Origin of the sequence: Dactylosporangium sp. NPDC049525 (genome assembly GCF_040676755.1) — a bacterium.
In the GTDB taxonomy this organism is placed as follows: Bacteria; Actinomycetota; Actinomycetes; order Mycobacteriales; family Micromonosporaceae; genus Dactylosporangium.
Genome location: NZ_JBFAPO010000056.1, coordinates 1 through 56,739, shown reverse-complemented (window position 1 = coordinate 56,739; position 56,739 = coordinate 1). Strand labels below are relative to the sequence as shown.

53 protein-coding genes and 1 pseudogene (1 of these 54 only partly in view) are annotated in these 56,739 nt (G+C 73.2%); 21 read left to right on the top strand and 33 right to left on the bottom strand.

Going from position 1 to position 56,739, the window contains the following annotated elements; genetic code table 11:
- Both AB0K00_RS45900 and AB0K00_RS45895 read left to right on the top strand, forming a co-directional pair.
- Positions 1-1,159, top strand: the 3' portion of a protein-coding gene (locus AB0K00_RS45900; protein ID WP_363535454.1) for a hypothetical protein. The gene continues 737 nt to the left of window position 1, outside the view; only the last 1,159 of its 1,896 coding nucleotides appear in the window; its start codon lies off the left edge, out of view; its stop codon occupies positions 1,157-1,159.
- Positions 1,160-1,294: 135 nt separating this feature from the next.
- A complete protein-coding gene (locus AB0K00_RS45895; RefSeq protein ID WP_363535452.1) occupies positions 1,295-4,423 on the top strand; it encodes a GH92 family glycosyl hydrolase in 3,129 nt (1,042 codons plus the stop codon).
- An 18-nt stretch (positions 4,424-4,441) separates the two neighbouring features.
- Here AB0K00_RS45895 and AB0K00_RS45890 read toward each other — a convergent pair whose 3' ends face one another.
- Entirely contained in the window at positions 4,442-5,008 is a 567-nt protein-coding gene (locus tag AB0K00_RS45890) for a helix-turn-helix domain-containing protein (RefSeq protein ID WP_363535449.1), read from the bottom strand.
- Between the two features lie 84 nt (positions 5,009-5,092).
- Here AB0K00_RS45890 and AB0K00_RS45885 point away from each other — a divergent pair, with 84 nt between their 5' ends.
- Positions 5,093-5,950: an NmrA/HSCARG family protein gene (locus AB0K00_RS45885; protein WP_363535446.1), complete on the top strand. Its 858-nt coding sequence runs from the start codon at positions 5,093-5,095 to the stop codon at positions 5,948-5,950.
- A gap of 1 nt (position 5,951) precedes the next feature.
- Here the strand turns inward: AB0K00_RS45885 and AB0K00_RS45880 are convergent, their stop codons facing one another.
- The 10 genes from AB0K00_RS45880 to AB0K00_RS45835 form a co-directional block, all read right to left on the bottom strand.
- Entirely contained in the window at positions 5,952-6,383 is a 432-nt protein-coding gene (locus AB0K00_RS45880) for an SUKH-3 domain-containing protein (RefSeq protein ID WP_363535443.1), read from the bottom strand.
- Positions 6,380-6,886 (bottom strand): YwqJ-related putative deaminase, encoded by a 507-nt coding sequence (locus tag AB0K00_RS45875; RefSeq protein ID WP_363535440.1) that lies wholly within the window; start codon positions 6,884-6,886, stop codon positions 6,380-6,382. Before AB0K00_RS45875 ends, AB0K00_RS45880 begins: the two co-directional genes overlap by 4 nt.
- Positions 6,879-7,373, bottom strand: a complete 495-nt coding sequence (locus AB0K00_RS45870) for a hypothetical protein (protein ID WP_363535438.1) — start codon at positions 7,371-7,373, stop codon at positions 6,879-6,881. The genes AB0K00_RS45875 and AB0K00_RS45870 overlap by 8 nt, the downstream gene beginning before the upstream one ends.
- Before the next feature lie 2 nt (positions 7,374-7,375).
- Positions 7,376-7,699: a hypothetical protein gene (locus AB0K00_RS45865; RefSeq protein ID WP_363535436.1), complete on the bottom strand. Its 324-nt coding sequence runs from the start codon at positions 7,697-7,699 to the stop codon at positions 7,376-7,378.
- Between the two features lie 3 nt (positions 7,700-7,702).
- Positions 7,703-8,110, bottom strand: coding sequence for a YbaB/EbfC family nucleoid-associated protein (locus AB0K00_RS45860; RefSeq protein WP_363535433.1), 408 nt, complete (start codon positions 8,108-8,110; stop codon positions 7,703-7,705).
- Positions 8,111-8,306: 196 nt separating this feature from the next.
- A complete protein-coding gene (locus tag AB0K00_RS45855) occupies positions 8,307-8,582 on the bottom strand; it encodes a hypothetical protein (protein ID WP_363535430.1) in 276 nt (91 codons plus the stop codon).
- 10 nt (positions 8,583-8,592) lie between these two features.
- Entirely contained in the window at positions 8,593-9,309 is a 717-nt protein-coding gene (locus AB0K00_RS45850; RefSeq protein ID WP_363535427.1) for a response regulator transcription factor, read from the bottom strand.
- Positions 9,306-11,810, bottom strand: coding sequence for a histidine kinase (locus tag AB0K00_RS45845; RefSeq protein WP_363535424.1), 2,505 nt, complete (start codon positions 11,808-11,810; stop codon positions 9,306-9,308). The genes AB0K00_RS45850 and AB0K00_RS45845 overlap by 4 nt, the downstream gene beginning before the upstream one ends.
- Positions 11,811-11,866: 56 nt before the next feature.
- A complete protein-coding gene (locus tag AB0K00_RS45840) occupies positions 11,867-12,430 on the bottom strand; it encodes a hypothetical protein (protein ID WP_363535421.1) in 564 nt (187 codons plus the stop codon).
- Between the two features lie 401 nt (positions 12,431-12,831).
- Positions 12,832-13,305 carry a MarR family winged helix-turn-helix transcriptional regulator gene (locus tag AB0K00_RS45835; RefSeq protein ID WP_363535418.1) on the bottom strand — a complete coding sequence of 158 codons (474 nt, stop codon included), beginning with the start codon at positions 13,303-13,305 and terminating at the stop codon, positions 12,832-12,834.
- A gap of 82 nt (positions 13,306-13,387) precedes the next feature.
- Here AB0K00_RS45835 and AB0K00_RS45830 point away from each other — a divergent pair, with 82 nt between their 5' ends.
- Positions 13,388-13,822, top strand: coding sequence for a redoxin domain-containing protein (locus AB0K00_RS45830; protein WP_363535415.1), 435 nt, complete (start codon positions 13,388-13,390; stop codon positions 13,820-13,822).
- 2 nt (positions 13,823-13,824) lie between these two features.
- On the opposite strand, the gene AB0K00_RS45825 is transcribed toward AB0K00_RS45830, so the two are convergent.
- The gene (locus tag AB0K00_RS45825; RefSeq protein ID WP_363535412.1) at positions 13,825-15,054 is read right to left on the bottom strand and encodes a cytochrome P450; all 1,230 of its coding nucleotides are present in this window, start codon (positions 15,052-15,054) and stop codon (positions 13,825-13,827) included.
- Between the two features lie 20 nt (positions 15,055-15,074).
- A complete protein-coding gene (locus AB0K00_RS45820) occupies positions 15,075-18,395 on the bottom strand; it encodes a BTAD domain-containing putative transcriptional regulator (RefSeq protein ID WP_363535409.1) in 3,321 nt (1,106 codons plus the stop codon).
- Between the two features lie 109 nt (positions 18,396-18,504).
- Between AB0K00_RS45820 and AB0K00_RS45815 the strand changes: the two genes are divergently transcribed.
- Positions 18,505-20,058: an AMP-binding protein gene (locus AB0K00_RS45815; RefSeq protein WP_363535406.1), complete on the top strand. Its 1,554-nt coding sequence runs from the start codon at positions 18,505-18,507 to the stop codon at positions 20,056-20,058.
- Positions 20,055-21,326, top strand: coding sequence for a guanitoxin biosynthesis pre-guanitoxin forming N-methyltransferase GntF (gene gntF / locus AB0K00_RS45810; RefSeq protein WP_363535402.1), 1,272 nt, complete (start codon positions 20,055-20,057; stop codon positions 21,324-21,326). Before AB0K00_RS45815 ends, gntF begins: the two co-directional genes overlap by 4 nt.
- A gap of 18 nt (positions 21,327-21,344) precedes the next feature.
- Here gntF and AB0K00_RS45805 read toward each other — a convergent pair whose 3' ends face one another.
- The 4 genes from AB0K00_RS45805 to AB0K00_RS45790 form a co-directional block, all read right to left on the bottom strand.
- The gene (locus tag AB0K00_RS45805; RefSeq protein WP_363535399.1) at positions 21,345-21,962 is read right to left on the bottom strand and encodes a general stress protein; all 618 of its coding nucleotides are present in this window, start codon (positions 21,960-21,962) and stop codon (positions 21,345-21,347) included.
- Positions 21,963-22,053: 91 nt separating this feature from the next.
- On the bottom strand, positions 22,054-22,443 hold the full coding sequence (locus AB0K00_RS45800) for a hypothetical protein (RefSeq protein WP_363535396.1): 390 nt from the start codon (positions 22,441-22,443) through the stop codon (positions 22,054-22,056).
- A 466-nt stretch (positions 22,444-22,909) separates the two neighbouring features.
- On the bottom strand, positions 22,910-23,542 hold the full coding sequence (locus tag AB0K00_RS45795) for a hypothetical protein (protein ID WP_363535393.1): 633 nt from the start codon (positions 23,540-23,542) through the stop codon (positions 22,910-22,912).
- Positions 23,543-23,554: 12 nt separating this feature from the next.
- Positions 23,555-24,316 (bottom strand): SDR family NAD(P)-dependent oxidoreductase, encoded by a 762-nt coding sequence (locus AB0K00_RS45790; protein ID WP_363535390.1) that lies wholly within the window; start codon positions 24,314-24,316, stop codon positions 23,555-23,557.
- Positions 24,317-24,405: 89 nt separating this feature from the next.
- Here AB0K00_RS45790 and AB0K00_RS45785 point away from each other — a divergent pair, with 89 nt between their 5' ends.
- A complete protein-coding gene (locus AB0K00_RS45785; RefSeq protein ID WP_363535387.1) occupies positions 24,406-24,999 on the top strand; it encodes a hypothetical protein in 594 nt (197 codons plus the stop codon).
- Positions 25,000-25,010: 11 nt separating this feature from the next.
- Here AB0K00_RS45785 and AB0K00_RS45780 read toward each other — a convergent pair whose 3' ends face one another.
- Positions 25,011-26,522: an ankyrin repeat domain-containing protein gene (locus tag AB0K00_RS45780; RefSeq protein ID WP_363535384.1), complete on the bottom strand. Its 1,512-nt coding sequence runs from the start codon at positions 26,520-26,522 to the stop codon at positions 25,011-25,013.
- Positions 26,523-26,664: 142 nt separating this feature from the next.
- Here AB0K00_RS45780 and AB0K00_RS45775 point away from each other — a divergent pair, with 142 nt between their 5' ends.
- From AB0K00_RS45775 to AB0K00_RS45750, 6 genes are all read left to right on the top strand, one after another.
- Complete coding sequence (locus tag AB0K00_RS45775; protein ID WP_363535381.1) at positions 26,665-27,333, top strand: hypothetical protein; 669 nt, start codon at positions 26,665-26,667, stop codon at positions 27,331-27,333.
- Positions 27,334-27,410: 77 nt separating this feature from the next.
- The gene (locus AB0K00_RS45770) at positions 27,411-28,349 is read left to right on the top strand and encodes a hypothetical protein (RefSeq protein WP_363535378.1); all 939 of its coding nucleotides are present in this window, start codon (positions 27,411-27,413) and stop codon (positions 28,347-28,349) included.
- A complete protein-coding gene (locus tag AB0K00_RS45765; protein WP_363535375.1) occupies positions 28,346-29,140 on the top strand; it encodes a hypothetical protein in 795 nt (264 codons plus the stop codon). Before AB0K00_RS45770 ends, AB0K00_RS45765 begins: the two co-directional genes overlap by 4 nt.
- Positions 29,141-29,150: 10 nt before the next feature.
- Positions 29,151-29,657: a hypothetical protein gene (locus AB0K00_RS45760; protein WP_363535372.1), complete on the top strand. Its 507-nt coding sequence runs from the start codon at positions 29,151-29,153 to the stop codon at positions 29,655-29,657.
- 37 nt (positions 29,658-29,694) lie between these two features.
- Positions 29,695-31,413 carry an asparagine synthase-related protein gene (locus AB0K00_RS45755; protein ID WP_363535369.1) on the top strand — a complete coding sequence of 573 codons (1,719 nt, stop codon included), beginning with the start codon at positions 29,695-29,697 and terminating at the stop codon, positions 31,411-31,413.
- Positions 31,410-32,759 (top strand): aldehyde dehydrogenase family protein, encoded by a 1,350-nt coding sequence (locus AB0K00_RS45750; protein WP_363535368.1) that lies wholly within the window; start codon positions 31,410-31,412, stop codon positions 32,757-32,759. Before AB0K00_RS45755 ends, AB0K00_RS45750 begins: the two co-directional genes overlap by 4 nt.
- Here the strand turns inward: AB0K00_RS45750 and AB0K00_RS45745 are convergent.
- Positions 32,740-33,534 carry a class I SAM-dependent methyltransferase gene (locus tag AB0K00_RS45745; RefSeq protein ID WP_363535366.1) on the bottom strand — a complete coding sequence of 265 codons (795 nt, stop codon included), beginning with the start codon at positions 33,532-33,534 and terminating at the stop codon, positions 32,740-32,742. The genes AB0K00_RS45750 and AB0K00_RS45745 overlap by 20 nt on opposite strands.
- A gap of 39 nt (positions 33,535-33,573) precedes the next feature.
- Here AB0K00_RS45745 and AB0K00_RS45740 point away from each other — a divergent pair, with 39 nt between their 5' ends.
- The 3 genes from AB0K00_RS45740 to AB0K00_RS45730 all read left to right on the top strand — a co-directional run bounded on the left by AB0K00_RS45740 (position 33,574) and on the right by AB0K00_RS45730 (position 35,736).
- The gene (locus AB0K00_RS45740) at positions 33,574-34,059 is read left to right on the top strand and encodes a helix-turn-helix transcriptional regulator (RefSeq protein WP_363535363.1); all 486 of its coding nucleotides are present in this window, start codon (positions 33,574-33,576) and stop codon (positions 34,057-34,059) included.
- Between the two features lie 5 nt (positions 34,060-34,064).
- Positions 34,065-34,478 carry a VOC family protein gene (locus AB0K00_RS45735; protein WP_363535360.1) on the top strand — a complete coding sequence of 138 codons (414 nt, stop codon included), beginning with the start codon at positions 34,065-34,067 and terminating at the stop codon, positions 34,476-34,478.
- A gap of 73 nt (positions 34,479-34,551) precedes the next feature.
- Positions 34,552-35,736, top strand: a complete 1,185-nt coding sequence (locus AB0K00_RS45730; RefSeq protein WP_363535357.1) for an MFS transporter — start codon at positions 34,552-34,554, stop codon at positions 35,734-35,736.
- Positions 35,737-35,765: 29 nt separating this feature from the next.
- Here AB0K00_RS45730 and AB0K00_RS45725 read toward each other — a convergent pair whose 3' ends face one another.
- The gene (locus tag AB0K00_RS45725; protein ID WP_363535355.1) at positions 35,766-36,236 is read right to left on the bottom strand and encodes an ATP-binding protein; all 471 of its coding nucleotides are present in this window, start codon (positions 36,234-36,236) and stop codon (positions 35,766-35,768) included.
- Positions 36,237-36,376: 140 nt separating this feature from the next.
- Here AB0K00_RS45725 and AB0K00_RS45720 point away from each other — a divergent pair, with 140 nt between their 5' ends.
- Both AB0K00_RS45720 and AB0K00_RS45715 read left to right on the top strand, forming a co-directional pair.
- Positions 36,377-36,961: a YoaK family protein gene (locus tag AB0K00_RS45720; protein WP_363535352.1), complete on the top strand. Its 585-nt coding sequence runs from the start codon at positions 36,377-36,379 to the stop codon at positions 36,959-36,961.
- A gap of 18 nt (positions 36,962-36,979) precedes the next feature.
- The gene (locus AB0K00_RS45715) at positions 36,980-37,849 is read left to right on the top strand and encodes an NAD(+)/NADH kinase (protein ID WP_363535349.1); all 870 of its coding nucleotides are present in this window, start codon (positions 36,980-36,982) and stop codon (positions 37,847-37,849) included.
- A 65-nt stretch (positions 37,850-37,914) separates the two neighbouring features.
- Here the strand turns inward: AB0K00_RS45715 and AB0K00_RS45710 are convergent, their stop codons facing one another.
- The 3 genes from AB0K00_RS45710 to AB0K00_RS45700 form a co-directional block, all read right to left on the bottom strand.
- Positions 37,915-38,724 (bottom strand): maleylpyruvate isomerase N-terminal domain-containing protein, encoded by an 810-nt coding sequence (locus AB0K00_RS45710; protein ID WP_363535346.1) that lies wholly within the window; start codon positions 38,722-38,724, stop codon positions 37,915-37,917.
- A gap of 439 nt (positions 38,725-39,163) precedes the next feature.
- A complete protein-coding gene (locus AB0K00_RS45705) occupies positions 39,164-40,726 on the bottom strand; it encodes a condensation domain-containing protein (RefSeq protein ID WP_363535344.1) in 1,563 nt (520 codons plus the stop codon).
- A gap of 153 nt (positions 40,727-40,879) precedes the next feature.
- Complete coding sequence (locus AB0K00_RS45700) at positions 40,880-41,170, bottom strand: UBP-type zinc finger domain-containing protein (protein WP_363535341.1); 291 nt, start codon at positions 41,168-41,170, stop codon at positions 40,880-40,882.
- A gap of 102 nt (positions 41,171-41,272) precedes the next feature.
- Here AB0K00_RS45700 and AB0K00_RS45695 point away from each other — a divergent pair, with 102 nt between their 5' ends.
- Positions 41,273-42,925 (top strand): FAD-dependent oxidoreductase, encoded by a 1,653-nt coding sequence (locus tag AB0K00_RS45695; protein WP_363535339.1) that lies wholly within the window; start codon positions 41,273-41,275, stop codon positions 42,923-42,925.
- Positions 42,926-43,010: 85 nt separating this feature from the next.
- On the top strand, positions 43,011-44,441 hold the full coding sequence (locus AB0K00_RS45690; protein ID WP_363535336.1) for an ATP-binding protein: 1,431 nt from the start codon (positions 43,011-43,013) through the stop codon (positions 44,439-44,441).
- On the opposite strand, the pseudogene AB0K00_RS45685 reads toward AB0K00_RS45690, so the two are convergent.
- Positions 44,433-44,838: pseudogene (locus AB0K00_RS45685) on the bottom strand (hypothetical protein). The gene AB0K00_RS45690 and the pseudogene AB0K00_RS45685 overlap by 9 nt on opposite strands.
- A 127-nt stretch (positions 44,839-44,965) precedes the next feature.
- Complete coding sequence (locus AB0K00_RS45680) at positions 44,966-45,664, bottom strand: hypothetical protein (protein ID WP_363535333.1); 699 nt, start codon at positions 45,662-45,664, stop codon at positions 44,966-44,968.
- Between the two features lie 215 nt (positions 45,665-45,879).
- Here AB0K00_RS45680 and dinB point away from each other — a divergent pair, with 215 nt between their 5' ends.
- Positions 45,880-47,070: a DNA polymerase IV gene (gene dinB / locus AB0K00_RS45675; RefSeq protein WP_363535330.1), complete on the top strand. Its 1,191-nt coding sequence runs from the start codon at positions 45,880-45,882 to the stop codon at positions 47,068-47,070.
- Between the two features lie 4 nt (positions 47,071-47,074).
- Here the strand turns inward: dinB and AB0K00_RS45670 are convergent, their stop codons facing one another.
- The 8 genes from AB0K00_RS45670 to AB0K00_RS45635 form a co-directional block, all read right to left on the bottom strand.
- Positions 47,075-48,469 carry a GH1 family beta-glucosidase gene (locus AB0K00_RS45670; RefSeq protein WP_363535327.1) on the bottom strand — a complete coding sequence of 465 codons (1,395 nt, stop codon included), beginning with the start codon at positions 48,467-48,469 and terminating at the stop codon, positions 47,075-47,077.
- A 45-nt stretch (positions 48,470-48,514) separates the two neighbouring features.
- Positions 48,515-49,516, bottom strand: a complete 1,002-nt coding sequence (locus AB0K00_RS45665) for an ABC transporter ATP-binding protein (RefSeq protein WP_363535526.1) — start codon at positions 49,514-49,516, stop codon at positions 48,515-48,517.
- Between the two features lie 8 nt (positions 49,517-49,524).
- Positions 49,525-50,652 (bottom strand): ABC transporter permease, encoded by a 1,128-nt coding sequence (locus tag AB0K00_RS45660; RefSeq protein ID WP_363535324.1) that lies wholly within the window; start codon positions 50,650-50,652, stop codon positions 49,525-49,527.
- 1 nt (position 50,653) lies between these two features.
- A complete protein-coding gene (locus AB0K00_RS45655) occupies positions 50,654-51,634 on the bottom strand; it encodes an ABC transporter permease (RefSeq protein ID WP_363535321.1) in 981 nt (326 codons plus the stop codon).
- Positions 51,631-52,764, bottom strand: coding sequence for an ABC transporter ATP-binding protein (locus AB0K00_RS45650; RefSeq protein ID WP_363535318.1), 1,134 nt, complete (start codon positions 52,762-52,764; stop codon positions 51,631-51,633). Before AB0K00_RS45650 ends, AB0K00_RS45655 begins: the two co-directional genes overlap by 4 nt.
- Positions 52,765-52,857: 93 nt before the next feature.
- The gene (locus tag AB0K00_RS45645; protein WP_363535315.1) at positions 52,858-54,531 is read right to left on the bottom strand and encodes an ABC transporter substrate-binding protein; all 1,674 of its coding nucleotides are present in this window, start codon (positions 54,529-54,531) and stop codon (positions 52,858-52,860) included.
- Positions 54,532-54,682: 151 nt separating this feature from the next.
- Positions 54,683-55,684 (bottom strand): LacI family DNA-binding transcriptional regulator, encoded by a 1,002-nt coding sequence (locus tag AB0K00_RS45640; protein ID WP_363535313.1) that lies wholly within the window; start codon positions 55,682-55,684, stop codon positions 54,683-54,685.
- Positions 55,685-55,919: 235 nt separating this feature from the next.
- The coding region (locus AB0K00_RS45635) for a DUF4352 domain-containing protein (RefSeq protein ID WP_363535310.1) at positions 55,920-56,739 on the bottom strand (820 nt) is incomplete at its 5' end.

Sequence of the window (56,739 nt, the reverse complement as noted above, 5' to 3'; positions counted from 1 at the left end):
CTGGGACCCCCGAACCGCAACGGCCCTCGCCACGTTCCCCACCGGCGCCAGGGTGCGGGACGCCCTGGCGTTCGCCGGCCCGGCGGCGGTGCTGCCCAGCGGACGGTTCGTGCGGATCGTCGACCTCACCACGGGCGCGGTCAGCGGCGTGCTGCGGACCACCTTCGAACTTGACGCCGACCATGTCACCGTGCACGGCCGGACGGTCTTCGTCACGCAGTTCGGCAGTACCGAGGGCCGCGTCAACCTGCTCGACCTCGACGCCCTGGAGCCGGCCGACCCGCGGGGCGACCTGCCCAGCGACCGCCTCGACTGCAAGGCCGCGGTGCCGACCGGCACCGCGATCGTGGGAGTCGGCAGCGACGGCCTGACGTGGTTCCTCGACCCCGACACCGGCCGCCCGGTCCGCGACCCGGCCGGGTCGCCGAGGTTCCCGATGGGGCAGCGCCGCCTGTTCCGGCTCACCGTCGACGGGCGGGAGACGCTCGTCGCGGTCGCGAGCACCAACATCACCGTCCTGGACCCCGACGGCACCGTGCGGCACCCCGAGCAGCGCAGCCCGTTCGCCGCCGTGCTGTGCAGCGCCGCCGCGGACGACACCGGGCCGGTGCCGCTCGTCGCCGCCCTCGACCCGGCGGGCAACATCGCCGTCTGGGACGTCCGCGGGATGCGGCTGCACGCGCATCGCCGCGGGCGCCGTACCGGGCGGATCCGGCAGCTCGCGCTCGGCGCCGGCGCGCTGCTCATCGGCGAGTCCGACGGGCACGTCCGCTGGCTCGACCCGACCGACCTGACCGAGACGCGAGCGCCGCGCCGGGTCGCCAAGAGCCCGGTCACCGCGCTGAGCGTGCTGGCCACCGCTGTCGCCGCGGCGGCCGGCACCGTCGTCGCCACGTACGACATCCGCAGCACCGAACGGGTCGGGCCGCCGCTGGCACACCCGGCCCCGGTCCGGGGGCTCCTCGTCGCCGAGTTCGACGGGGCGCCGGTCGTCGTCACCGGCTGCGAGGACGGCAGCATCCGGATCTGGGATCCGGTCGCGGGCGCGTGCCTTGAACGGTTCCCGGCGCCGCTGCGCGTGGATCAGCTCGTCGCCGCCGGACCCGGCCGGATCACCGTGCTCACCGGCGGGGTGCTGGTACAGATCGCACATTTCTGACCACGTTCGATAGAACCTCAACGGCCCGGCGGGCGCAGGCGAAGTTCTGCCAAATCTTGACCGAACGTCGATCAGCCGCTATGAATGCATCGAGAGCGCTCTCCCGTCCTCACCGCCACGAACGGGAGACCACCCATGTCCCGATCCCGCACGGTCCGACTGCTCGCCGGCGCGGGCGCAGCCCTGTTGGGCAGCGTCTTCGTCGCGCTTGCGCAGGCACCACCGGCACAGGCCGCCGACCTCAACCTGACCCAATACGTCAACCCGCTGATCGGCACCGACGACAGCAACTCCCCCAACCCTGTCGGCGGCGGTGCCGGTGGCAGCACGTTCCCCGGCGCCACCGTGCCCTTCGGCATGACCCAGTTCAGCCCCGACACCCCGACCGCGTCCCCGTCCGGCTACCGCGACCGGGACCGCACCATCGAGGAGTTCAGCCTCACCCACTTCAACGGCGCCGGCTGCCCCAACAACGAGGACCTCGGCCTGCTGCCAATCACCGGCGCGCTCGGCTCCTCCCCCGGCACCGCCTGGACCAGCTACGCCTCGGCGTACACGAAGACCAACGAGGCCGCGTCCGCCGGCTACTACAAGAACCGCCTCGACAAGTACGGCGTCGACGCCGAGCTGTCGGCCACCACCCGCACCGGCGCGCTGCGCCTCACCTACCCCAACACCACCACCGCCCGGCTGCTCATCAACACCAGCCGGTCCGCCACCGGCAACCGCAGCGGCTCGGTCAGCATCTCCGGCAGCAACGTCACCGGCAGCGTCACCGCCGGCGGGTTCTGCGGCTCTTCGAAGACCTACCAGATCTACTACTCGATCCGCTTCGACCGGGCCCCCTCCTCGGTCGGCACCTGGAACGGCGGCACGATCAGCAACGGCTCCACCAGCACCAGCGGCGTCAACACCGGTGCCGTCATCACCTGGGACACCAGCAGCAACCGGACCGTCAACGCCACCGTCGCGCTGTCGTTCGTGAGCGTCGCCAACGCCACCGCGAACCTCAACGCCGAGACCGGCGCCTTCGACACCGTCCGTGCCAACGCCAACAGCGCCTGGAACACCGCCCTCAACCGGGTCCAGGCCACCGGCGGCAGCGCCACCGAGCAGCAGAAGTTCTACACCGCGCTCTACCACGTCATGGTCAACCCCAACGTGGCCAGCGACGTCAACGGCCAGTACCGCGGCTTCGACAACGCCGTGCACACCGCATCCCACCCGGTGTACCAGAACTACTCCGGCTGGGACATCTACCGCTCGTGGGCCGCGCTCATCGCGTTCATCGCCCCCGACGTCGCCAGCGACATCATGAAATCGATGGTGCTGGACGGCCAGCAGGGCGGCCTGCTGCCCAAGTGGTCGCAGCAGATCAACGAGGACTTCGTCATGACCGGCGACCCGGGCCCGATCATCGTGGGCAGCGCCTACGCCTTCGGTGCCCGCGCCTTCGACACCGCCGCCGCGCTGCAGCTGATGAAGAACGCCATCGCCGGCGGCCTGATGCAGGGCTCACCGATCCGCGGTCGTGAGGCCACGTACGAGGCGAACCACTTCATCCCCAACGCACCCTCCGACGCCCTGGAGTACTCCGCGTCGGACTTCGCCGTCGCCCAGTTCGCCCGCTCCGTCGGCGACACCACCACCTACAACTCGGCGATGACCCGCGCCCAGTACTGGCGCAGCTCCTACAACGCCGAGTCCGCCTACATCCACCCGCGCAACAGCGACGGCACCTGGCCGTGGCCGCTGAACCCCGCGCAGGAGAGCCCCTACACCGAGGGCAACGCCGCGCAGTACACGTGGATGGTCCCGCAGAACTTCGCCGCGCTGATCTCGCTCATGGGCGGGCCGAGCACCGCGGTGCAGCGCCTCGACCACCACTTCACCGAGCTCAACGGCGGCCTGTCCCGGCCGTACTTCTACATCGGCAACGAACCCGAGCACAACGTGCCATGGGCGTACAACTTCGCGCAGCGCCCCGGCCGCACCAGCGTCGCGGTCCGCCGCGTCATGAACGAGTCGTTCACCACCGGCGCCGGCGGCCTGCCCGGCAACGACGACCTCGGCGCCACCTCCGCCTGGTACGTCTGGTCCGCGATGGGCATGTACCCGGTCACCCCGGGCGCGGACACCCTCGCCATCCATGGCCCGTCGTTCCCGTCGGTGCTCATCCAGCGTTCCGCCGGCAACATCCAGATCAACGGCGGCAGCTCGAGCAGCCAGTACGTGCAGGGCCTCACCCTCAACGGCGCGGGCGTGGCGAACAACTACCTGCGCTACCCGGACCTCGCCGCCGGCGGGACCCTGCAGTACACGATGGGCGGCAGCGAATCCAGCTGGGGCACCGGCGCCGGCAACGTCCCGCCGTCCTTCACCGACGGCGCCACCCAGCCGCCGGCCGCGCCCGCACTGGGCACCAACCTGGCGCTGAACAAGACCGCGACCGGCTCCGCCGCCTGCGGCACCACCGAGACCGCGGCGAAGGCCGTCGACGGCAGCCTCGCCAACAACAGCAAGTTCTGCACCGGCACCGCCCCGCGCTTCCTGCAGGTCGACCTCGGCTCCAACCAGACCGTCAGCTCCTTCGTGCTCAAGCACGCGGGCCTCGGCGGCGAGCAGACCGGCTGGAACACCGGCGCGTTCACCATCTCCACCTCCACCGACGGCACCACCTGGACCCAGGCCGTGTCCGTCACCAACAACCGCTCCAGCCGGACCCTGCACCAGATCACCGCGCGCACCGCCCGCTACGTGAAGGTCGACATCGGCACCCCCGCCAATGACGGCAACACCGCCGCGCGCATCTACGAGTTCGAGGTGTACGGCGGCGGCACCCCGAGCGGCAACCTCGCGCTGGGCCGCCCGGCTACCGCGGACTCCTCCTGCGCCACGACCGAAGGCCCCGACAAGGCGGTCAACGGCAGCGTCACCGGCGGCAACACCGACAAGTGGTGCTCGCTGGGCACGAACAAGTTCCTGCAGGTCGACCTCGGCAGCACCGTCCACATCGGATCGCTGGTGGTCCGGCACGCCGGCGCCGGCGGCGAGGACGCGGCCTGGAACACCCGCGACTACGACCTGCAGACCTCCACCGACGGCAGCACCTGGACGACCGCCGCCCAGGTCCGCGCCAACACCGCCAACGTCACCACCACCGCGACCAACGTCAACGCCCGCTACATCCGCATGAACATCATCACCCCGACCCAGAACACCAACACCGCCGCGCGCATCTACGAGTTCGAGGCGTACAGCTGACCGACCGGCGGCCGTCACTCAGGTGGCGGCCGCCGTCCTCGTCAACCCGTGGGCCGCGATCGACAGCAGATTGCGCACCATGTCGGACGGATCCGCCGACTGCTCCCCCGCCCACGCCAGCCCCGCCGCCAGCGCCAGCAGCTGCGCCGCCGTCACGTCGCCGCGGACCTCGCCCGCCGCCTGCGCCCGCTCCAGCAGCCGCCCGCCCGCCGCGCGCATCCCCGCGCACGACGCGTGCAGCTGCGACCCTTCGTCGCGCAGCGCGGTCATCACCGACTCCGGCAGCCCCCGGTAGGTCACCGACCCGGCGGCGAGCTCACTCAGCCACTCCAGCAGCGCCTCGCCCGGCGCGGCGGCCGCCGACAGCTCCCCGGCCCGGTCCCGCAGCGCGTCGAACCGGCTGCGCAGCAACGCCTCCAGCAGCGCCTCCCGGGTCGGGAAGTGCCGGTACAGCGTGCCGATCCCCACCCCGGCCTGCCGCGCGATGTCACGCAGCGAAGCGTCGGTGCCGTGCGCCGCGAACGCCTCGCGGGCGGCGGCCAGCAGCAGGTCGTGGTTGCGGCGCGCGTCGACCCGAGCGGTCATGCGCCCTCCTTCGGTTGACAATCCGGAGCACCGCTCCGTATTTTCGGAGCAGTGCTCCGCAAGAGAGCGTACCAAGGGGGAACCATGCCCGAACGCACCATCGTCGTCACCGGCGCCACCGGCCAGCAGGGCGGCGCCACCGTCCGCCACCTGCTCGCTGACGGGCGCTGGCACGTGCGGGCCCTGGTCCGCGACCCCAGGAAGGCCGAAGCCCTGACCGGCGCCGAACTCGTCACCGGCGACATGGGCGACCGCGCCTCCCTCGACGCCGCCTTCGCCGGCGCCCACGGCGTCTTCAGCGTCCAGCCCGCCTACGACGCGCCGCACTTCGACACCGACGAGGTCCGGTTCGGCGTGAACGTCGCCGACGCCGCCCACGCCGCCGGCGTGCGCCACCTCGTCTACACCTCCGTCGGCGGCGTCGAACGCGGCAGCGGCATCACCCACTGGAACACCAAGTGGGAGATCGAGCAGCACATCCGGTCGCTCGGCCTGCCCGCCACGTTCCTGCGCCCGGTGATGTTCATGGAGAACCACGCGTCGGCGAAGTACGGCGTCACCAGCCCGACCGCCCTCATCCGGATGATCGCCCCGGGCGCCCGCGTGCAGCTCGTCGCCGTCGACGACATCGCCGCCTTCGCCGCCCTCGCGTTCGCCGATCCCGCGACCTACCTCGGCCTCGCCCTGGAACTCGCCGGCGACGAGGTCACCCGCGAGGAGCTCGTCGCCGCCATCAGCCGCGCCACCGGACGGGAACTCGCCGTCGCCGCGGTGTCCCGCGAGGTTCTCGCCGCGCAGGGCATCAACATCGACAACGTCCAGCGGGGCAGCTCCTTCGGCGGCTGGCAGGCCGACATCCCCGCGCTGCGCAAGCTGCACCCCGGCCTGATGGACCTCGACACCTGGCTCACCCGCGGCGGCGCCGCCCTTTTCACCGCGTGAATCAGTCCCGAACGCCCTCGATCAGCCAGGCCAGGGCCTGACGGCCCGGGCCCAGCGGCACCCGCCGCTGGTTGAACAGCAGGTGCACGATCCCGTCCGCGTCGATGGCGAGGCTCGCGTTGCCGTCGCGCTCCTCACCGATTGGGTAGAGCCCGCCCGCGGTGCCGCCCTCCAGGCTCTCGAACCAGCCCTTCTGCCCCTCGGCGAGGGTCGGGTCCAGGTCGAACGACATCTTCGCCACGTCCCGGCCCTCCCCGCGGGAGTCCACCGACAACCCGCCGAACTCCAGCAGGAACGCCTCGGCCGCCGGGTGCGGCAGGAAACCGCTCGGCCGCAACGCATCCGCCCACGCCGCCGTGCTCACCCGCCGCCCGTCGTGCCAGCCGGCGTTCTGCAACGCCGTGTACACCAGCGTCGACCAGTCCCCGCTCACATCGCCTCCCTCAGGTTGAACTCTCTCATCAGCGGCGCGCAGCTCGGGCACGGCGGGATCTGCGTGCCGTGCATCCGGTGCCCCGGCGCACGGATCCGCGCCGACCCGACCGCACCACCGGTCGGGTCGATGCCCCGGTCCAGCATCCGCGACAGCGCCTGCGGCAGCGCACACTCACCGTGCCAGTCTGCCCGCTGGCCGGGCGGCATCGTGTTGATCGTCCCCTCGACCCGGCGGTGCAGCGGATACCCGGCGCCGCTCTGCGTCGACACCGTGTGCCGGCCGTCCGCGGTCGTGACCGCCTCGGCGGTACCGTTGGTGCGCCCACCGGCCTGCGCCCGGTCCGCCTCCCGGCGGGCGGCGTGCGACGCCTGCCGTGGCGGCGCCGCCCGGCGGGTCGGCACCGCGTCCGGGTGACCGCGACGGCGCTTCTTCGTCTTGCGCAGGGAGCGCAGCGCCGCGCGGATCAGCTTGCCGCTGGCCTTGCCCCGGCCGCTAGCCATCGGCGAGCATGAACAGGGCCTCCATCAGCAGGTTGCTGACGACGGTCCGGGTGAGCTGCTGAAACACCGGGATCTCCAGCAGCGACGCGCCGAACGTCAGCTCCGACGTGGCGATCGCCTGGGCGATCTCGATCGCGAGGATCACCAGCTGGATGATGACCGCGACCTTCAACGCCAGCACGATGAGCCCGCACACCATCAGCCCCAGCCCGGCGAGCTGAGCCGCGGTCGCACCGTCGTGCAGCGCCTTGGACGGGCCGTCCTCGTGCTCCCACGACGCCCGGAACGCGGTGATGTCGGCGCCGACGTTCTGCGTCCAGACCGCCGCCGCGACCGGGTCGGCCTCGGCGATGCTGTGCTGGATGGTGCCGGCGAACCGGGTCCACACCTGGCCCATCTCGAACAGTTTCTGCTCGTCGGCCTGAGGCCACTCGTACCCGATGAGCGACAGGACAGCCCGCAGCTCCCCCGGCAGTTGCAGGCCCACGCTCAGGTCCCCGTCTTCGGGTCCATGGCGGTCATCAACGCCAGGTTGTCCTGCTCCAGCAGCTCATACCGATCGGCCATGCCGACCAGGTCCTCCCCGCTGGCGATGACCTCGTCGCGGGCGTCGGCGTAACACTCGAAGGCGAAGTCGGACACCTCGGCGTGCGCGGCGCCGATGAGCGAGCCGATGTCGTCGGTGCCCCACGGCTCGCCGTGGCCGGTCAGCTCGACCCGGAACTGCTCAAGCGCGGTCGCGAAGCGGCCGCCGGCCGCCTGCAGGCCGGTGCCGGCGGTGCGGAGGCTCTCGACGGAGATACGCAGGTCCACGGGCTACCGCCGGTCCGCGGTGACCCGCTCCTGGGTGGCCGAGATCGACTCCAGGAACGAGGTGAACTGGCGGGCGGACTCGTCGCGGACCTGGGTCAGCTCGGTGTGCAGCGCGGCCAGGTCGACCGCCTCCGGGGCCAGTTTCGCCTGCGCCCGCAGGTCGTCCAGCGCCGCGTTGACGGCGGCGGCGACCTCCTCGCCGAGGGTCTGGCTGTCCAGCCGCAGGCCACGCGGGTCGACGGCGACCGACTCGATCCTGCCGCCGAGCGCCGCGACCGCGGTGATGAGCCCGTTCGGTGACGTGCCCGTCCCCCGCAGCGCCGGCTGCGCATCCGGCGAGTCCGTGGGTTGGGTCGCGCCGAGCAGTCGCTGCACCGAGTCGAGCAGACCCGCAAGGTCCTCCGCCGCCATGTTGTCGCCTTTCGCCGAGCCGGGTGACGCGGCGCCGATTCTGCCAGGTTCGTCCGTTTGGACCGTGCCTCCCGGCGCCGTTTCTAGGGTGAGCCCGGCCACGTCCGCTACGCCGTCCTAGGAAACTAGCCCACGAGTTATGGCCGTTCCGGACGCCATCACATATAGCGGTGCGGCCTGGACCCGGCAGGGGCCGTCACCGGGTCTGGTCGCCCTCAGGGGAGCGCCGGAACCGGCGGGCCAGCCCCCGGACGCCGATGACCACGCCGAGCCCGGCGGCCAGGGCGACCTTGAACACGGTCTTGCTCCACAGCGCGCCCTTCACGGCGGCCCACACCAGCAGCGGCCACGGCCGGTCGCCGTGCTGCCACCACAGCAGCGCCGCCAGCACCAGCAGGGTCACCGCCGCCGCGGCGCCGATCAGGACCGCCGTCGCGGCGGCGGGACGGATGTGCTGCCATGTCTTTCGCATACATCCGACGCTATGGCCGGGCGGGGCCGCGTTCGTCGGGCCTCGGTTGGATTCCGGGCACCACCCCAGGGTGGAGACCGGGGCGGGCCAGGCCGGCGTCATAGGCGAAAATCGTCGCCTGGACCCGGTCGCGCAGCTCCAGCTTGGCGAGGATCGCATTCATGTGGGCCTTGACCGTCGCCGGCCGGACACCGAGTTCGGCGCCGATCTCCGCGTTGGACAGCCCCCGGGCGACGCCCCGCAGGATCTCGACCTCCCGGGCGGTGAGCCGGTCCAGGCCGGCCGCGACCGCCGGGTCGACCGCCGGCGCGCGGACGAACGCGTCGATGAGCTGCCGGGTCAGCGACGGGTCGATGAGCGAGTCACCGGCCGCGACGACCCGCACCGCGTCGACGACCCGCTGCGGGTCCGCGTCCTTGAGCAGGAACCCGGACGCACCGGCGCGCAGCGCCGCGTACACGTACTCGTCCAGGCCGAACGTCGTCAGCACCAGCACCCGCAACGGATCCGGGCCGCCGGTCAGCCGCTCGGTGGCGGTGAGCCCGTCCACGCCCGGCATGCGGATGTCCATGAGCACCACGTCGGGGCGCAGCCGCCCGGCGACGGCGATCGCCTCCGCGCCGTCCGCCGCGACCGCGACCACGGACAGGTCCGGCTCGGCGTCCACGACCGCGGCGATGCCGGCGCGGACCATCGGCTGGTCGTCGACGACCATCACCGTGATCACGATGGCACGACCTCCGTCACGGGCAGGGACGCGTCCAGCTGCCAGCCGGCGCCGGGCCGCGTCGTCGCCAGCGATCCTCCCACCGCGTCGACGCGTTCGCGCAGTGCGGCCAGGACCGGCCGCGGGACCGGCCCGGCGAGCCGCCGCACGCACAGCCGCAGGGCGTCGGGTCCGTGCTCCAGCCGCACCAGCGCCGGACCGCCGGGCGCCGCGCCGATCGGCAGGACCGCCTCGACGACCCGGAACGCGCACAGCTCGACCTCCAGCGGCACCTGCCCCGCGCCGTGCACCTCGAGGGCCACTTCCGGGCCGCACAGCTCGGCCAGCCCGGCGAGGGTCGGCTGGGCGGCCCGGGGTCCGGTGGTGGCGCTGACCCGCAGCACGGTGAGCAGTTCCCGCATGGCGGTGAGCGCGGCACGCGCGTGGCCGAGGGCGGTCGCGATCCGGTTGTCGCCAGGTGTACCGACGGGAGCCCCGCCCTCCGGGTCGCCTGCGGCGACGAGCAGCGCCGACGTGTGCGACAGCACCTGCCCGCGAAGGCCCTCGGCGATGCGGGCCCGCTCGTCGCGGGCGGCACGCACGGCGCGCTCGGCGACGTCGCGCAGCGCGACCCGGTCCTGCCGGTCGGCGCGGGCGTGGTGCCGCGCGACGAGGAACCCGGCCAGCCACCACGGCAGGGCCAGCAGGCTGAGCGCGCCGGCGGTCATGGCGGTGATGAACACGGCGCCGGCCGGCCACAGCTGCGCGGACGTGCCGTCGCCGGCCAGGTCGGCCGGCTGCACGAACCTGATGACCAGTGCCACGGCGGCGCCGGCGCCCGCCCCGATACCGGCGAGCCAGGTGAGCCCGGGGTGGCGGGTGTCGTACCGCCCGGCGGCGTACACGGGCACGACGATCCCGGCGAGCGTGAGCGGCACGACGACGCCGAAGCCGGTAGCGGCCGGTTCGACCCGGCTGAGGACCGCGGCGGCGACCCCGACGACCAGCAGCGCGGCAAGCACCGGCACCGGCGCCCGCCGACGCCACCACAACGGTCCACAGTAGACAATGAGGAACAGGAGCGTCATGGCCGCGTCGGCGGGCCCGGCGAAGGGCGGTCCGCCGCCCTCCTCCGCGCGGACGGCGGCGGCGAGGAACAGCGGCAGCCCGGCGACGAGCACGATCAGCAGCACGTCGAGGACCCGCGCCGTCGGGTTGCGCCACCAGGGCGCCGAGGATGCCGGCGGTGCGGGCCGGACGGGATCCGGCGACGCGGGCAGCACGGCGCGCACGGACCAGCCGCCGGCCGGCCGGGGTCCCGCGGTGAGCGTGCCGCGGAGCCGGGCCGCGCGGGCCCGCATCCCAGGGATCCCGGCGCCGGAACCGAGGTCGAACCCGGCCGCGCCGCCACCGTCGCTTGCGCCACCACCGCTGCTTGCGTCGCTGCCGGTGCCGGTGCCGGTTTCCGGGACGCTGTCGTCGATGGTTTCCGGGCCGGTGTCGTCGATGGCGACGGTCACCGCGTCGCCGGAGCGGGTGACGGCGACCGTGACCGCGGCGCCGGGCGCGTACCGCAGGGCGTTCGTCAGCGCCTCCCGCACGATCAGGTGGGCGGTCTCGGCGACGTCGGGGTGGAGGTGACCGCCGTCCGGGTCGGGCCGCACCTCGACCCGCAGGCCGAGCCGGGCGAACCCCGCCACCAGGTCCGGGATCCCGGCCGGGGCCGGCGCCTCGTCGCGACCGGCGAGGGCGACGAGCCGGTGCAGGGAGCGCGCCGCCGCCCGGCCCGAGGTCCGCGCGACGTCGAGGGCCTGCGTGGCCGACGCCGGGTCGCGGAGCCGCTGCGCGGCGGCGAGCTGGACGACGACCGCGGTCAGATGGTGCGCGGACACGTCGTGCAGCTCCTGGCTGAGCCGTTCACGTTCGTGGGCCGCGGCGGCGCGTTCGTGCTCGGCGGCGCCGGCGACGTGGACGCGGACCGCCTCGCGCCGCGCGGTCCTGCGGCGGCGGGACCGGCCGAAGACAACCACGGCGGTGTACGCAACGGCGGACAGCGCCGCGTCGGCGGCCGCAGTGATCGCGATCGACCCGGTGACCGTGTCGGGTTCGGTGAGCACGTCCGCCACCAGCGTCGACACGACCGTGCCCGCCGCCACGCACAGGACGCTCACCCGGAGCGTGCGGTGGACGGCGACGGCGTACAGGGCGAGGAGATCACCGAACGGCACAATGAGCGCCTCGTCCTGCAACCCGAGCGGGTCGGCGCAGCTCACGGCGGTCAGCGTCACCGCCCACGCCGCGACGGGCGCCACCGCCCGCAGGCTCAGCGCCACGCCGACGGCGGCGGTGATCGCCATGACCTGCCAGGCCCGGACGGGGTCGACGGACGCGCCGAAGGCGAGGGGACCGAGCGGCCACACGGCGAGCTGCGCGACGGTGAGCGCGACCGGCAACCTGACCTGCCGGGCCCACCGGATCCGCGCACCCCCGTCCCGTCCGCCGGTGCCGCCGGTCCCGCTCATGGCGTGAGGTTATCGCCCCTGGGCGGCCCTCCGGTCATCCCGCGGGCGGAGGCCGTCTACGCCCTGGGGTGGTGTCCTCGCCGGTCCACGCCCGCGGCGGGACGGCCGTCAGCACCCGCGGCGGGATGGCCGTCAGCACCCGCGGCGAGACAGCGGGTGAGGTCGCCGACGGCGTCGGCGTAGAAGGTGCTGCCGAGGTGGAAGGCCACCTGCCGCAGGGTCCACGCGCCGCCCTCGACCCGGTCGAGCCGCTCGTCGTCGAGGCTGCCCAGGCGCAGGGACCAGATCCGCGCGAGGCGGGTCAGCCGGCTGCGGGCCTCGTCGAGGTCGGCCTCGGTGAACGGTGCGAGATCGGCGGGCGTGGTGACGGCGGAAGCGTGCCAGTGATCGGGCTGCGGGATCTGCCCGGCGAGGCGCGCCTCCAGCTCGGCGAGGTGGTCCACGAGGTGGTCGCCGAGGCGGCGGATCGCCTTGTGCGGGGTGTACACGCGGTCCTCGGCGGGGATCGGCCGGCCGTCCCACGCCGGCCAGGTCTGCGCCAGCCGCAGCGCGTGGGCGACGGCGCCCTCGATGACGTGGGCGGGGTCGCGGCCGTCGGTGGCGGGGATGTCGTCGCTCATGCGCCGAGGCTAGGCCGCGCACTGTTCGGCCCCGGCCGAACACGCGGCCGTCAGGCAGCTCCGACCCGCCGTCCCGTCGCCGCACGGCACGGCCCTCGCCGCGACGCGGCACGGCACGGCACGGCACGGCACGGCACGGCACGGCACGGCACGGCACGGCACGGCACGGCACGGCACGGCCCTCGCCGCGACGCGGCGCGGCCCAACGCGGCGCGGCCCAGCGCGGCGCGGCGTGGCGCGGCGTGGAACGGCTCGGCACGCCCCCGGGCGCAGCGCGGCACGGCACGGCCGGGCGCAGCGCGGCGCGGCACGGCCGGGCGCGGAACGGCGTGGCGTGAAACGGCACGTAACGGCGCGGCACACCCCGGCTCGGCACGGCCCGGCGGCGCGGCGCGGCGTGGTCAGGCGAAGCGGATGTGGACCGGGCTCACCGAGGCGGTCTCGGGGGCGAGGGCGAACGCGGCCAGGGCGTCCCGCACGACGCCGAGGGTCTCCGCGCCGACGAGGTCGACCCAGACCTGCTCCGCGGCGGTGCCGGCGGCGCGCATCGCCTCGACGGCCCGGCGGCCCTCGGCGGTGAGCTCCAAGCGGCGCACCCGCGCGTCGCCGGCGGTGGCGTGGCGGCCGAGCAGGCCCTCGGTGTGCAGGGTCGCGCAGATCTTGCTGATCGCCTGGGTGGTCATGCCGAGCCGGTCGGCGAGCCGGGTGACGGTGTCGTGGCCGTCGCCGATGAACAGCACGGTCAGCGACTGCGACGGGGTCAGGTGCCCGTAGCCGGCCGTGGCGAGCTCGCCGAGCGCGGTGCGCACGATGCGCTCGCAGCACGCCGCCAGCAGCATCCCCAGATCGGGCTCGGCAGGTGGTTGCGCGCTCATGACCAACGACCTTACCGGGCATTGACTGCGTAACCCAGTTACGTATCTAATGTTGGTAACTCAGTTACGTACAGGAGGAATCATGAAGGTCGAAACCGATCGGGTCGTGTTCGCCGACGCCACCGGCGCCGAGGTCACCGTGGCCGACCTGCGCGGCGGCGCGCGGGGGATCGTGCTGTTCTTCATGCGGGCGGCCAGCTGCATAATCTGCGTGCGGCACGTGCGGGCCCTCGCCGCGCTGCGGCTCACCGACCGGGACGTCACCCCGGTCGTCGTCGTGCCGGGCGGCGCCGCCCAGGCGGCCCGGATCCGCCGCGTCGCCGGGGCGGTCCGCGTGGTGTCGTCCACCGGCGCCGAGGCGCACCACGCCGTCGGGCTGGCCAGGACCGTGCTGCTGCAGCACAGCGGCACCCTGCTCGTCGACGCCGCGGGCGAGGTCCGCTACCGGCTCGGCGCGGCCCTGCCCACGGGCAGCTTCGACGCGGCGGCGCTCACCGCGGCCGTCGACGCCATGTGACGTCAGCGCCCCGTGTCGACCCGCAGGCTGGTGTACCCCTTCAGGCTCAGGCTGTCCCGCCGCTCGCTTTCGCCCGTCAGCGTCAACGACGGGAAGCGGCGGGCCAGCGCGGGCAGCGCGATCTGCGCCTCCAGCCGCGCGAGCGGCGCGCCCAGGCAGTAGTGGATGCCGCCGCCGAAGGACAGCGGCGCGTTGTCGGTCCGGTCCAGCCACAGCCGGCCCGGTTCGGCGAAGCGCGCCGGGTCGTGGTTGCCGGCGCCCAGGTATGCCACGACCCGCTCCCCCTCATCCACCGTGATCCCGCCGAGCTCGACCGGCGCGGTCACCAGACGGCTGCTGAGCTGCACCGGGCTGTCGAAGCGCAGCAGCTCCTCGACCGCCGGCCGGGCGAGGTCCGGCCGCTGCCCGAGCGCTTCGTACTGCGAGGGCTCGCCGAGCAGCGCCACGACGCCGTTGGTGAGCAGGTTGGTGGTGGTCTCGAAGCCCGCGGCGAACAGCAGCGCGGCGTTGCTGAGGATCTCGTCGTCGGTGAGCCGGTCGTCCGCCGCCTGCGCCTGGACCAGCGCGCTGAGCAGGTCGTCGCCCGGTTGGTGGCGGCGCTGCTCGACGAGCTCGGCGAGGTGGTCGCGGATGGCGGCGGCGGCCGGGTCGGCCGTGGCCAGCACCTCCGGGGTGATCACCTCGAGGACCTGGGTCCAGTCGCGCACCAGGCTCTGGAACCCGGGGCGCTGCTCCGCGGGCACGCCGAGCAGCTCGCCGATGACGTTGACCGGCAGCGGGAACGCGAACGACGCGACGAAGTCCACGTCCCCGCTCGGGCCGTCGAGGAAACCGTCGAGGAGGTCCTCGACCATCCGCTCGATCGACGGCCGCAGCGCCTCGACCCGCCGCGGCGTGAACGCGGAGCTCACCAGGCGCCGCAGCCGGGTGTGGTCCGGCGGGTTGAGGGTCAGCATGCTGGTGAACAGCTGCCGCAGCGCCGGATGCTCCCGCCAGTCGGGGAAGCCGATGAAGGCCAGCATGTCGGCGGGCAGATGCTGCAGCCGGGGGTCGCGCACGACGGTCGCGCAGTCGCCGTAGCCGGTCACGACCAGGGCACCGTCCTCGGCGCGCACGATCGGGGAGATCTCCCGGAGTCGGGCGTAGCGCGGATACGGGTCGGCGCGCCCCGGCATCCGGGTCAGCTCGTCCAGCAGTCGCAGCACTTCCGGGTCCTGCACGATGTCCGGCATCCGTCCACCATAGGCGGGCGTCACGGCGCGGCGGCCGCCCGCAGCCGGGCGACCGCGGCCGCCTCGGGTGGCATCCGCAGCCGCTCCGCGTCCCGGGCGGCGCGGTCCCAGGCGCGCAGCGCGGCGCGGGTGCGCCCCCGCAGCGCGAGGTGCCGGCCGAGCACGATCCGCGCGCGGGGACGGGCCATCGGATAGGTGCGGGCGTAACGCCACAACCGCCGCACCGCGGCACCCTCGACGGCCCGCACCGCCGCGGCCTCAACCCCACGCACGGCGGCAGGCTCGGCACGGTCACCGGCGGCGGGGCCCGGTTCGAGCAGGGTCTGGCACACCTCGGCGATGCCGGCGTGCGCCTCCAGGCCGTACTGGACCAGGGCCGGCCGGGGGCCGATGAGCCGGTCGGCGGCGCGGACCGCCTGCCACGCCTCGGCCCGGCGGCCGGCGGCGAGGTGCAGCCGGGCCGCGGCGGTGTGGAACCGGGCGGCGTCGATCCTGGACGCGGCCGGCAGCAGCCCGGACGCCTCCAGGAGCCACCCGTCGAGGGCCGGGTCGGCAGGGTCGGCGCGCAGCGTCGCCTCCATGAGCAGCAGCAGCCCCCACAGGTGCACGACCGGGTCGTGGCGGTCCCGACCGGCGGCCATCCCCTCGGCGGCCGAGGCGACCGCGTCGGTGTGCCGGCCGGTGAGGTGCTGGGCGGTGCCGGCGATCAGCAGGACCTCGTCGGCCCACCGGTGCTGCGGCGCGTTGTGCTGCTGCGGTAGGACCCGGGCGGCGGCGGTGTCGACCGCGGCCCAGTCCGCGACCCCGGTCCAGTGCAGGCCGCCGACGATGCCGACCCAGCAGGCGGTGAGCGGGTCGCTGGTCCGCTCGACCGTGGCGACGGCGACGGCGAGCTGGCGGCGGGCGACGCGGTGCAGCCCGAGGCTGCCGGCCACCATGCCGACGCCGGCCCGGGCCCGGGCGATCAGGTCCGGGTCGCCGGCGCGTTCGACGTCGTTGAGAGCGCGCAGCGACGCCGGCAGCGTCAGCCGGTGCTCGTCGAGCACCCAGTACACCTCGTTGATCGCGAAGTAGCTGGCGGCGCGCTCGGCGTACACGTCGCGGTGCCGCTCGCTGCGCGCGGGCCGAGTGCCGAAGCGCAGCGCCCGGCGGGCCAGCTGGACGGCGAGCATGCCGAGCCAGCCGGCCCTCGACGTGGGCACGGGGCTGTCCAGCGCGGCGAGGGCCAGCTCCAGCTGGTGGCGGGCGGCGCCGGCCTCGCCGACCTGCTGGTGCGCCTCGCCGAGCAGCCGGTGCCAGCGGCCGCGGTACTGCCCGGGCACGCCGGAGCGGCGCAGCGCGGCGACCAGGACGGCCTGTGCCTCGCGGAACCAGCCGCTGCGCCGGTACAGGGTCCAGACCCGCTGCAGGTGGGCGTCGAGCGCGGCCGGGTCGGCGGTGCCGGTGAACCACTCGGTGGCGGCGCGGAGGTTCGCGGCGTCCCGCGGCTGCCCGGCCGGGTCGGCGGTGAGCAGCGCGTCGTAGTGCGCGGCGTGTCGGCGCCGGGTCTCCGCCTCCTCCGCCGGGTCCTCGGCGAGCCGGCCGGCCGCGTACTGGCGCAGCAGCTCGTGCATGGCGTACCGGCCGTCAGGCCCGGCGGTGACCAGCGACTGGTCGACGAGCCCGGCGAGCAGCGGCAGGCCGGCGTCCGCGACGGCCTCGGCGGCGGCCAGGTCGAAGCCGTGCTGCACCGACAGCCGGCGCAGGGCGCGGCGCTCCTCGTCGGTGAGCAGCCGCACGGAGGCGTCGATCACGGAGCGGATGCTGCGGTGGCGGGGCTCCACGTCGGGTGCGGTGGTCTCGAGCAGCTCCAGCCCGCGGGCGAGCCGGTCGGCGATGGCGGTCGGCGCGGCGGAGCGCACCCACCGGGCGGCCAGCTCGATCGCGAGGGGCAGGCCACCGACCAGGCGGCAGATCCGGCCGGCACCCTCGAGATCGGTCTCCACGCCGGGCCGTAGCAGCCTGGCCCGCTCCTGGAACAGCTGCACGGCCTCGTACCGGGCGACGTCCGCGGGGTCGGCGCCGTCCGGCGGGTACGGCAACCCGGGCACCTCGACGAGCCACTCCACACCGAGGCCCAGCGGCCGGCGGGAGGTCACCAGCAGCTGCACGCCGGGCGCCCGGCGCAGCAGCTCGGCGAGGGGAGCCGCGGCGCCGGGCAGGTGCTCCAGGTTGTCCAGGACCAGCAGCAGCTCGCGCCCGCCGAGGTGCTCGGCGAGCAGGTCCACCGGATCGCGGGGCACGGTCAGGGAGACCCCGAACGCGCGGGCGAGGTCGGCGACCACGAGGTCGGCGGTGTCGTCGGGGCGGCCGTCGGCGCGGGTGCCGGCGAACGACACGAACACCGCGCCGTGCCGGCGGTGGTCCCGGCGGGCGCCGGCGACCTCGACGGCGAGCCGGGTCTTGCCGATGCCGCCAGGGCCGACGAGGGTCACCAGGCGGCACGCGGGGTCGTCCAGGAGAGCGTGCAGCCGGGTCAGCTCCGCCGCCCGGCCGACCAGCGCGGTCAGCGGCCGCGGCGGCGCGGGCGACGGCGAGGGCTGCGGCAGCGGCGGCTCCGCGACGGTGACGGCCCCGGCGATCTCGTCGCGCAGGGCGGCCGTCGCCGCCGACGGCGCGATCCCGAGGTCCTCGCCGAGCAGATACCGGCACGTCTCGAACTGGGCGAGGGCGGCGCCGCGCTGCCCGCCGGCGGCGAGGAACCACATGAGGGCGCGGTGCGCCTCCTCGTGCAGCCGGTCCACCTCGAGCATGCGGCGGGCGACCTCGATCCCGGCGGCCGGGTCGGCGCGGTCGCGGGCCTGCCGGGCGGCGCGGTCCAGCAGGGCGAGCATGTCGGCGCGGGCCGCGGCCCGCCGGGCGGCCACCCAGTCGTCGAACACCGCGGCGCCGGGCACGTCGAACCCGTGCAGGAACCCGCCGCCGCAGAGCTGGACGGCCGCGTGGTCCACGTCGGGGGCGGTGACGGCGCGGGCGACCTCGACCGCGTCCACCCAGGCCGGGGCGGCGAGGGCGACGGTCCGCCGGGTCACGTCGAGGTGCCCTGGCACGACCCGGCGCAGCTTGGTCAGCACGAGACGCAGGTTGGCCCGGGCGGTCGCCTCCGGCAGGTCGCTCCACAGCAGCCCGGCGAGGGCCGAGCGGGGGTGCCCGGTGCCGGTCACCGACAGGTAGATCAGCAGCGCCGTCGCCTTGACCGAGGCGAGGTCCACCAGTGGGTGCCCGCCGAGGGCGAGGTCGGCGCGGCCGAGCACGTGGACCGTGAGCCGCTGCTGATCCGTCATCGCCACCGCCGTCGTCACCGAGCACCTTAGCGCGCACTTCGCCCGGCACACGATCGGGAAACGGTCCGCACACGCTGCCCCGCCTACGGTCCGGTCGCACATCGAGGACCGAGCAGAAGGAGCCGTCATGACAGCGATCCATCCGGTACGCGGGGACCAGCCGGACGTGCAGGTCGGTGGCGCCGCCGTACACCATCTCGCCCTGCGGCACGCGGCGCGTCTCGGCGACAAGCCGGCGCTGGTCGACGCCGCCGCGGGGCGCACCATCACCTACCGGGCGCTCGCGCACGGCGTCGAGCGGGTCGCCGCCGCCCTGGCCGCCCGCGGCTTCGGCCGGGGTGACGTCCTGGCCGTGTACAGCCCGAACCAGCCGGACTACGCCCTTGCCGTGTACGGGGCGATGGCCGCCGGCGGCACCGTCACCGGCGCCGACCCGTCGCTGACCGTCGCGGAACTCGCCCGCCAGCTCGCCGACGCCGGGGCGCGGCTGCTGGTCACCGCGCCGCCGCTGCTGGGCCGGGCCACCGACGCGGCCGCCCGCGCCGGCGTCGCCGAGGTGCTGGTGTTCGGGGGCACGTTCGACGAGCTGATCGGGCACGACCACCCGCCGGCGGCGATCGTCACCGACCCGGACCGCGACATCGCCGCGCTGCCGTTCTCCAGCGGCACCACCGGCCTGCCGAAGGGGGTGGAGCTCACCCACACCGCGCTGGTCACCAACGTCCGGCAGACCATGGCGGCGCTGCCCTACGCCGAGGACGACGTCATCCTGGCGATCGCGCCGTTCTGCCACGTCATCGGCCTCAACCTGCTCCTGGCGACCGGTCTCGCGGCCGGGGCCACCGTGGTCACCCTGCCCGCCTTCGACCTCGACGCGTTCCTGCGCACGATCCAGGACCACCGGGTGACGCTCACCATCGTGGTGCCGCCGATCGTCCGGGCCCTCGCCGGGCACCCGCTCGTCGACCGGTTCGACCTGTCGTCGCTGCGCAACGTCGGCGTCGGCGCGGCACCCCTGGACGCGGCGACGGAGCAGCGCTGCGCGCAGCGGCTCGGCTGCGGCGTCAGCCAGGGGCTGGGCATGACCGAGGCCGGCGCCCTCATCGCCGTCGGCGACCCGGACGCGCCGCGGCGCGGGTCCGTCGGGCGGCTGCTGCCCAACACGGAGGCCCGCGTCGTCGACCCCGGCAGCGGCACCGACCTCGGCGCCGGCCGCACCGGCGAGCTGTGGGTCCGCGGCCCGCAGCTGATGCGCGGCTACCGCGGCCGGCCGCAGGAGACCGCCGCGACGCTCGACGCGGGCGGCTGGCTGCACACCGGCGACCTGTGCCACTTCGACGAGGACGGCCACCTGTACGTCGTCGACCGGCTCAAGGAGCTCATCAAGGCCGGTGGGTACCAGGTGCCGCCGGCGGAGCTGGAGCAGCTGCTGTGCACGCACCCGGCGGTCGCCGACGCGGCCGTGGTGCCCCGGCCCGACCCGGTCTCCGGCGAGGTGCCGGTCGCGCACGTGGTGCTGCGCTCACCGGCGAGCGCCGAGGAGCTGCTCGGGTACGTGGCGGAGCGGGTCGCGCCGTTCAAGCGCCTCGCGGCGGTCACGTTCACCTCGGTGATCCCCCGCTCGCCCACGGGCAAGCCGCTGCGCCGGGTGCTGGTCGAGGCCGAACGGGTCCCCCGGTGACCGTCCCGGGCCGTGCGCTGGGCGGCGGGCTGCGCGCCTGGGTCGTCAGCATCGCCGCGACCGCGGTGTCCGCGTACGCCCTCGATGCGACGGCGACGGCGGCCGGGGTGGCGCTGGTCGCCTCCGGCCTGCTCGGCGACCTCGGCCACCGGTGGGCCCTGGCCGTCCTGGTCGCAAGCTACGCGGTGTGGGCGTGGGGGCTGCGGGCGAACCTGCGCGCCAACCAGTCGCTGCTCACCGCGACCGGGACCAGCACGAACGTGCTGTCGAAGGCGGCGCACGACCTGGTCCGGCGGCGCACCACGAGCCCCCGCGCCGCACGGGTCGCGGCGGCCACCGGGTACGCGGCCACCGAGGTCGCCAAGGAGGTCCCGTACTACGCGGGCGCGTTCGGCGCGGCGGTGCTCACCGACTCGGTCACCGCGACCGGGGCGGTGCTGTTCCTGGCCGGGGCGAACCTCGGCGCCGCCGGCTACGAATACGGCCTCGCCCGCCTCACGAAGGTGTTCCTGCACCACCGGCAGCGCCGCCGGTACGCCTCGTTCGACACCGACTGGGACCCGGCGGCGTACCTGGACGGCTACTACCGCACGGTCGAACCGGACGAGGTCGCCACCATCGCGTTCTTCGTCGACGCGCTGCGCGGCGCCGAGCGGGACCGGCCGGTGTTGTTCTTCGGGGTCGGGCCGACGCTGCATCACGTGTTCGCGGCGGCGGAGATCGCCTCCGAGCTCCACCTCGGCGACTACCTGCCGGGGAACCTGGCGGAGATCCGGCGGTGGCTGGACCGGGACCCGGCCGCCCACGACTGGCGGCCGTTCGTCCGGCACACCCTGCGGTGCGAGGGCAACCCCGACCCGACCGACGAGGAGGTGGCCGCGCGGGAGGACCTCACCCGCAAGAAAGTGACGCACCTGGTCGAGGTCGACGCCCGGCACCCGCAGCCGGTGCTGCGGTGCTACCCGACCGTGGTCAGCGCCTACTGCGCCGACTCGGCCACCGCGGACCGGGCGACCTGGGCGCTGTTCATGCGGCACATCACCGGCCTCGTCGAGCCGGGCGGGCTGTTCGTGACCTCGGCGCTGCGCCGGTGCCGCGGCTACACCGTGGCCGGCCGGTCGTTCCCGAGCGCCGACGTCGACGAGCACGACCTGCGCTCGGTGCTGCAGCCGGACTTCACGCCGCCGTCGATCGAGGTCACCCGGGTGCCCCAGGAGGCGACGCACGGCTACGCGGGGATCGTGCTGTGCCACGCGCGGCGGCACTGACCCCCGCGTTGCCGCGCCTCAGGACGCCGTGGGCTCCGTGAGCTCACCGAGCAGCTGCCGCGCCTGGTCAGCGTGGGTGGTGTCGACCAGCACCGCGTAGTTGGCGGCCTCGATCGCGCCGACGGACGTGAAGTCGCGCCGCCCGCGGGTGCTCGCGTGCGCGATCGAGCCGAACACAGCGCCCCACAGCGCCCCGGCGATGACGGCGAACACGATGACCTTCCACCAGGCCGCGACGGCGAAGATCCCGAACAGGAACCCAAGCAGCAGCCCGAACCACGCGCCGGTCCCGGCGCCGGCCAGGGCGGCCTTTGCGGTGGTCATGCGGCCGAGGACCCGCTCCACCAGGCGGACGTCGGTGCCGACGATGGTGACCCGGTCGACCGGGAACTTCCGGTCGGACAGGTGGTCGACGGCGCGCTGCGCCGAGGCGTAGTCGGGGTAGGTGGCGACGGTGACGACCGCCCGCTCCCGCGGGGCGCCGTCGCGGCCCGGCTCCGGGAAGCGGTCCGCCTCCGGCGGGCGGTCCCAGCCCTGGGCGCGGGAGTCCGGCGCGCCCGGCCGGACGCCGGCGGTGAACGGCATCCTGCTCTGGTCGCGGGCCGTGGCGGGCCCGCTGTTGCTGGTGTTCCTCATGTCAGTGACCTCCTGAACACAGCACGTCACCTCTACTGTGTCCCCGGCCCGCTCCCCCCGCGCTCCCCCGATGCGGGTGAGCGGCCCGCGTTCAGTGCCGCCGGTCCGCCCGGCCGTGCTCGCTGAACACCCGCTGCACCTGCTCGGTCCAGAACGCGTGCGGCTCGGTGAAGCGGTACCCGAGCGTGCGGGCCTGCTGGTAGAAGCTCGACGCCGGCTCCTGGTCGCTGTGCTGGGAGGTCACGATCGCGGTCAGCGCCGGGCCGCCGGCGTCGTACTCGTCCTCGAACACCCCACCGAGCAGCTCGCTCATCAGGGGCGAGGCCGGGTCGACCCGGATCACGCGGACCTGGGCGGCGACCTCGCCGTAGGAGGTCATGCGCCGGTCATACGCGGCGCCGAGGATCGCGTGGCGGACCTCGAGCTTTGCGGTGTTCCACTGGTCTTCGCGCAGGCCGACCTGCGACGCGGTGCGCCTCATCGTGGTTCCATTCCCAACCCACCTGATGGCGGCTCGACATCGCCGGAGTCAGGCCCGACTGCTGCAGTCTGCCCTGTCCGAACCGCGACGGTAAGGGCCCGTACAGCCATTCGCCGTTCCGCCGTCACCCGGTGCCCGCCGGGCGGGAGGGGCGCCGCGGCCCGCCGCCTGCGCAACGGCGTTCCGCGCAATGCGGTTCCGCTTCGCGCGAAACAGCGGATCCGGCCCGCGACACGCCCGGCCCGACACGCCCGGCGGCGGGCGGGGTGTGACCTGGGGAACACCACAGCGGCCGGAGCGACCCCATGACGCTCGGACCCGTCGCGGTCGGCGTGCTCGTGCTGATCGCGTTCGTCGCCATCGAGCGCGGCGTGGCGCACCCGCTGCTGCCGATGCTCGCCGCCGTCATGCTGTCGGCGATGCCGCGGCCGGCCGCGCAGGCCGCCGAAGGCCACGGCGCACTGGCTCAGTGGCTCGCGGCCTCGAGGATCAGCTGCCGCGCGGACCAGACCAGGTCGGCGGTGAGGGCCCGCTTCGTGTCCGCGGGCAGGCTCCGCCAGATCCGGTGCACCACCGGTCCCTTGCCCTTGTTGCGGGCCCGCCGGTCCAGCTCCCAGACGTAGGTCCACACCAGGACCGCGTCGCGGAGGTCCCGGCGGGCCCGCACCAGGTCCCTGGCCTCCGCCTCGGTCATCGCCAGTCCCTGCGACGCGGCCAGGTGCCTGACCGCCAGGGCCTGGCTCTGCGCGAGGCCGGTGCGGTCCGGCGGGACGGCGGAGGCGCCGAGCACGACCCGGGCCCACACGACGCGGTTGTCGAACTCGACCCGTTCGACCCGGAACGACGTGGCGAAGAACGACGCGAGCAGGTTGGCGAACGGGCCGTGCGGGTCGATCGCCGCCAGCTCCTGCGGCAGCTGGGGACGGTGGTGCTCGATCCAGGCGGCGGCCGAGCTCGCCCGGGCAAGACCCTCCGCCGCGTCGGCGGACAGCAGCTGCGGGTTGTCCGCGGACTCGCGGCTCAGCCACAGCAGCAGCTCGTACGCCTTCGTCTGTAGTCGCAGCAGTTCCGCGACGTCGTCATAGCTGAGCACTGCCACCCTCCCGACCTGTCAGCGTGGGGACGCGCCGCCGTCGATGTCCAGCGTGGTGCCGGTGACGAACGCCGCCTCCGCGGAGGCCAGGTACACCGCCGCCGCGGCCACCTCGGCGACGGTCCCGCCGCGGCCCACGGGCAGCGCCGCCGCGGTCGCCTCCCGCCTGGCGGCCGTGCTGAAGGTCGCGTGGAAGTCGGTGCCGTCGATGAACCCCGGCGCGAGCGCGTTGACGGTGATGCCGTCCGGCGCCAGTTCCTTCGCCAGGCCCTTGGTGAGGCCGATGATCCCGGCCTTGGCGGCGGCGTACGCGACCGCACCGGGCCCGCCGCCGTTGTGCGCGGCGAGCGAGGCCATCGTGATGATCCGCCCGGACCCGCAGGTGCGCAGCGCCGGCAGCGCGGCCCGGACCGTGCGGAACGTCGCGGTCAGGTTGACGTCGGTCACCTTCGCGAAGTGCTCGTCGCTCATCTCGCCGACGGGGACCCGCCCGACCAGGTGCCCGGCGTTGCAGACCAGGATGTCCAGCCCGCCGAGGTGCCCGGTCGCGGCGGCGACCAGCCGGTCCACCTGGGCGGTGTCGGTCACGTCGGCCTGGACGGCGCTCGCCCGGCGGCCCAGCGCCGCGATGCGGGCGACCACGCCGGCGGCCCGGTCCCCGGAGCGGCCGTGGTGCACCACGACGTCCGCGCCGTGCTCCGCGAGGGCCACCGCGATGGCCGCGCCGATCCCGTGCCCGGCGCCGGTGACGAGTGCCCGCCGGCCCGTGAGGTCGAACATGCCGCCATCCTTTCGTCCCCGCCGGTGGGAACCGGCCGGCGTTGCTGCGATTCTCCACGGTACGGACGTCACCGGGGAGGTCGTGGTCGATGAGCAGGCTGTTGCGGATGTCGCCGGCTGGGGTGCTGCTGCTCGCGGGGTGCACCGCGGCGCCGGCGCCGGTCTCCCGGCCGTCGCCGTCCGTCTCCACCCCGACGGCCACTGGGACGGCCACTGGGACGGCCACTGGGACGGCCGCCGCGACGCGGCCGATGGCCGGGCGGGACTGCGCCAGCCGGGTCAGCGTTGGGCTCAGCGACGCGGCGTGGCGCACGGCGCCGGTCGCGGGGCCGGCCACGTTCGCGCCGCTGGACTACGCGTGGGGTGACCGGGCCGGATTCGCCGGCCGGGCGCCCGACGCGCAGGGCTGGCGCTGGTTCAAGGTGGCGATGCGGCTGCGCGGCGGCACCCCGGCGACCGTCACCATCCCGGCGGCACAACGCGACGCCGCCGCGCTCACGTACCGCAACGGCCTCGACGACACGGTCACCTTCGCCGCCTGCGGTGACGGGTCGGACCCGGCGCCGACGGTCGAGTTCGCCGGCGGGTTCGCGCTGCGCGCGGCGCTCTGCCTCACCGTCGAGGTCAGCTCGGGCGACCGCACGGACCGGGTCGTGCTCGACTTCGGCAAGGGCGGCTGCTGAGGGGCGCGGCGTCAGCCCGTGAGCAGGCGCGCGACCTGGTCGCGGCGGTGCCCGGCGGCGAGGTCGAGCAGTGGCGGGCCGGACGGGGCAGGGTCGGCGCCGGCGGCCAGCAGGGCCCGGATCAGCGAGGTCGACCCGCCCCGCAGGACGGCGTAGTGCAGCGGCGTCCACCGGGTCCGGTCGGGGGCGTTGACGTCGAGGCCGGCGGCGAGGAGCCGGTCCAGGATCCGCAGCCGGGCGGCGGCCGGGAACAGCCACGGCAGCAGGTGCGGCAGGGTCCGGCCGCGGGTGTCCACGACGTGCGGGTCTAGCCCTGCGTCCAGCAGGGCCTCGACGGCCGCCGACTCGCCGTGCATGACGTGCCGCAGCACCCCTGCCCGCAGCTGCAGCAGCGGTGTCGGCAGGCCGACGCCGGTCCGCCAGCTCTGCACCGCGGCGGCGCACCCGGCCGGGGCGCGGCCGGCGAGGGCGGTCAGGGCCCGCTCGCGGGACAGTTCCCGCGGCGGGTGCGGGGTGTGCAGGGCACCGTCGCGGACGGCGACCTCGTGCCAGTCGTCGCCGCAGCGGATCCGCACCGGCGCCGGGAGTTCCACGGCGGCGGGCATCGTCGCGGCGGCGCGGACGGGGAACAGGGCCGCGCCGACGAGCGGGTGCAGCTGCGCCGGGTCGTAGTCGCCGTCGCGCAGCTGGTCCAGCACCGCCGGCCAGTGGTGCGCGGCGTGGGGCAGCACGGGCACGCCCGGCGGCGGGCCGTTGTGGGTGGGCACGACCCGCACGCGGGGGTGCGGGTCGTCGAGGCGGTCGAGCAGTATCGCGGACCACGACGGCAGGTGCGCCATGACGACGTCGCTGCCGGTGGCCGCCGCCAGGCGCCGGGCCCGCTCGGCGAGCATGGTGAGGCCGGGACGGGCGTGCCGCAGCAGGTGTTCGGGCGCGTCGAGGGTGAAGCCGGCGACGGTCCAAGCCTCGACGATCTGGCCCGCCTTGAACAACCGCACGACCTGTTCGGTGCGCTCTTCGACGCCGGCACCGGCGCCGCCGCCGGGCAGCGGGGTGCCGTCGGCGGTGAAGAACGGCAGCCGGATCCGGCCGCCGCAGCGGGGCAGCAGGTCCGTGGTGTGCCGGTCGTCCCAGCGTTCCCGGGACAGGTGCAGGCCGCGGCCGGCCTCGTCGGCGGTGACCGGGCCGAAGCGCAGCCACAGCCGCTGCGGCTGGTCGGTGGAGGCGGGGCCGCGCACCGACAGGGCGGTCCCGCCGGGGTACAGGCTCAGCGGCGTCACCGCGCCGGCGGCGTGCAGCGGCTCGGCGGTGCCCGACAGGTGCCAGCGCAGCAGGTCGGGCACGAGGTGCGCGAGGTCGTCGGCGACCTGGTCGGCGACGGCGGCGCCGCAGGACCGGGCGACCTCGGCGAGGTCGACCTCGGCGGCGATGTTCGCGGCCTCGCACGCGCCGCGCCAGTCGCCGGCCCGGCGCCGCTCGGTGGCCAGCTCGATCATGTCGGCCGGCACGCCGTACCGCCGCACACGCCCTCCCGCAGGCTGAAGGGGACGGCCCGCACCAGTCCCGGACGATCGTGACATCTGACGTTCATCCGCGGTTGCGGCAGGGGACGACGAGCTGACTCGCCGCTATGCGGGGGTGTGCAGGTTTCGTACAGTGCCCAGTGTGAAGGGCTTCGAGGCAACCGCTCCACTGCCGGCCGGCGTCGAGATGTACACGCTGACGGCCGACGGCACGGCGCTGCTGACGTCCCGGACCGGCCGCGGCGACCTGCTCGACCCGGCCACGCTGCTGCCGTTCATCGACGACGGGCAGCACGCCCGGTACCTGATCGGTGACGCGCTGACCTCGCCGGAGCGGCCGAGCAACGCCACCTACAAGCTGGGCCTGATGCGGGGGCACAGCGCGTTCACCCCGCACGCGCACGGCGGGGAGCATTTCGTGCTGAGCCTGGGCTACGCGGCGTGCGGGCTCTACGACGAGGACCGGCAGGAGGCGGTGACGGTCCGGCTGACGCCCGGCGTCATGCTCCGCATCCCGGCGCTGCTGCCGCACTCGTTCGGCAACCGCGGCGCGGGCAGGCTGCTGATCCTCGCCGCCAACACCGGGTTCGGCATCGACCACGAGGACTACGCGATCACCGCCGAGGAGGCTGAACGGCGCGCCGTGGACGGCGCCGCCGCGCCGCCCGGCGACGATCCACTGGACTATCCGGCCCTCGCCAAGGCGCTGCGCGCCGTCGGCTCGGCGCCGTCACCGGGTGTGATGAGCTGGCGGGAACGCGCGGCGCAGGCCGCCCGGCGTCTCGCCGTGCGTCTGGAGGGAACGGCATGATCTGCCCGCACTGCACCGCCAACCTGAAGCGCAAGGAACGCCCCGGTTCGCGGTGCGGCACCTGCAAGAAGCCGTTCGTGTTCGAACCGAAGGAGAACCCGCTCGCCCTGCACGACGTAAAGGTCCGGCGGCTCACCGCGAAGCTCGCCGAGGACAACCACTGGTACACCACGACGCAGCTGTGGTACGCGGCCGCCCGCAAGACCAACAAGGCCGCCAACAGCGGCACCGCCGGGTGCGGGATCGTGGTGCCGATCATCATCGGCGTGGTCCTGATCATCGTCGGGGTCACCGGCGACACCCCGGGACTCGCCGTGGCCGGCGCGGTGCTGCTGGTCATCTGCGCGGCCATCATCGCGCTGCGGGTGGCCGGCGTCATGAAACGCGCGGTCGTGGTGAAGATGCCCCTCGACCAGTTCCGCAAGGAGATCATCGGCGGCTGGAGCCGGGTGTACGGCACCCCGCCGGGCGGCATCATCGACGAACCACACGTGCGGCCCGGGCCGCCGCCACCCCAGCCGGCGTTCGCGATCCTCAGCCCCGACCTGTCCGTGCTCGCCTGCCTGCAGGTCAACGACGTCGGGCGCTGGTTCAACGCGGCGCTCGCGGCGAAGGTCGCCGACCTGCCGCCGGCGGTCCCGGTCGCGGTGATCCACGACGCCAGCCTCGACGGTGAGCTGTTCCTGGCGACCGCCCGGCACGAGCTGCGCGGCCGGCGGGTCATCGACCTCGGGCTGCGACCCCGCTCGGTGCTCGCCGCGAAGGACCCGTTCAAGCTGCGCACGAAGGACCGGCAACCGGAGCGGATCGCCTGGCTGAAGGCCAACACCGACCTGACCCCGAAGGAGCTGGAGTGGCTCGGCGACGGCTGGTCGTCGCCGGTCGCCGCGCTGCGCCCGGCGCAGCTGCTGGCCAGGGTCAAGAAGGTCGCCGACCACCTGCGCCGCGCCGGCGGGCCCGACCCGGCCGAGCGGGCCGCCAAGGCGGTCGGCTTCATGACCTGGCCCGCGGCGTGAGCGTCGTGGACCGGGCCCTCGCCGCGGCGGTCGTGCGGGCCGGGGCGCCCGGGCGGATCCGGTTCACCCGCCGGCAGCTGTACTACGAGCTGTGCCGGGGGCTGCAGCCGCTGCACCGGCTGCCGCGCCGGGTCAGGTTCACGCTGCCCGCCCCGATCGGCCCCGAACGGTTCGGCGCGGCGCTGGAGCGGCACGGCCCGGTGCCGGGGCTGCTGCAGGACCCGGGCGCCCGGGAGCCCGCCCTCCACGACGACGTGCCGGACCTCTACGACTACGGCCTGCCCCGGCTGCTGGTCTGCCAGGACGCCGCGATCGCCGGGATGCTGCTGGCCAACGAGCTGCACATGGAGTCGGCGTGCCCCGTGTTCGCGCTGCGCGACCTGCCGCTGGACCCGCGGCTGACCGCGGCGCTGCACCGCACCGGCGACGCCGTCGTGTACGTGCTGCACGACGCCGGCCCGTCCGGCTACGCCGCCGTGGACGACGTCCGGCGTTGGGCGGGTGAGCTGCGGGTCCACCCGCTGGGGCTGCGACCGGTGCACGCCGCGGCGCTGCACCTGACCACCGGCCCACGCGAGCCGCGCACCGACCTGGCCGCCCCGGCCGGGCTGGAGCCGTGGGAGGTGCGCCGGTTGCGGGCCGGCCGGACCGTCGAGGTCGCCGCGGTCAACCCGGCCCGCCTGCTGCGCACCGTGCACCGCCTGGTCCGTGGCCAGGCCCGGACCCGCCGCAGAACCGCCCGCCTCCGCCAGCTCCAGGCCGCGGGCTTCATGACCTGGCCGGCATCATGACAGGAGTGCTGTGAGCCACTACCGGGAAGTCCAGTACACCGACGAGCTGCTCAGCGACCGCAGCGTGCACCGCCGCTTCGCCGACGGCCGCGAGGAGTGGCGGCGCCGCGCCGGTGACCACTATGTCCAGTGGCAGGACAACGCCGGACGCAGCGGCGTCGACGAGATCCTCGGCGACCGCATCATCAAACGGCAGTACAGCACCGGTCAGATCGTGTACGGCCGGGACCAGGGCTACGGGCGCACCGCGTGGGGCGACGGGACGCTGACGATCAACCGCACGTCGTTCGGCGGGCGCACCGGCGCCATCCTCGCCGCGGTCGGCGCCGGGGCGCTGCTCGGCGCGATCGTGGCGCCGCCGCTGATGATGTCGGAGTTCGAAGAGGAGGAGCTGCGCCGGCAGGCCCAGCAACAGCAGCAGAACTCCGGCGACGGCGGCGACGGCGGCGGGGACGACGGCGGCAGCAGCAGCTGGAGCGACGACGACAGCGGCGGCTCCGACGACGACTTCGGCTGATGGCTGACCCGCGACCAGTTCGACCAGGAGGTTCCTCGTGCCACGCATCGCTGCGACGTCGGGCGACCGGCCGGCGCTGACCGACCTCGGCGCCCGGCCGGTGATCGAGGCCGGCGCGGTCGCGCTCGGGTTCGTCGACGCCGAGCCGGGCTTCGCCGAGGGCCCGTTCACCGCCGGCGGCCTGCACGCGGTCGGTGAGGTCGTGCTGCACAACCGGGCCGAGCTGTTCGCGGAGCTGAGCGCCGCCGGTGCGCCCGCACCGCCCGACACACCCGACGGTGCGCTGCTGCTGCGGTTGTACGCCCGGCTGGGCGCCGCCGGGATCCGCGCCGCCGACGGCATGTTCGTCCTCGTCATCGCCGACGGCACCGACCTGGTCCTGGTGCGCGACCACGTCGGCGCCCGCACCGTCTTCCACGCCCGCGCCGCCGGCCAGTGGGCGGTGTCGACGTCGCTGCGGGCGCTGCGGCGCTGGCCGTCCCTTGCCACCGGGCTGAACCTCGCCGCGGTCCGGTCGTTCCTCACCTTCGCGTACCTGCCCGGCGAGGAGACGCTGCTGCGCGGCGTGCACGAGGTGCTGCCGGGCCGGATCGTGCGGCTGCGCGCCGACGGGACCGTCCGCGAGGAGGTGTACTGGGAGGCCACGGAGGCGGTCGACGACACCATCCCGGCCGCCGGGCACGCCGCGGCGCTGCGGGCGCTGCTGGAGCGAGCGACGAGCCTGCGGCTGCCGGCCGCGGAACCGGTCGCGGTCCTGCTGTCCGGCGGCGTGGACAGCAGCCTGGTCACCGCGCTCGCCGCGAAGCTGCACGACCAGGAGGTCCGCACGTACTCCATCAGCTTCGGTCATGAGCTGCCGAACGAACTGGCGTACTCGGGACTCGTCGCGACCCACTGCAACACCCGGCACCGGGTGCTCAGCGTGTCCGGCGAGGCCGTCGCCGCCCGGCTCGCGGACACCGTCGCGCTGCTGGACAGCCCCGTCGGCGACCCGCTGACGGTGCCGAACCTCATGCTTGCCGAGGCCGTCGCCGGCGACGGGATGCGGGTCGTGCTCAACGGCGAAGGCGGCGACCCGGTCTTCGGCGGCCCGAAGAACCTGCCGATGCTGCTGTACGAGTTGCACCGCGACGACCCGTCCCCGGACGCCCGGTCGCTGGCGTACCTGCGCTCCTACCGCAAGTGCGGCGGCGACCTGCCCACGCTGCTGACCCCGGACACCCTGCGGGCCCTGGAGGACGAACCCGGCCCGGAACGGTTCGTCGCGCCGTACCTGTCGCCGGGCACGATGCGCTCGCACCTGAACCGGCTGCTGCACTGCAACCTGCGCACCAAGGGCGCGCACCACATCCTGACGAAGGTGGAGCGGCTCACCGCCGCGCGCGGGCTGCAGGGCCGCGCCCCGCTGTTCGACCGGCAGGTCATCGACCACGCGTTCACGGTGCCGCCACAGCTGAAGCTGGCCGGTACCGACGAGAAATGGATCCTCAAGGAGGCCGTGCGGGACCTGCTCCCCGCGACCATTGTGGACCGTCCCAAGAGCGGCATGCGGGTGCCCGTGCAGCAGTGGCTGAGCGGCCCGCTGCGCGAGCTCGCCGACGACGTGCTGCTCGGCAGCCGCACCAGCGGCCTGTTTGACCCGGTGACGATCCGGGCGTGGCTACGCGGCGAGGGCACGCTGCTGCCCCGGCAGGGCGGCAAGGTGTGGCTGGTGCTGACCCTCGAACTATGGCTGCGTGCCTACGATGTGGCGTGAGCACCTTTCTTGAGCTGACCGACCCCCGCACCGGCCACGTCCGCACCCAGCTGCACGCCGGCGGCCCCGCCGAGGTGACGGCGGCGGTGACCGCGGCCCGCGCGGCGCTGCGCGGCTGGGCCGGCCTGACCGCCAAGGAGCGGTCCCACCGCCTGCTCGCACTCGTCGCACTCATGGAGCGGCAGGTCGAGGTGTACGTCCAGCGCGAGGTCGCCGGCACCGGAAAGTCCGATGTGGACGCCCGTGCGGAGGTCCTGCAGTCCGCGGACGTGCTGCGGTTCTACGCCGGTGCGGTCCGCGCCGACCTGACCCCGGCGGCGGGGCACCGGCTGCCGGGCCGGGAGAGCTGGGTGCGGTGGGAGCCGATCGGGGTCGTCGCCGCGATCGTGCCATGGAACTACCCGCTGCTGATGGCGGCGTGGCGGCTCGGCCCCGCGCTCGCCGCCGGCAACACCGTCGTGCTCAAACCGGCCCAGACGACCCCGGACACCGCGGTGCTGCTGGCCGAACACGCCGCCGAGACACTCGGCCCCGGCGTCCTCGTGGCGCTGCCCGGCGACCGCGACACCGGCCGGCTGCTCGTCGCCGCCGACGTCGACGCGGTCGCCTTCACCGGCAGCCAGGCCGGCGGTCTCGATGTCGTCGCCCGCGCCGGGCTGCGCCGGGTCAGCCTGGAGCTCGGCGGCAACTGCGCCGCGGTCGTCCTGCCCGACGCCCCCGACGACACCTACGAGCAGCTGGTCGGCGCGTGCACGTACAACGCCGGGCAGAGCTGCGCCGCGCCGGCCCGGGTCATCACGCTGCGCTCCCACCTGGACGAGACCGTCGAGCGGCTCGCCGCCGCGATGCGGGCCCGCCGCGCCGGCCCCGACTTCGGCCCGCTGAACAACCCGGATCAGGTCGCCCGCTTCGACGCGATCGTCGCGGAGTCCCGCGCCGGGGTCCGCCGCACCGGCGACGTGGCCGTCGGCGACGGTGAGACCGGCGGGTTCTGGCGGCCCGGCCTGATCCTCGCGGACCTGCCGGCGGACGACCCGGCGGTGACCCGGGAGATGTTCGGCCCGGCACTCACCGTCCAGGCCGCCGACGACCTCGACGGCCTGGTCGCCCTCGCCAACTCGGTGCCGCAGGCCCTCGCCGCAAGCGTGTGGGGCACCGCCGTCGGCCCGTCCCTGCGGATCGCGGGCGAGCTGGACTGCGGCGAGGTCTGGGTCAACTGCCACCTGGAGCAGACCGCGGAGCTCCCCCACGGCGGCCGGCGCGGCTCCGGGCACGGCACCGACCTGAGCGTCCTGGCCCTGGCGGAGTACCAGCGCCCGAAGACCGTCACGGTCCGCCTGTCCTGACCTTTCGCGCGACGAACACGTACTCCAGTCCCGGCCGGTCGGGCGCGTCGCGGACCTCGTCGACGGCGAACCCGGCTGCTTCGAGGGACCGTTCGAGCTCCGGGCGGTCCCGGAACCGCAGTGTCGAGTCCGAGTGCAGCTGGGTCCCGTCGGCGAAGGTGTACGTGTTCCGGAACGTCACGAACGGCAACGCCACTCGCGTCACCTCCCGGCGCTGCTCGACGATGCCGACCCCGGGCACGTCCCGCACGACGGGGCCCGGGTCGGCGGCCCATTCGTCCCAGGCGCGGCGCCGCGGTTGCCGGGTCTCGAACACGAAGCGACCGCCGTCGCGCAGGGCGCCGTGGATCCCGCGCAGCGTGGCCGCCCACGCGTCGTCGTCGAGGAACACCTGGGCAACGTTGCCGGTCATGGTGGCGAGGTCGGCTGGGCCGGCGGTTTCGGCGGTGTTGGCGGTGTTGGCGGTGTTGGCGGTGTTGGCGGGCAGGGTCGTGGCGTCGCCGTGGATCCAGGTGACCGCCGCCGCGCCCGGCTTGGAGCGCGCCACGTCCAGCGACGCACCGGCCGGATCGACCGCGGTCACCCGCCACCCGCGGTGCGCCAGGAGGAGCGCGAGGCAGCCCGTACCGCAGCCGACGTCGAGCACGTGCACTGCGGCGGATTCCTCGGCGAACTCCTCGGCGACGCCGAGGTAGAGGTCGAGGTCGCGGCGGTCGCCGTCGAACGCGTCGTAGACGGCCGCGAGCCGCGGATGGGCGAAGATCGCGTCGGGCACGCCGCCACCGTACCCGGCGGATGTGGCACGATCGGTGGCATGACCAGCCCGCCCGCCACCGCGCAGCACCTGCGTGACCTGGCCCGGCTGCGCCGGGTCCGGGACCGGATCGACCGGGACCACGCCCAGCCGCTCGACGTCGAGGAGCTCGCCCGCGGGGTGCACATGTCCGCCGGGCACCTCAGCCGCGAGTTCCGGGCCGCCTACGGCGAGTCACCGTACTCGTACCTGATGACCCGGCGCATCGAACGCGCGATGGCGCTGCTGCGCCGCGGCGACCTGAGCGTCACCGAGGTGTGCTTCGCCGTCGGCTGCTCGTCGCTGGGCACGTTCAGCACCCGCTTCACCGAGCTCGTCGGCATGCCGCCCAGCGCCTACCGGGCCCGCGCGGCGGGCGCGACCGCCGGCATGCCGCCGTGCGTGGCGAAACAGGTGACCAGACCGGTCCGGAATCCCGTCAGGAATCCGGACAGGAATCCGGTCAGGAATCGAGAAGCGCCCGCCGTCCAGCCGTCCGTAGCGTGACCGGCATGGACATCTCCATCCACTCGGCGTTCCTGCCGCACACCGACCCGGACGCCTCCCTCGCCTTCTACCGCGACGTGCTCGGCTTCGAGGTCCGCAACGACGTCGGCTACGACGGGCTGCGCTGGATCACCGTCGGTCCAGCCGACCAGCCCGGCACGTCACTGGTCCTGGAGCCCGTCGCGGTGCCCGGCGGCGGCAGGACCGACGACGAGTGTCGCGCCATCGCGGAGATGATGGCCAAGGGCACCTACTCCGGCGTCAACCTGGCCACCGGCGACCTCGACGCCCTGTTCGCGCGGGTGCAGGCCGGCGACGCCGAGATCGTGCAGGAGCCGATGGACCAGCCGTACGGGGTCCGCGACTGCGCCATCCGCGACCCCGCCGGCAACCTCATCCGCATCCAAGAGACACGCTGAGCCTCGGCGCTGCACCTCCCGGCCGGCCGGAAATGCGGTGCGGGCGGCGGGCGGGTCACGTACAACTGCCGGGGTGTTGAGACTCTGGGCAGCGGTGCTGGGGCGGCCGTTCGCGAAGGCCCTCGCGGTCACGAACCTGCTGACCCGGCTGTCGGCGGGCGCGGTCGCCCTCGCCATGGTCCTGCTGGTGCAGCACGAGCGCGGGTCGTTCGGCGCGGCCGGGATCGTGGCCGGCGTCTTCGCCGTCGGCGCCAGTGCCGGCGCGCCCCTCGTCGGCCGCCTCGTCGACCGGATCGGCCAGACGCCGGTGCTGCTCGCCACGGCGGCCGTGCACGGCGGGGCGCTGCTCGGGGTGGCGCTGCGCCCGTCGGCGCCGCTCGGGGTCCTCGTCGCGCTCGCCGCGGTCGCCGGCGCGGCCCGGCCGCCCGTCGCGGCGTGCATGCGCGGCATCTGGATCGCACTGCTGGGCGAGGGGCCGCAGTTGCGCGCGTCGTACCGGCTGGAGAGCGCCCTGCTCGAGGTCGGGTTCATCGCCGGTCCGGTGGTCGCCGGCGCCGTCGTCGCGCTCGGCCGGCCGGCGCTCGGGCTGATCGTCACGGCCGGGCTCGCGGTCGTGGCGACCGCCGGGTTCGCGCTGCTGCCGCCGGCCAGGGCGTGGCGCCCCCCGGCCAGGGCGGCCCGCGGCCTGCTCGGGCCGCTGCGCTCACCGGCCATCGTGTCCCTGGTCGGGTCGCGCACCGCCCTCGGGGTCGCGATCGGGGCGTTGCAGGTCGCGGCGGCCGCGTTCGCCACCGCCGGCGGCCGGGCCGGGTTCGCCGGGGTGCTGCTCGGCGGGTTCGCGGCCGGCAGCCTGCTGGGCAGCCTCACGCCGCACCTGTCGCCGGCCGGGTTCGGGCTACTGTCGGCGGCGATGTGCGTGGCCTTCGCGCCGCTGCTGCTGCCGGTCGGGCCGTGGTGGCTGGCGGCGCTGTTCGTGCTGGCCGGGACGCCGCTGGCGCCGTTGAACGCGATCGCCTACGAGCTCACCGACCGGGCCGCGCCCGCCGGGACGGGCACCGAGGCGCGGATGTGGACGGGCACGGCGACGGCGGCAGGCACCGCGCTCGGCAGCGCCCTGGCCGGCGCCGCGGTCGACGGGTCGTCGGCGCGGGCGGCCGTCGCCGTCGCGCTCGGCGGCGCGGTCGCCGCGGCGGCGATCACCCTGCTGAGCCGCCGCGCGGTCACCCTGGCCGCCGCGTCACCCCTGCCCAGCGCGTGAAGCAACGCCGCCGGCCGGACCGGCGACGGTCAGCGGCGTTGCCAGATCTCGGCGTCGCTGGTCCAGCGCAGGGTGGTCACTGCCTGCAGGACCAGGCCGCCGGCCTGGGCCGGGATGAGGTACAGCTCGTCGGCGAGGGCCCGGATGATGTGCAGGCCGCGACCGTGCTCGTCGAGGACCGAGAAGTCCAGCGCGGCGAGCTCACGCTCGGTCATCTCGGTCGCGAGGACCAGGCGCCCAGGGTCGATCACGGAACCGTCGTTGACGACGTGGATCACGCAGCGCAGGTCGCTGACGTCGATGCTGATCTCGTAGTCGTCGATGTCACGGGCGTGCTCGATGACGTTGGCGCACGCCTCGGTGAGGATCAGGCCGATGTCGTCGCGGCAGCCGGGCTCCACGCCGAGCGTCCGCAGCGCCTGGTCCAGCAGGCGCCTGGCCATCGGCACCGTCGCGGCGTCCCGCGGGAGATGCAGTGCGAGCCGCAACGCGATCGACACCGTGTCGTCGCCCCCTCTCCCTTGTCGCCGTCACCAGCGACCGTACCCTCAGCACCACCTGTTTCATGTTTGTCACACGACAAACATGCTCACCCGGTGCGGGTGAGGGTGGGTCGCGCGGATCTGGGCACGGGTCGCGGATGCGACGAACACAGTGGTTGCTGGCCCTCGCGGCCGGGTACGTCGACGGCATCTGCCTGCTGTTCCTCGGCGGCGTGTTCGGCAGCGTCGTGACCGGCAACCTGGTCGTCCTTGGCGTCTCCGCCGTCCAGCGGCTGCCGGAGACGGCGCTGCGGGGCGCGCTGTCCGTCGCCGTGTACGGCGGCACGGCCCTGCTCGCCCGCCGGATCGCGCCGAGCCGCTGCCTGGTCGGGGCGCTGCTCGCGCTGTGCACCCTGTGCGGCGGGTGGATGGTGGCGCAGCACGACCCGCGCGGCCTCACCCAGCTGCCGCTGCTCGCCCTCGCCGCCATCGCGACGGGCCTGCAGCACGCCGCCGCCCGCGACCCGATCGACCCGACCACGGCGCCGACGAGCGCCAACCTGCTGTCACTGGCGTGCATCCCGGTCGGCGCGGTGGGCGCGGCGCTGCTGCTGGAGCGGGTGCCATGGGTCGGGCCGCTACCGGCGGTGCTGCTGGTCGCCATCGCCCTCGTGGTGGGTTCGCTGGGCCGGCAGTCGGTGTCGGCGCCGCCGGCCCGGCACCGCGAACCGGCCCACCTGTGACGGTCGTACAGTTGCGCCATGGGCATGGTGCACACGGTCGGACTGGTTCTGCATCCCCGGCGCGACTCGAAGCCGGCGATCGACGCCATCATCGACTGGGCGAGGACCCGCGACGTGACGGTGCTCGGGCTGCCCGACGAGGTCGACCGCATCGACTGCACTGCCGTCGCGGTCAACGCCGACGAGCTGGTGAGCCGGGCGTCGCTCGTGGTGAGTCTCGGCGGCGACGGCACCATGCTGCGCAGCATGCGGCTGCTGTCGGGCAAGCCGACCCCGGTGCTCGGGGTCAACCTCGGCCGGCTCGGGTTCCTCGCCGAGGTAGCCGTCGACGAGCTCTCGACGGCGTTGACCGCGATCGACGCACACCGGTTCACCGTGGAACCCCGCATGGCGATCCGCACCCGGCTGCCCGACGGCACCGATGTGATCGCCTTCAACGACATCGCCCTGGTGCGGGTGCCGGGGCAGGGCCTCGCCGCGATCGGCATCTCCATGCAGGGATATCCGTTCGTGCGATACTCCGCCGACGCCCTCATCGTGGCCACGCCGACGGGGTCGACCGCCTACAGCTTCTCCGCCGGCGGCCCGATCGTGTCGCCGAACGTCGAGGGCATCCTGGTCGTGCCGGCGGCGGCGCACTCGGCGTTCAACCGGGCGCTGGTGCTGTCCCCCGACGAGGACCTCGACCTGGAGCTGCTGCCGTCCAGCGGCCGCCTCGTCATGGAGGTCGACGGCGTCCTGAGCGCCGAGCTGAAGCCCGGCGACATGCTGACCGTGTCGGCGGCACCCGCCGCGGCGAAGGTGGTGCGCCTCGGCTACACCACCTTCTACGAGCGGGCCCGCCGCAAGCTCCAGGTCAACGGCAGCCTCGAGGTGGAGGACGCCTGACCGGCTGCAGATGCCTTACCGGGCTGCAGATGCCTTACCGGGCTGCAGATGTTCGAACAGGTGGCTCAGCCGAAGGCGACGTGACCGAGCCAGTGCCGAAGCAGCGCCTCGTCGCCGGTCACGGGGAGGCCGTCGGGGGTGCGGCGGCGGTACACCAGCAGCAACAGCTCCCGAAGCGGTGCACGGACGGCGACCGCGGCCGGCCCAGCGCCGCGCCGCCAGGTGTTGACGTCTCCGGTCAGGTCGACGAACCAGCCAGTGCCGGGCCCTTCCGGCACTGCGTCCTCTTCCGGCACCTCGTCCTCTTCCGGCAGATCGTCGGCGAATAGCGCGACGGTCCGGCCGGGTCCGAGGATGGCCTTCTTCGCGGGGTCGAGGTCGAAGTGGATCGGATGCGCGTCCAGCTCCATCCACTCATCGAGGGCATCGACGGCGACGTCCGTGGCAACCTCGAACGGCGTCGCGGCAGCCAGGGTCGCGTCGGCGCGGTGCATGAGAGTCTCGTGGGCGAAGCGGCGCGCCCAGAACGGCATGCCACCCTCGTTGAACGGCGTCCACACGGACTCGTCGGGGCCGGCGTCGGCCAGGGCGGCGGCGAGCTCGTGCGCACCGTCGAGGAGCCACCCGGCCGGGACCGGCCCGGTGTCGTCGCCGGCGACGTCGCGGACGATGTCGTCGGGCAGAAACCCGGTCGCCCTGGTCCGGACGATCTCAGCAGCCCACCGATGCCCGCCGCCGATGTGCCGCAGCAGCGCGCCGAGCGTCCAGCCCGGGCAGGACGGCACGGGCGCCCGCAGGTCCGCGGCGGCAGGCAGGCCGGACACGAGCAGCTCGGTCTGCGCGACGATCCAGGTACGGTGATGCTCGAAACACATGACGCCTCATCTCGCAGCGTAGTTGGACAGCTACGACACCAGAGATCAATTTCCAGTACTGGTGTACGGTGCTGTAAGCGGTCAACCGGCACGGACGTCCGGACCGGTAACGCCGTCACGAACCAGTGGCCGAGTGACGCCGCCACAACCCAGTCGGAGCCACGACGCGCTCCTCGACATCGCCCGCCCGGGCGTTCCTGGCGATCGGCGCCCGGGCGTTCCTGGCGATCGGCGCCCGGGCGTTCCTGGCGATCGTCGCCCGCACGTCGCTGGACGTCGGCGGCCGGGAGTTCGCGGGCGGCGACGCTCGGACGTTCCCCGGAGATCGGCGCCTGCACGTTCCCGGGTGTCGGCGGCCGGCGATCCCGGAGATCGGCGCCCGCGCGTTCTGGGGCGGCGTCGGCGGCCAGCGGTCCCGGCGAGTGGGGCTTGCACGTTGCTAGGCGTCGGCGGCCACACGCTCCTGAACATCGGCGGCTGCACGTTCTTGGGCGTCGGCCGCTGCGTGTTGCTGGGCGCCGGCGGGCGCACGCTCCTGGGCGCCGGCGGGCACACGCTCCGCGACATCGGCGGCCGCCGCGACGGCGATCGACTCCATCGCCCACAGCAGGGCCTCACCGTCGGCTGGGGCGAGGAAGTGGCTGTCGAGGTACATCGTGATCGCCATCGCCTCGTCGGAGCCGTCGACGTTGAGGAACAGCGATGACGACGGCTCGTCCTGGGTGGCGATCCAGGCGAACTCACTACGCTCCCGGCGCGGCACGTCTTGCAGCGAGCCGCCGAGGCGCCGGTCGTTGAGGCTGACGTCCAGGTCGAACTGCGGTCCCCGGTCAGCGACCACGGCGGCGATCACCGCGTTGAGCTCAAGGCGGTTGTAGTAGGCGTGCTTGTAGGCGGCGAGCGCGGCGCCCTGGGTGCGCCGCACCACAGCGGTGAAGTCACCGGCGGTGAAGTGGCCGCCCGTGGAGGCACCGCCCGTGGAGGCACCGTCCGTGAAGCCGCCCGCGGAGGCACCGCCCGCGGAGGCACCGCCCGCGGAGGCACCGCCCGCGGAGCCGCCACCCGTGAAGCCGCCGCCCCCGGAGGCACCGCCCGCAGAGTCGCCAGCCGTGGAGGCGCCGGCGGTGTCGATGACGCACAAGCCTGCCTGCGACACCGGGCAGACCACGTCGGCGAGGCCGGCTCGGAAGCGGTTGCTGGACACGAGGCGCAGCGGCACCACCGTGACGCCGGTGATCCGGGCGAAGGCGACCGCGAACGCGGCGAGCAAGGCCGGCGCCGCCTCGGTGCCCGCGCGCGTCGCCGCGACGACCAGCGCCCTGGGCAGCGCTGTGGAGTGCAGGACTCCGGTCCAGTGCCGTGGGCGGCGTGCGTCGCGGGACGGGGGAACGCGCGGGGCGGGAATCGTGCGCAGGTGGGTGTCCCAGTGTCGCAGCGCGGCCGCGTTCTGCCGTGCGCCGGCCGGTAGGGACTGCCGGCGGGCCTGTTCGAGGGCGGAGTGGCCCTGGACGGGGGCGGCGGTGCGGGCGTCGGTCTCGGCCATCATCAGCACCGCGCCGGCGCCGTCGAGCACCAGGTGTGACATCACGAGGACGGCGAAGCGGCACTCGTCGCCGGACCGCACGACCGCCATGCGGACCGGCCAGTCGTTGACGTGGTCGAAAGGCTCCGCCCGGTACCGGGCCTCGACCCGCCCCGCGACCTCCTCCGGATCCGACTCCCCCGCCTCGACGATCTCCAGGTCGATCTCGCCGTGGCCGTGCACGACCTGCCGGGGTGGGCCGTCACCGTCCGGTACGAGGCGGGTGCGCATGCTCTCGTAGCGGCTCATGAGGTACCGCAGCTCGGCGGCGACGTCGTGGACGCCGGTGCCGGCCGGCAGCGGGCGAACCCCGCCCATCGCCAGCGACTGACCGAGGGCGCTCATCTTGACCCAGATGTCCAGCTGTCCCCACGACAGCGGGCCGGAGCCGGCCCCGCCCCCATCGAACGTCACCGTCATGGGGCTTACTTTAGGCCGCGAAAAAACTACCGGAAGTAGCCGATCGTCTATGCCCCAGCGCCGGCCCAGCCGCCGTCACGGCGGCCGGCCCAACGGCCGTCACGCGGCCGGCCGGCTCAGCGGCCGTCACGCGGCCGGCCGGCTCAGCGGCCGTCACGGGTGGGAGCGCTCCGGCAGGCCGGCGACCTTGAGCAGGGCGTCGTCGGCGTAGCACCACACCCACTCCTCGCCCGGCTCGAACGACTGGACCAGCGGATGGCCGATGCTGTTGTAGTGCGCGGTGGCGTGCTTGGCCGGCGAGGAGTCGCAGCAGCCGACATGCCCGCAGGTCAGGCAGACCCGCAGGTGCACCCAGCGGCCGCCGACGGCGAGGCAGTCCTCGCAGCCGTCCGCGCTGGGCTGGACGTCGTTGATGAGGTCGAGGTGCTCACACGGGTTGCTCACGGAGCACACCGTATCCCGTGAGGACCTTGGGACGCGCGAAGCCGTCTCACCCGCCGCGGGCAGTATTCGTTGATCGCCGAATCGCGTGGTTGGATTAGGAACATGGCCAAGCCAGCGATCTTGACCGTGGACGACGATCCCGCGGTGTCCCGGGCGGTCGCCCGTGATCTGCGTAAGCAGTATGCCGAGGACTACCGCATCATCCGCGCCGACTCGGGCCAGGAGGCCCTGGACGCGCTCAAGGAGCTGAAACTGCGCGGCGAGCAGGTCGCGGTGCTGCTCGCGGACTACCGCATGCCCAACATGACCGGCCTGCAGTTCCTCGAGCACGCGATGGACCTGTTCCCCCGCGCCCGCCGGGTGCTGCTGACCGCGTACGCCGACACCGACGCCGCGATCCAGGCGATCAACGTCGTCGACCTCGACCACTACCTGCTCAAGCCGTGGCACCCGCCGGAGGAGAAGCTGTACCCGGTGATGGACGCCATGCTCGAGGCGTGGAAGGCCGCACCGGACCGCCAGATCGCCGACGTGAAGATCGTCGGGCACCGGTGGTCGGCGCCGTCGTTCAAGGTCCGTGACTTCCTGGCCCGCAACATGGTCTCCTACCGCTGGTTCACCACGGACGACGCCGAGGGGCAGCGCCTGCTGACGGCCGCCGGGCTGACCGACGCCGACGTGCCGCTGGTCGTGACCCCCGAGGGCAAGACCATGGTCGCGCCGACCGAGTCGGAGCTGGCGGTGCAGGTCGGCCTGACCACCACGCCGGCATCGGACTTCTACGACCTGGTCGTCGTCGGCGGCGGGCCCGCGGGTCTCGGCGCGGCGGTGTACGGCGCCTCCGAGGGCCTTCGCACGGTGCTGCTCGAGGAGCGGGCGACCGGCGGGCAGGCCGGGCAGAGCAGCCGGATCGAGAACTATCTCGGCTTCCCCGACGGGGTCTCCGGCGCGCAGCTCACCGACCGGGCCCGCCGCCAGGCGGTCAAGTTCGGCGCGGAGCTGCTCACCGCGTGCCGGGTCACCCGGCTCGCCGTGCAGGGCTCGGCCCGCGTGCTGCATTTCGAGGACGGCACGACGATCGCGGCGCACAGCGTGATCCTGGCGACCGGGGTGTCCTACCGGCGCTTGAAGGCTCCCGGCCTGGAGCAGTTCCACGGTCGCGGGGTGTACTACGGATCCGCGTCCACGGAGGCGCCGAGCTGCTCGGATCAGGACGTCTACATCGTCGGCGGGGCGAACTCGGCGGGGCAGGCGGCGATGTTCTTCAGCCGCTACGCGCGGCAGGTGCACCTGGTCATCCGGGCGCCCAACCTGGACGCGTCGATGTCGCGGTACCTCATCGAGCAGATCGCCGCGGTGCCGACCATCGAGGTCCACCCGTGCACCGAGATCATCGGCGCGGACGGCGACGAGCACCTGGAGCGGCTCACGTTGCGCTCCGTGGACGGCGGCGCCGAGCGGACCGTGGACAGCTCGTGGCTGTTCATCTTCATCGGCGCGGAGCCGCGCACGGACTGGCTCGACGGTGTGGTGCAGCGCGACACCCGCGGCTTCGTGCTCACCGGCCTGGACGTGGAGGACAGCAACGGCCACCTCGCGCTCGGCCGTGACCCCTATCACCTCGAGTCCAGTGTGCCTGGAGTGTTCGCCGCGGGTGATGTGCGCGCAGACTCGGTGAAGAGGGTGGCCTCCGCCGTCGGCGAGGGCGCCATGGCGGTGTCGCTCGTGCACCGGTACCTGGTGGAGGGTCAATGAGCGGTCTGGAGCGAAGCGGAAAGGCCGCTCATCATGAGCACAGTGGAAGCTCATTCCGGCGCCGGAGCGCAGCGGAGGTGACGGAATGAGCCGGAAGCTCGAAGTTGCAGAGCTGCGGAAGTTGTTCCTGTTCGAGGCCCTTGACGAGGACCAGCTGGTATGGCTGGCCGAACGCGGCGTCGCGGTGCGGTACGGCGGCGGTGACATGGTGTACCGCGAAGGCGAGCCCGCGACCTGCTTCGTCGTGCTGCTCGACGGCATGGTGAGCCTCAGCCGCAACGTCCACGGCGACGACATCGAGCTCAGCCGCACCGACCAGGTCGGCGTCTACGGCGGCGCCACCCAGGCATACCTCGGCGAGCGGGTTCCGCAGCTCTACAACAACACCATGCACGCGATCACCGACACCGAGGTGTACGAGCTGCCCGGCGTCGAACTGGGTGCCGCGATGCGCGAGTGGTTCCCGATGGCGATGCACCTGCTCGAGGGCCTGTTCTTCGGCATGCGGAACAACAACAACGCGGCCGCCGAACGCGAGCGCCTCCTCGCGCTGGGCGCGCTGTCCGCGGGACTGACCCACGAGCTGAACAATCCGGCCGCGGCGGCGGTACGGGCCACCGCCGTCCTGCGTGACCGCATCGCCGGGATGCGGCATAAGCTCGCGATGATCGCCGACGGCCGCCTCGACGGCCAGCAGCTGCACGGCCTGGTGGAGCTGCAGGAGCGGGCGGTCAAGCTGGCCGCGAACGCGCCGAAGCGCTCCGCGCTGGCCGCCAGCGACGCCGAGGACACCATCGGCGACTGGCTCGACGAGCGTGGCGTCAACGGCGCCTGGGATCTCGCCCCGACCCTGGTCGCCGGCGGCGTCGACGTGGCGTGGCTGGACGACGTCAAGCACTGCGTTGGCAAGCTCGACCTGGAGCCCGCCGTGCGCTGGCTGGTCTACACGATCGAGACCGAGCTGCTGATGGGCGAGATCGACGACGCCGTCACCCGCATCTCCGGCCTGGTCAACGCGGCGAAGCAGTACTCGCAGCTGGACCGCGGCCCGTTCCAGGTCGTCGACGTGCACGAGCTGCTGGACGCCACCCTCATCATGCTCAACGCCAAGATCTCCAAGCAGGGCGTGCGGGTCGTCACCCACTACGACCGCGACCTGCCGCCGATCCCCGCGTACGCGGCCGAGCTCAACCAGGTCTGGACCAACCTGATCGACAACGCGGTCGCCGCCATGGACGGCTCCGGCACGCTGACGATCACCACGTCGCTGGACGGCGACTGCCTCGGCGTCGAGTTCGCCGACACCGGTTCGGGCATCCCGGCGGAGGTCCGCCCCCGCATCTTCGAGCCGTTCTTCACCACCAAGCCGGTCGGTGAGGGCACGGGTCTGGGCCTGGACATCTCGTACCGCATCGTGGTGAAGAAGCACCACGGCGACATCCGGGTCACCTCGACCCCGGGCGACACCCGCTTCACGGTCCTGCTCCCCCTGACGGAGGCCACCCCCTCAGCGTGACGCCCGGCACGCGCCGGCCCGCGCCGGACCGGACCGCAGCGCGGCGGCGGGGCTGCAGCACGCGTCGCCGCGCCACGCCTCGCGGCCCTCCTTGACGGCCACGGCCGCGATCACCGACGCCGCCAGCGGATCGGCCCACCACCAGCCGAACAGCGCGTTGGTCCGGGCCGGAGAACTGCTATGCCACCGCGGCCGCCGACGACACCTCGATCACGGAGTCGAGACCGAAACCGATCAGTGCCGTCGAGGACGCCAGGGTGCCGGCGGTCAGCGCGATGACCGCCTCGACGACGTTGTAGGTGATCGTCGCGGCGACGAACAGCCGCACCCGCCGGCTCAGCACCGCCCGCCGGGCAGGCGGCCGGGTCCACGGCCAGGACCAGGCCCAGCAGGTCACCCAGCGGACAGTGCGTGACCGAATCTGGCCAGGACCTGCCCGTGCGTCAAGGGCTCTACGGCCCGACGGCACAGCGCTGGCTGTATTCACTCAACGCTGAACCCTCGGGTGTCACCCACGGGGGCGGTCAGTTGCCTTCCTTTGAGCCGTCGGAGGTCATCGCACCCTGCCCCGGTGCGCTCGGCAGGAACACGTGCTGGTGGCCGTGGCCGGTGTCCACGTTGAGCGAGTCGAGCTGGGTTCCGCCGATGGACCAGGTCACGACGGCGCTGTCGCGTTGCCGGGCGGCGAGCGCGAGCAGTGCCGGTCGCTGGGCGTCGGTGGCCTTGACCGCCTCGGTGTACGTGTCGACGGCCAGGTCGAGCTGGCGGGCGCCGGTGGCGAAGCCGGACCGGGCGACGTTGACCGCGGTCCCGGCCGACGGCGCGTCCGCGAAGTCGCTCACGACCTTCCGGGTGACCGCCTTCCAGCCCTCGACCTGCGCCGCGGTGGCGAGCGGTCCGGGTGAGGCGGCGCCGGCGGGCAGCGCGGCGTACATCGCCTCCATGACCGGCGCCAGCATGTCGGCGTTCCGGCGCGCCTGATCGGTCAGCCGCACCACCTGCTCGGTGTCGCGTTGCACCTCAGCGACCTGCAGCGCGTCGATCCGCTGCTGCGCGTCGGTGCGTGGGTCCGACGTGGCCGCGACGATCCACCAGCCGAGGAGGCCGCCGACGACCAGGGCGGCGGCCGGCAGCGCGAGCCGGCGCCAGATCGACGCCGGGGCGGCGCCGCGTTGGATCGGACCGCGGCGAGGCGCGGGGCGCAGCTTCGTTCGGTTGCTCATGCGGCACACACGATCGGCGACTGATGCGACATGGGGACTCCAGGCAGGCAGGCGGCGGCGCGAACGCGGGCGCCCGGGGCTCGCCGAAGACCACCGGGACGACGCTCGTGGACATCGATCCTATCGGCACTCCGGAGCGCTGCGACACACCGATCGCCGCGGTTGCCGGCCGCAAGTCTTGCCGCGCGAAGGGCGACTCATGCGAACATATGTTCGTGTCGGAGGGCGCCTCGATCCTGCACGCTGACCTCGACGCGTTCTACGCCTCGGTGGAGCAGCGCGACGATCCGCGCCTGCGGGGCCGGCCGGTGATCGTCGGCGGCGGGGTCGTCCTCGCGTGCAGCTATGAGGCGAAACGGCGCGGGGTGCGCACGGCGATGGGCGGCCGGCAGGCGCGGCAGTTGTGCCCGGACGCGATCGTGGTGCCGCCGCGGATGCGGGCGTACTCGGAGGCCAGCAACAAGGTGTTCGAGGTGTTCCGGGACACCACGCCGGTCGTGGAGGGGATCTCGATCGACGAGGCGTTCCTGGACGTGCGGGGGCTGTGGCGGATCGCCGGGACGCCGCGGCGCATCGCGGAGAAGCTGCGCGGGGACGTGCTGCGCGAGGTCGGGCTGCCGATCACGGTCGGCGTGGCGAGGACGAAGTTCCTGGCGAAGGTGGCCAGCGGGGTGGCCAAACCCGACGGGCTGCTGGTCGTGGAGCCCGCCGACGAGCTGACGTTCCTGCACGCGCTGCCGGTCGAGCGGCTGTGGGGCGTCGGCGCGGTCACGTCCGGCAAGCTGCGCGCGCACCGGATCACGACCGTCGGGCAGGTGGCCCGGCTCGGCGAGGCGACCCTGGTGTCGCTGCTCGGTGAGGGCTCCGGCCGGCACCTGAACGCCCTGGCGCACAACCGGGATCCGCGGCCGGTGCAGGTCGGGCGGCGGCGCCGGTCGATGGGCGCGCAGCGGGCCCTGGGTCGCGGCCCGCACCCGCCGGCGTTCGTCGAGGCGGTCCTGGCGGAGCTGGTCGACCGGGTCTGCCGCCGGCTGCGCGCGGCCGAACGGGGCGGCCGGACGGTGGTGCTCAGGCTGCGGTTCGCCGACTTCACGAAGGTCACCCGCTCGCACACCCTGGCGAAGGAGACGTGGCACACCACGACGATTCTCGACGCGGTACACCGGCTGCACCGGCAATCAGGAGATCTCATCGCGACGCGAGGGTTGACGCTCGTCGGCATTGCCGTTGCCAACTTGGACGGGGACGGCGCCGTACAACTCGAACTGCCGCTGCATGCGCGCACCGGGGGTGAACTGGACTCGGCGATGGATCAGGTCCGCAACCGGTTCGGCTCGGCGTCGCTCACCCGGGCGTCGCTGCTGGGCCGGCAGCAGGGGCCCACAACTCCCCTGCTGCCGGACTGAACACCTAACCCCGCAGCGCGCGGATGGTGTCGCGGTACCAGAGCGCGGACTGCTTCGGGGTGCGCTCCTGCGTGTCGTAGTCGACGTAGACGATGCCGAAGCGCTTGTCGTAGCCGTACGCCCACTCGAAGTTGTCCATCAGCGACCACGCGAAGTAGCCGCGGATGTCGGCGCCCTGCTGGCGGGCCAGGGCGACCGCGCCGATGTGGGAGTCGAAGTAGGCGATGCGGTCGTCGTCGCGGACGAAGCCGGTCTCGTCGGGCTCGTCGTGGAAGGCGGAGCCGTTCTCGGTGACGAAGATCGGCAGCCGGTAGTCCTCCCAGAGGCGCACGAGCAGCTGGGTGAAGCCCTCGGGGACGATCTCCCAGCCCATCGCGGTGATCGGGCGGCCGGTCGGGATGGGGCGGCTGACGGGCAGGCCGGTCGCGTCGTGGGTGTTGCCGTCCTCGTCGACGCCGGAGACCGTCTCGCTGAAGTAGTAGTTGACGCCGAGGACGTCGATGGGGGTCTTGATGACCTCGAGGTCGCCGTCCTGGACGGGCAGCTCGATGCCCTGCGCGGCGAGATCGGCCACCAGGTCCGCCGGGTACCGGCCGTGCACCAGCGGGTCGAGGTAGATGCGGGTGCTCAGCGCGTCGCTGCGGCGGGCCGCGTCGCGGTCGGCGGCGCTGTCGGTCTCGGGGGTGCTGACGCCCATGTTCAGCGTGATGCCGAACTCGTGCTGCTCGCCGGCCGCCTCCTTCATGCGCTGGGTCGCGAGGCCGTGACCGAGCAGGAGGTGGTGCACGGCGTGCATGCTGGCGGCGAAGTCACGCCGGCCCGGGGCGTGCACGCCGTAGGCGTAGCCGAGCATCGCCGAGCACCACGGCTCGTTGAGCGTCGTCCAGGTCTTGATGCGGTCCTTGAGCGCGTCGAAGACGAGCATGCTGAAGTCGGCGAACCGGTAGGCGGTGTCGCGGACGGGCCAGCCGCCGGCGTCCTCCAGCTCCTGCGGGAGGTCCCAGTGATACAGGGTGAGCCACGGCTCGACGCCGTTGGCCAGGAGTTCGTCGGTGAGCCGGTCGTAGAAGCCGAGGCCGGCCGGGTTCACCGGGCCGCGGCCGCGGGGCTGGACCCGCGGCCACGCCACGGAGAAGCGGTACAGGTCGACACCGAGGTCACGGATCAGCGCGACGTCCTGCGGCATGCGGTGGTAGTGGTCGCAGGCGATCTCGCCGGTGTCACCCTTGTCGATGGCGTCGGGCACCTCGCAGAAGGTGTCCCAGATGGACCGGGTCCGCCCGTCCTCGTCGACCGCGCCCTCGATCTGGTAGGCCGAGGTCGCCACTCCCCAACGGAAGGAAGGCGGGAGTGTGGCGATCGGATTCTGCACATCGAGGGGTGTCGCGGTCGTGTCCATGGTTCTCCTGTTTTCAGTTACTGGGACGTTGTGCCAGCGGCTGGCTCAACCGGCGGTGACCGGATGCAGCCAACAGGCGACGGTGCGGGGCTCACCGACGTGATCGTCGGGCTTGCCCAGGATCGGCAGGTCGGTCGAGCACGGCTCGAATGCCTTCGGGCAGCGCGGGTGGAACGAGCAGCCGGTGGGCATGCCGCGCAGGTCGGGCGGTGAGCCGGGGATGCCGGTCAGTTCCCGGCGGGCGCCGCGCAGCGCCGGGAACGAACGCAGCAGGCCCTCGCTGTAAGGGTGCTTCGGGTCGCGGTAGATCGCCGACGACGGCGCCTCCTCGACGATCCGTCCGCCGTACATGATCGCGATCCGGTCGGAGAACTCGACCAGCAGCGACAGGTCGTGCGTGATGAACAGGACCGAGAAGCCGAGCCGCTCGCGCAGCTCGACGAGCTGGCCGAGGATCTGCCGCTGCATGACCACGTCGAGCGCGGTCGTCGGCTCGTCCATGATGACCAGCTGCGGCTCCAGGGCGAGGGCCATGCCGATCATGACGCGCTGGCGCATGCCGCCGGACAGCTGGTGCGGGTACGCCTCGAGCCGGTCCTCGGCGATGCCGACGAGGCGCAGCAGCTCCTTGGCCCGCGCCAGCCGGCTGGCCTTCGTGGAGCTCGGGTCGTGCGCCCGGATGGCGTCCATGAGCTGGACGGAGACCTTGTGCACCGGGTTGAGCGAGTTCATCGCGCCCTGGAACACGATCGAGGTCTCCGCCCACCGGTACTTGCGCAGCTCGTTGTGGGAGAGGTTGAGCACGTCGTACGGGTCGCCGGTCGGCGGGTGGTAGACGACCGAGCCGTTGGACACTACGCCGGGCGGCGGGAGCAGCCGGGTGACGCCGTAGGCGAGGGTCGACTTGCCGCTGCCGCTCTCCCCGGCCAGGCCGACCACCTCGCCGCGGTGGATGGTGAGGCTCACGTCGCGGACGGCCTTGACCGCCTCCTCGCCGAGACCGTAGTCGACGTCGAGGTTCTTGATCTCCAGCAGCGGCCGGGTCAGGACTTGGGTCATCGCTTCGCTCCATCGGTGCCGGTGCTGTGACCCTCGGTCGCGACGTAGTCGGCGTCGCCGGCGCTGCCGGCGCGCCCGTTGCTCGCGGGCGGGTGCTTGATCTCGATCTCGGGGGTGGTCTCGACGCGGCCGCGGATGACGGGGGTGAACCCGACCCGCATGGGGACCTTGTCGCCGTTGGGGGCCCGCCGCGAGCCGACGCCGGCGGTGCGCAGCCGGGGGCTGACGAACTCGTCGATGCCGAAGTTGATCAGGCTCAGCGCGGTGCCGAGGAACGCGATGGCCAGACCGGCCGGCACGAACCACCACCAGGCGCCCTGCGCGAGGGCCTGCTGGCCCTGCGCCCAGAACAGGATCGTGCCCCAGTTCCAGGTGGAGACCGACGAGATGCCGATGAAGGCCAGCGTGATCTCGGACAGGACGGCGAAGATGACGGTGCCGACGAAGCTGGACGCGATGATCGCGGTCAGGTTCGGCAGGATCTCGAAGAGCACGATCCGCCAGGTCTGCTCGCCGGTCGCCCGGGCCGCCTCGACGTAGTCGCGCCGTCGTAGCGAGAGTGTCTGGGCTCTCAGTACCCGGGCGCCGTACGCCCAGGATGTACACCCGATGACCAGCGCGACGACGAGGTCGCCGGCGTTGGTGATCGTCGAGGTGACGATGATGATCAGCGGCAGCGCCGGGATGACCAGGAAGACGTTGGACACCGCCGAGAGGCTCTCGTCGGCGGCGCCGCCCAGGTAGCCGGAGGTGACGCCGATCAGGACGGACAGGATCGTGGCGACGATGCCGGCGAGGAAGCCGACCAGGACGACGCCGCGAGCACCGACGAGGATCTGGCTGAAGATGTCCTTGCCGAGGTGGTCCGTGCCGAACCAGTGCGAGCCCGACGGCGACTGCAGCTTGTCCGCGGTGATCAGGTCCGGGTCGTACGGGGAGATCCACGGGCCGATGATCGCGATCAGCACGTAGATGCCCAGGACGATGAGGCCCGTCGCGGCCTTGCCGTTGGCGATGAACCGGAACCGCTTGCGCTTCGCCTTCGACGCCGGCTTCATGCTCGGCTGGGCCATCGAGCCCTGGCCGGGGATCACCTGCTCGATGCTGGAGGGGGTGACGGTCATCTCAACCACTCTTTCGGGTGCGCGGGTCGAGCAGCAGGTAGGCCACGTCGGCCAGCAGGTTGGCCACCAGCACCGAGATCGTGATGACCAGGAAGATGCCCTGCATCAGCGGGTAGTCGTACGCCTGGACGCCCTGGAAGAGCTGGTAGCCCACGCCCGGGTAGGAGAACACGATCTCCACCAGCAGGGTGCCGCCGACGATGAAGCCCAGCGACAGCGCGAACCCGGAGACGTTGGGCAGCAGCGCGTTGCGGGCCGCGTACATCAGGGCGACCCGCTTGTCGGACAGGCCCTTGGCGTGCGCGACGGTCACGTAGTCCTCGGAGGCGACGGTGACCATCATGTTGCGCATGCCGAGCACCCAGCCGCTCATCGAGGAGATGAGGATCGTCGCTGCCGGCAGGATGCTGTGGTTGATGGCGCTGCCGATGAAGTACTGGTCCCACGCCGGCACCAGGCCGGGGGTGAAGCCGCCGGAGGACGGGAAGTAGCTGCCGGGGCCGGCGAGCAGGGCGATCGCGACGAGGCCGAGCCAGAAGAACGGCACCGAGGACAGGAACGTGGTGACGGGCAGCAGGCTGTCGATCCACGAGCCGCGCTTCCAGCCCGCGCCGACGCCCACGGCGGTGCCGAGGATGAAGCTCAGGACGGTGGTGATGCCGACCAGGCCGACCGTCCACGGCAGGCTCTGGCTGATCACCTCGGACACCGGCGTCGGGAAGAACGTGAAGGACATGCCGAGGTCGCCGTGCAGCAGCTGCTTCCAGTAACCGATGTACTGGTCCCACAGGCTCTGGTTCTTGTCCAGACCGAACAGCACCGTGAGGGAGTGGATCGCGTCGCTGGACAGCCGGCCCTGGTTCTTGGAGATCAGCGAGCTGACCGGGTCGCCGGGCATGACCCGCGGGATGAAGAAGTTGAGGGTGATCGCCGCCCACAGCGTGAACGTGTAGAAGGCGAAGCGTTGCAGCAGGAACTTCATCGTGCCTCCTCCGTCAGCGTCAGGGCCGGCGGGGTGGGAATGGACGAGACACCTTCGGCCGCCGAGCCGATGCCTTCTTTGGCGACGGTCTCCGCGTCGTACAGCCAGCAGGCCGCCCAGTGCCCGTCGCGGTCGCCGATCTCCAGCTTCGGCGGAAGGTCGACCTTGCAGCGGGGCATGACGTGCGGGCAGCGCGGGTTGAACCGGCAGCCGGCCGGGGGGTTGATCAGGCTCGGCGGCTCGCCGTTGCCGCGGTCCAGGCGGGTCGGGTCGGCGATGCCCTCGATGCGGTCCGGGTCGGGCGCGGACTCGATCAGCAGCCGGGTGTAAGGGTGTGCGGGGTTCTGCGTGACGGTCTCGCTGTCGCCGCCCTCGACCATGCGGCCGGCGTACATGACCATGGTCTCGTCGGCGAAGTAGCGCGCCGAGGCGATGTCGTGCGTGATGTACAGGATGGCCAGGTTCAGCCGCTCCTTGAGGTCCCGCAGCAGGTTCAGGATGCCCAGACGGATCGACACGTCGAGCATGGAGACCGGCTCGTCGGCGAGCAGGGCCTCCGGGTCGGCGCCCAGGGCGCGGGCGATCGCGACGCGCTGGCGCTGGCCGCCGGACAGCTCGTGCGGGAACTTGTCCACGTAGCGCTCGGGCGGGGTGAGGCTGACCCGGTTGAGCAGGTTGGCCAGGGCCGCCTCGAGGTCGGCCGGGGTCTTGCCCGCGTTGCCGTGGATGCGCAGCGAACGGGTCAGGTGGTAGCGCACCGTGTGAACCGGGTTGAGCGAACCGAACGGGTCCTGGAAGATGAGCTGCACGCGCTTGACGTAGGTGCGGAAACGGCGTCCGCCGCGCACCGTGGTCGAGGAGCCGTGCAGCAGGATGTCGCCAGCGGTGCGCGGGTAGAGCTGCGCGAGCAGGCGGGCGACCGTGGACTTGCCGGAGCCGGACTCGCCGACCAGTGCCGTGACCCTGCCCCGTCGCAGAGTGAGGTTGACGTCGTCCACCGCGTGGACTGCCGCCTTCTTGCCGGAGAAAAGATCACTCAGCCGCCTGCGGAGTGGGAAATGCTTGGTCAGGCCGACGGCCTCCAGCACCACCTCACCGACCGGCGCCGTCGTGCTTTCGCTCAACGTCATGCCGATGTTCCTGTCTTGGGGTGTGGGTCACGGGGTGCCGCTCCCCGGGCGGCCCTCGCGGGCCACCCGGGGAGCGGTGTCACTTGCGACCGGTCAGGAGGCCGGCTTGAGGTGCAGGATCACGTCGAGCGCGTTGGGCTGGGTGGGCTGGGCGGCGCCGTAGGGGTTGGCGTCGTCCGGCCAGCCGGTCCACTGCTTCGTGGAGTAGGCCCCACCGACATTGTCGGCGCCGACGGGGATCATCGGCATCTGCTCGACGAAGATCTTCTGCAGGGTGTTCATTGCCTGCACGCGGACCGCGTCGTCGGTGGCCGACTGGTAGGCACGCAGCGCCTTGGTGGCGTCCGGGTTGTTGAAGCGCCCGAAGTTGCCCGCGGGGCTGGCGGTGCCGACCGGCTTGAGCAGGTCGCCGTCCATGATCGTCTGGTAGATGTCGTACGGCGTGTTGCCGCCGTTGGTCCACCGGAAGCCCGCGTCGAACTGACCGGCCTCGACGTTCTTGAACCACGCGTCCTGGTTGGCCTTCTCGACCGTGGCCTCGATGCCGATCTTCGCGAGGTTGGACTTCACGATCTCGAGCGAGGTCTGGTAGTCAGACCAGCCGGCGGGGTCGGTCAGCGTGAGCGTGACGGCCTTGCCGGTCTTGTCCTTCAGGGTGGTGCCCTCGTACTTGTAACCGTTCGCCGTCAGGAGCGCCTTGGCACCCTCGATGTCGATCTTGTAGTCCTTGCCCTTGAACTCCGGCGCGATGAACGCGTCGCCGGCGGGGCTGGGCAGACCGGTCACGCTCTTGACCAGCGGGTGGAAGTAGCCGGCCTCGGCCGTGTTGAAGATGTCGTCACGGTCGATGACCATGCTCATGGCCACGCGCAGGTTCTTGTCGTCGAACGGCGCCTTGGTGGTGTTGATGTACAGACCGTGGATGCCCAGGACCGGCGGCGCCCAGATCTTGTGGTGCGCGGCGTCCTTGTCGATGAAGACCGTCTTCACGTTGGGGATGAAGACGAAGCTCCACTCCGACTCACCGTTGGCAAGCGCGGTGGTCTGCGCGTTGTTGTCGGTGTAGGAGGTGTACCGCAGCTCCTTGACCGCCGGCAGTGCCTGCCAGTAGCCCTTGTCCTTGACCGTCAGCGTGGCGGTCTGCGGGGTGAACGACTTGAGCTTGTAGGGGCCCGAGCCGATCGGGTCCTTCGCGAGCTCGGTCTTCGGGTCCGACACCTTCTCCCAGATGTGCTTGGGGACGATCGGCACCTGGGCGATGGCCTTGTGCTGGCTGACGAACTGCGGGTTCTTGAACGTGATCGTCACGTCCGAGCCGCTGACCGTCGCGTCGCTGATCGTCAGGCCACCGGTGTTGAGCGCGTCGTTGTCGCGGACCAGCTTGTAGGTGAACGCGACGTCATCGGCGGTGACCTTCTGGCCGTCGGTCCACTCCGCGTTGTCACGGATGCTGACCTTGACCGACGTGTAGTCCTTGGACCACTCCGCCTTGGTGGCGAGCCACGGCTTCATCGGGTCGGCCGGCTTGACCGGGTTCCACATCATCAGCGGCTCGTACAGCGCCCACTTGTAGCCGGACTTCGACGAGGCCGAGGTGCTGAGGAACGGGTTCTGGTTCTCGGTCTGCGGGCCGTTCGGCATGCCGACGTTGAGGATCGTCGGGCCCTCGGACTTGGCCTTCTCGTTCGGCGAATCGCCGCACGCGGCAAGGGCGCCGGTGGCGAGCAACCCGGCGAGGCCGAGCACAACGGAGCGTCTGGTATGCACGGGGGTGTCTCCTTACGTACCTGGATCGACAGGTGGGGCGGGCATTCGGGGTATGACGACGGGGCCTTCTTGCGGCAGGTCCCGCCCTTTGGTGCGGCGTCGGTGGTGCTGGTGCTGGTCCTTCAGGTGCTTGATCGGTGGGGCGCTCGGGCTACGCCGGCACGGTCGAGGACCGCACGACGAGCGTGGTGGACAGGATGTTGGGCTCACTCGTCAACGGCGTGCCGTCGAAGTGCGCGATGAGCCGCCGGGCCGCCATCTCACCCATCTGCCGCATCGGCTGGCGGATGGTCGAGAGTGGGGGCTCGGTGTGCGCGGCGTGGAGGATGTCGTCGAAGCCCACGAGGGCGACATCTCCCGGCACCGTGCGGCCCGCGTGACGCAGCGCCTGGAGGGCACCGGCGGCGGACAGGTCGTTGTGGGCGAAGACGGCGTCGAAGTCGAGGCCCAGGCCCAGCGCACGCTGGATCGCCTGGGTGCCGCAGTCGTAGGTGAAGTCGCCCTCCATCACAAAACGCGGATCGACCGGGGCGCCGGCGGCTTCGAAGACGTCCGCGAAGCCGCGAAGCCGGTCCTGGGTGCAGCCGAACTTCTCGGGGCCGGTGATCACCAACGGGCGCCGCCGGCCGATCTCGACGAGATGCCGGGCGGCGAGAGCCCCGCCGGCCCGGTTGGTGGTCCCGACCGACGGCATGAGCGGCTTGTCGCCGCGGTCGTCGATGAGCACCACCGGCAGGCCGCCGGCGTACAGGTCGGCGAGGTAGTCCAGGGTGCCCTCCGGCTCGATCGCCAGCAGGCCGTCGAAGGCCTTGCCGGAGACCTGCGCGGAGAACTGCCGCATCGACTCGGCGCCACGGTTGCACGTGAACAGCAGCAACCCGTAACCCTCCGCCTCGACGACATCAACCGCTCCCTGCACGATCTCGCCCATCCACGGCCAGATCAGTGACGGGACCAACATCCCGATGACCCTGGTGTGCCCACGGGCGAGGTTGACCGCCCGCGCGCTGGGCGTGTAGCCCAGCTCGTCGATGACCCTCCGCACCCGTGCCGCGGTCGACTCGTCGACCTCCCCTTTGCCGTTGAGCACCCGCGAGACGGTGGTCTTGCTGACCCCCGCGCGGGACGCGACATCGGCGATGGTGATCGGCACGTCGCGATCCTCTCTGTGAGAGCGCTTTCTGGCAAGAGAGCGTTTTCTGGAACCGGTTCCGCAACCGGTTCCGGCACACTAAATCCGATTGCGGACTGTGGTGTCAATAACACGGTGGTAACGAAAGTTAACGTCCGAGAAAACCTTGCCAAGGGCTCGCGCCGTGGTGTTTGCTCGGCAGCACGTCGATGCGCGGACCGTCGCGACGACGCTGGAGGCTGCCCGCGAAAGCGCTCTACCGGCCGGGCAGGCGGATGACCGTGCCGTCGCTCAGCGGCTGCTGCTTGACGACCAGCACGTCGAAACTGAGGCCCTTCGGCACGTCGAAGACGAGGGTGCCGGTGACCGGTTTGCCCGCCTTGATCTCGCCGTACAGCGGCCGGGTCGCCTCGTTGTAGAGCCACGACCAGTCGTCCGGTTTGTGGTCGTTGCCGTCGGTGTCGCGCAGCCGCTGCGAGCCCTGCCAGATGTAGGTGCCGCCGCTGCCGAGGTTCTCCACCTGGAGCTCCACCAGGCAGAACTCGCCCTTCGCCTGCCTGACCACGGGCCGCTTGCCGATCTGCGCCACGCCGCAGCCGAAGTCCACGACGGTGAAGCGGATCCCGCCGTCGGTCGCCACCGGGCTCGGCTTCTTCGACGGCGCCTTGCTGGCCGGCGCCGCGGTGCTGGGACCGGCCTGCGGGTCGCCGGAACCGGCCGAGTCGGCGAGCCGGAACACGCCCCAGAGACAGCCGAGGACGATGAGGACCGCCACGACGGCGCTCACCGCGCGGCCGATCCGGCGCGGCGCCGGGCGGGGCGGCGGAGGCAGCGGCATCCGCGGCCCGGTCGTGCCCGGATTGTGACCCGCCCATTGTCCCGCGGAGTGGGACGCGCCGGCGACGGCGGCGGTGCCGCGCGTCGGATCGAGCATCGTCGGGCTCACCGGGGTCGGCGAAACGGGCATCCCGGCCACGTGTGTGCCGTGCACGGCGGTCGGCGAGACCGGCCCGACGGGCGCGGCGCCGGGGACGAAGCGGCGGCCCTTGGGCGGTCTCGGCGGCGCGGCGCCGCGC

Excerpts from the sequence above, each read along its gene's own strand:
- AB0K00_RS45895 (WP_363535452.1), top strand. The coding sequence starts at position 1,295 with ATGTCCCGATCCCGCACGGTCCGACTGCTCGCCGGCGCGGGCGCAGCC.
- AB0K00_RS45890 (WP_363535449.1), bottom strand. The coding sequence starts at position 5,008 with ATGACCGCTCGGGTCGACGCGCGCCGCAACCACGACCTGCTGCTGGCC.
- AB0K00_RS45885 (WP_363535446.1), top strand. The coding sequence starts at position 5,093 with ATGCCCGAACGCACCATCGTCGTCACCGGCGCCACCGGCCAGCAGGGC.
- AB0K00_RS45875 (WP_363535440.1), bottom strand. The coding sequence starts at position 6,886 with ATGGCTAGCGGCCGGGGCAAGGCCAGCGGCAAGCTGATCCGCGCGGCG.
- AB0K00_RS45860 (WP_363535433.1), bottom strand. The coding sequence starts at position 8,110 with ATGGCGGCGGAGGACCTTGCGGGTCTGCTCGACTCGGTGCAGCGACTG.
- AB0K00_RS45855 (WP_363535430.1), bottom strand. The coding sequence starts at position 8,582 with ATGCGAAAGACATGGCAGCACATCCGTCCCGCCGCCGCGACGGCGGTC.
- AB0K00_RS45845 (WP_363535424.1), bottom strand. The coding sequence starts at position 11,810 with ATGAGCGGGACCGGCGGCACCGGCGGACGGGACGGGGGTGCGCGGATC.
- AB0K00_RS45840 (WP_363535421.1), bottom strand. The coding sequence starts at position 12,430 with ATGAGCGACGACATCCCCGCCACCGACGGCCGCGACCCCGCCCACGTC.
- AB0K00_RS45835 (WP_363535418.1), bottom strand. The coding sequence starts at position 13,305 with ATGAGCGCGCAACCACCTGCCGAGCCCGATCTGGGGATGCTGCTGGCG.
- AB0K00_RS45830 (WP_363535415.1), top strand. The coding sequence starts at position 13,388 with ATGAAGGTCGAAACCGATCGGGTCGTGTTCGCCGACGCCACCGGCGCC.
- AB0K00_RS45825 (WP_363535412.1), bottom strand. The coding sequence starts at position 15,054 with ATGCCGGACATCGTGCAGGACCCGGAAGTGCTGCGACTGCTGGACGAG.
- AB0K00_RS45815 (WP_363535406.1), top strand. The coding sequence starts at position 18,505 with ATGACAGCGATCCATCCGGTACGCGGGGACCAGCCGGACGTGCAGGTC.
- AB0K00_RS45805 (WP_363535399.1), bottom strand. The coding sequence starts at position 21,962 with ATGAGGAACACCAGCAACAGCGGGCCCGCCACGGCCCGCGACCAGAGC.
- AB0K00_RS45800 (WP_363535396.1), bottom strand. The coding sequence starts at position 22,443 with ATGAGGCGCACCGCGTCGCAGGTCGGCCTGCGCGAAGACCAGTGGAAC.
- AB0K00_RS45790 (WP_363535390.1), bottom strand. The coding sequence starts at position 24,316 with ATGTTCGACCTCACGGGCCGGCGGGCACTCGTCACCGGCGCCGGGCAC.
- AB0K00_RS45785 (WP_363535387.1), top strand. The coding sequence starts at position 24,406 with ATGAGCAGGCTGTTGCGGATGTCGCCGGCTGGGGTGCTGCTGCTCGCG.
- AB0K00_RS45740 (WP_363535363.1), top strand. The coding sequence starts at position 33,574 with ATGACCAGCCCGCCCGCCACCGCGCAGCACCTGCGTGACCTGGCCCGG.
- AB0K00_RS45735 (WP_363535360.1), top strand. The coding sequence starts at position 34,065 with ATGGACATCTCCATCCACTCGGCGTTCCTGCCGCACACCGACCCGGAC.
- AB0K00_RS45720 (WP_363535352.1), top strand. The coding sequence starts at position 36,377 with ATGCGACGAACACAGTGGTTGCTGGCCCTCGCGGCCGGGTACGTCGAC.
- AB0K00_RS45715 (WP_363535349.1), top strand. The coding sequence starts at position 36,980 with ATGGGCATGGTGCACACGGTCGGACTGGTTCTGCATCCCCGGCGCGAC.
- AB0K00_RS45710 (WP_363535346.1), bottom strand. The coding sequence starts at position 38,724 with ATGTGTTTCGAGCATCACCGTACCTGGATCGTCGCGCAGACCGAGCTG.
- AB0K00_RS45705 (WP_363535344.1), bottom strand. The coding sequence starts at position 40,726 with ATGACGGTGACGTTCGATGGGGGCGGGGCCGGCTCCGGCCCGCTGTCG.
- AB0K00_RS45695 (WP_363535339.1), top strand. The coding sequence starts at position 41,273 with ATGGCCAAGCCAGCGATCTTGACCGTGGACGACGATCCCGCGGTGTCC.
- AB0K00_RS45690 (WP_363535336.1), top strand. The coding sequence starts at position 43,011 with ATGAGCCGGAAGCTCGAAGTTGCAGAGCTGCGGAAGTTGTTCCTGTTC.
- AB0K00_RS45680 (WP_363535333.1), bottom strand. The coding sequence starts at position 45,664 with ATGAGCAACCGAACGAAGCTGCGCCCCGCGCCTCGCCGCGGTCCGATC.
- AB0K00_RS45670 (WP_363535327.1), bottom strand. The coding sequence starts at position 48,469 with ATGGACACGACCGCGACACCCCTCGATGTGCAGAATCCGATCGCCACA.
- AB0K00_RS45660 (WP_363535324.1), bottom strand. The coding sequence starts at position 50,652 with ATGACCGTCACCCCCTCCAGCATCGAGCAGGTGATCCCCGGCCAGGGC.
- AB0K00_RS45655 (WP_363535321.1), bottom strand. The coding sequence starts at position 51,634 with ATGAAGTTCCTGCTGCAACGCTTCGCCTTCTACACGTTCACGCTGTGG.
- AB0K00_RS45650 (WP_363535318.1), bottom strand. The coding sequence starts at position 52,764 with ATGACGTTGAGCGAAAGCACGACGGCGCCGGTCGGTGAGGTGGTGCTG.